Below are 55,970 nucleotides of genomic sequence, written 5' to 3' on the forward strand. Positions count from 1 at the left end.
ACCCCTCATCCGGCGCTTCGCGCCACCTTCTCCCACAAGGGGAGAAGGGAAGAAGAGAGCATCCCATCATGGAAGGCGTCACGATCGTCGATCATCCCTTGGTGCAGCACAAGCTGACGCTGGTCCGGGACAAGTCCATCTCGACCAAGTCATTCCGCGAGCTGATCAAGGAGATCGGCATGCTGCTGTGCTACGAGGTGACGCGCGACCTGCCGCTCACTGACACCGTCATCGAGACACCGCTGGCGACGATGCATTCGGCCAAGATCGCCGGCAAGAAGCTGGTGTTCGTGCCGATGCTGCGCGCCGGCACCACCTTCGTCGACGGCATGATGGACCTGGTGCCGACCGCGCGGGTCGCGCATATCGGGCTCTACCGCGAGCCCCACAGCTTTGCCGCGGTGGAGTATTTCTTCAAATCGCCATCCGATCTCAGCGAGCGTCTGGCGATCGTGGTGACGCCGGTGGTCGCCACCGCCAACACCGCCGTCGCCGCCATCGACCGGCTGAAGGAGCGCGGCGCCAGGGATATCCGCCTCGCCTGCCTGATCGCCGCGCCGGAGGGCCTCGAACGGCTGCGCGGATTGCATCCGGACGTGCCGATCTGGACGGCGGCGGTGGATGAAGGCCTCGACGAGAACGGGTTCATCCTGCCGGGCCTCGGCGATGCCGGCGACCGCGCTTACGGGACGCGGTAGTTCAGAGCACAATGAGTGTTAGGTCGGTCGGCTGTCCGTGGGTTACCTCTCCCTAGCGGGGAGAGGTGCTCGAGTTCTGGGGCTCGCACCAGTTCAAACAAACCCGTCCCGCTTCAAATCTTCCCGCCGCCGCAGATTCCTTTCAGCGCCTGCCACTCCTTGTCGGTGAGCAGCGGCGGGCCGCTGGCGGGACGATCCTCTTTCGTCATGCGCGCGAGGCGGTCCTCGGTCAGCGGGTGGCTAGCAAGGATCGTGGTGAGGCCGGAGCCGCCTTCCTTGCCGGTGATCCGGAACATCAATTCGGCCGCCGGCTTGGGCGAACGGCCGAGCGCATGCATGATCTCGATGGCGAAGGTGTCGGCGCCGGTCTCGGCTTCGCGCGAATAGGAGGCCTCGACCAGGCTGCGCGAAGCGAAGATCACGGCCGAGGAGCCTGTGACGTCGCCGAACAGGAGGCCGATCAGGAACGAGGTGCCGCCGTTGTAGATCAGACCGCGCATGTTGTCGTGATGCTTGAGATGGCCGAGTTCGTGGGCGAGGATGCCGGCGAGTTCGTCGGGACTCTCGGCCTTGTCGAGCAGGCCCTTCAGCACGAACACCTTGCCGCCCGGCAGCGCGAAGGCGTTCGGCACCGAGGTCGGCAGCACGCCCGCCGTCATGGTGTCGTCGAGGCCGGCCGCATCGCGCAGCCGGTTGACGAGCTTGGTGAACGCGGCCTTGCCCGCGGGGTCTTCACAGACGCTGCGGCCGAAAATGGTCTTCATCTGCACTTCGGCGGCATCGCCGATGCGCCGTTCGACCGGCTTCGGCACCAGCGGCGCGAGACGATCGGCGGCGAGCGGCACGCCGAACAGGACGACGCAGACGATGGAAACGGCGGCGGCCACCGACCACCCCACGATCTTTGCAGTGCCGCGGCGCGTGGTCTGCTGCTCGTCGAGATGCAGGCAACGCGCGGTCACGTCTGCCGCCAGTGCCGCGTCGCGGATTTCGAGCCGCGCCAGGGACGAGGCCGACGTGCAGGCCAGGCGCAAAACGCCGGCCGGGCCGTCGGCGCGGCGGATATCGGCATAGGCCCAACGAACGGGTGCTTCGCCGTCCTCGGCGATTTCGAGCGCATCACCGAGCGCCAGCGTTACCTGACGCCTGCGGTTCGAGACGCCGTCGAAGAAGATGGTCGGCTTTGGGGACCCCGCCGGGACCTCGGTGGACACGTCACTCACGGCTCAAAATCCTGCAACATCCAGTCCATCGGCAAACCCTTCGCCAAGCGCACCGGCGAGCTCGCCGCGACCACGCACATTCGCCGCGGCCGCGATGTCGTGCACCTCGACGGTTTCCAGCACCTTGGCCCAGAGATCGCGCTGGAGATAGACGCGCATGACGATGTTGATGGCAAGCGCGACGGCGAAATAGCCGATGACCATCATTGCCACCACCGGGATGCTCTTCGCGCCGTCACCGGGCTCGAATACCTGATCGACCGGCACGCCGGTGAGCTGGACGACGAGCAAGGTGCCGACGACCATGTAAGCACCGAACGCGGCCGAGAGCAGCATCCACCAGCCGACCACCTTCCAGTACAGGCCGTAGAAGGCGTCATGAGGCAGGTTCGAGGACAGGCTGACGCCGCCGATGCGAATGCCGTCGAGCCACCAGCGCCACTCGCGGGCCTTGAACTCGGCATAGAAGAACGGCGCGAGCGGGAAGATCACGAGCGCGACCGGGCTGAGCAGCCACAGCCACCAGCCGCGCTTGAAGAATGTCCAGCCGTCGCCCTCGAAATCGCCGGAGAGATCGCCGTAATGGGTGTGCTGCATCTTGTAGCGCTCGAGCGCGGCCGCCCGCCAGGGCAGCGCCAGGCCGAGCGTCAGGAAAACGAGCAGGCCCCACAGCATGGCGCGGGCCGCATAGGCCCAGCCCGAGCCGTCCATCCAGAAGCGCACGCCGCGCCAGACCGTGCGCGTCAGGCGATAGCGCCGCGCGCGAAAAATCGCGAATTGGCCGAAGGCGTAGAAGCCGATGAACAGCGGCAGCGAGGCGAAGCCCTGCCATCGCTCGAACTCGATGCCGATGAGGAAATAGGCGAGATAGATCGGCACCAGGATCGCGAGTGCGACCAGGAAGCCGATCAAAAGCTCCTTGGCCCGCCCGGTGTATTCGGCTGCATCGCCGTCGATCGCAGTGTTGGCCCACAGATGGCGACGAATGTCGGTGACCAGCCAGAACCGGTAGAAACCGAAGGTGACGAGCTCCAGCATGGCACCCTTGGTCACCATTCTCCGGAAACCGGAGCGGTCGCCGGAGAAATCGACCCGCGTCGGCGGCAACGGCGGCGGTAAGGGTTCGGAGCCGATGGGGGTCCATTGCATGTTGTTCACGACGGCAACCTCTGGATGCGGGTCTGCTACGGCCAAACTATAGATCAAGGGTTAGTCGATCCCCAACATGGCCGGGTTCGATTTACCTCGATTCCAATCGGTTTCTGGCAAGATTCCTCAACCGAGAGCGTGCGGAAGATCACGCTCGCCTGGCGGCGTGACGGCCGTCCGACGCTCTCGTGAAAACTGGACGTGGCAAAACTCTCCCTTGCCCCGACGCAGACAACCGGATGTAATTGCAGATCAAATACCGCAGCGCAGAATTCAACGACGCGCGGTTGATGCAGGGAGAGCGGTCATGCATGGGACCATCGAGAGCGCGGCCAAGCTCGACGCGCTTCGCGCGCGCGCCACGTCATTGCCGCTGGAGCAATTCGACCCGGGCGATCCTGAACTGTTCAGGACCGATACGTTCTGGCCGTACTTCGATCGCCTGCGCCGGGAAGATCCCGTGCATTATTGCAAGGACTCGATGTTCGGGCCGTACTGGTCGGTGACGCGCTACAACGACATCATGGAGATCGAGACCAACCATGCGGTGTTCTCCTCCGCCTCCGCGCTCGGCGGCATCACCATCCGCGACATCGACCCGGATTTGCGTCGCGAGAGCTTCATCTCGATGGACCCGCCCCGCCATGCCGCGCAGCGCAAGACCGTGGCCCCGATGTTCACGCCGACGCATCTGGACAATCTCGCGATCAACATCCGCAAGCGCTCCGCCGAGTGCCTCGACAACCTGCCGCGCGGCGAGGTGTTCGACTGGGTCGATCGCGTCTCGATCGAGCTCACGACGCAGATGCTGGCGGTGCTGTTCGACTTTCCCTGGGAGGACCGCCGCAAGCTGACGCGCTGGTCGGACGTCGCCACCACCATTCCCGGTCCCGAGGGCCTCGTGGCCACCGAGGACGAACGGATGGCCGAACTGACGGAATGCGCCGCTTACTTCTCCCGCCTCTGGAAGGAGCGCAGCGAGCAGCCGCCGAAGAGCGACCTCTTGTCGATGATGGCGCATAGTGCCGCCACGCGCGACATGGACGCGAAGAACTTCCTCGGTAATCTCATCCTTTTGATCGTCGGCGGCAACGACACCACCCGCAACACCATGTCGGGCTCGATCTACGCGCTGAGCCAGCATCCGGAGCAGTATCGCAAGCTGCGCGAGAACCCCGATCTGCTCGACAGCTTCGTGCCCGAGGTGATCCGCTGGCAGACGCCGCTCGCGCATATGCGGCGCACGGCGCTCTCCGACTTCGAATTCCGCGGCAAGCAGATCAAGAAGGGCGAAAAGGTCGTGATGTGGTACGTCTCGGGCAACCGTGACGAGGAAGTGATCGAAAAGCCCTATGATTTCATCATCGACCGCGCCCGCCCGCGCACGCATCTCTCCTTCGGCTTCGGCATCCACCGCTGCGTGGGTCTCAGGCTTGCCGAGCTCCAGCTCAAGATCATTTGGGAAGAGATTCTCAAGCGTTTCGACCATATTGATGTGGTCGGCGAGCCCAGGCGGGTCTATTCGAGCTTCGTGAAGGGTCTCGAGACATTGCCGGTGAAGATTGCGGTGTAGATTCGCGGTAAGACGAACCTGAACGACACCCACACGGAAGCTGCGCCCACTCCCCCGCTTGCGGGGCCAACTGGAGCCACGACCATGAACATTCAAGCGCCGCTTAAAGTGGACAAGACCGAACGCATGCGCAGGGCCCGCGAGGAGGCCTATGCGACGCCGCTGTCGCAGTTCCATCCCGGCGCGCCCAGGCTGTTCCAGGACGACACGCTGTGGCCGTGGTTCGAGCGGCTGCGCAAGGAAGAGCCCGTGCACTACTGCACCAACGCGCCGATCGAGCCCTATTGGTCGGTGGTGAAATACAACGACATCATGCATGTCGACACCAATCACGGCATCTTCTCCTCGGATTCGACGCTCGGCGGCATCTCGATCCGCGACGTGCCGCCCGGCTATGACTGGCCGAGCTTCATCGCGATGGACCAGCCCCGGCATTCGGCGCAGCGCAAGACGGTGTCGCCGATGTTCACGCCGACACACCTCGACGAGCTGGCGAAGCTGATCCGCCAGCGTTCGCAGACCGTGCTGGACAACCTTCCGCGCAACGAGACCTTCAACTTCGTCGAGCGCGTCTCGATCGAGCTGACGACGCAGATGCTGGCGACCCTGTTCGACTTCCCCTGGGAAGAGCGGCGCAAGCTGACGCGATGGTCCGACGTGTCGACCGCGCTGCCCAAGAGCGGCATCGTCGCCTCGGCCGAGGAGCGCCGCCGCGAGATGGACGAGTGCTACGCCTACATGTCCAAGCTGTGGAACGAGCGCGTCAACTCCGCGCCGCGCAACGACCTGCTGTCGCTGATGGCCCACAACGAGGCCACGCGCCACATGGACCCCGACAATCTGATGGGCAACATCATCCTGCTCATCGTCGGCGGCAACGACACCACGCGCAACACCATGACCGGCTCGGTACTGGCGCTGAACGAGAACCCTGAGCAGTACGACAAGCTCCGCGCCAATCCGGCGCTGATCGATTCCATGGTGCCGGAAGTGATCCGCTGGCAGACGCCGCTGGCACATATGCGGCGCACCGCGCTGCAGGATACGGAACTCGGCGGCAAGCACATCAAAAAAGGCGACCGCGTCGTGATGTGGTACGTCTCGGGCAACCGCGACGAGGAGATGTTCGAGAATCCGAACGACTTCATCATCGACCGCCCGCGCCCGCGCACCCACCTCTCCTTCGGCTTCGGCATCCACCGCTGCGTCGGCATGCGTCTCGCCGAGCTGCAGCTCCGCATCGTCTGGGAAGAGATGCTGAAGCGCTTCGACCGCATCGAGGTGGTGGGCGAGCCCAAGCGGATCTATTCGAGCTTCATCAAGGGGTATGAGAGCCTGCCGGTGCGGATTCCGGGGTAGGGCGAGCCGCCTCTTCAACCTCCGACGTCATGCCCCGCGAAGTCGGGGCATCCAGCACGCTGCGGCTTCTCGGCTCAAGCACTGCTGTCTCTGGAATACTGGATTGCCCGCCTTCGCGGGCAATGACACTGAGGGTGGGGCTTAGAAAGCGCGCCTCACACCCTCCTCATCTCGAAAGTGCTGGCCCAGCTATAAAATTCCGGCATGACAGGTCGCGCCAGATGCGAAGGCAAGGCGGCGCGCGGCTGTTCTAGGACACAGCGGACCTAGCTCAGCCTGATGTCCCACAGGCCTTCCTTGCGGCAGGCGGCGACCTCCTCGCGCAGGAGGGCGGTGATGGCGAGCGAGGCGGTCGAGGCCGGGCGATCGATCGGAGAGGCAAAGATGAGCTCGCGCGTCATCGGCTTGGAGACGGGCGCGGTTTCAAGCCGCCCGTCCGCGACCTCGCCGTGGACCGACGAGGGCGGCAGCAGCGCGAAGCCGAGGCCTTCTTCGACGAGGCTGGTCAGCACGCGGAACGAATCCGCCTCGAGCTGGACGTTGAGCTTGATCTTGCGTTGCGCGGCGGCGTGCTCGATCAGGGCCCGGAGGCCGTGGGAATGACTGGGCAACACCAGGCGCTGGCGCAGCAGCCAGCCGATATCGACGCTCTTCTTGCGCGACAGGCCGCAGCCGCGCGGACCGACCGCGACGATGTTGTCGCGGCCGAGACTCTCGACGTTGAGATGCAGATCGGCCGAGCGGCCGTAGAGGATGGCGAGATCCATCTCGCCGCGATGCAGCCATTCGACGAGATGGCCGCTGTAGCTCTCGACGATGCGCAGCGAGATGCCGGGAAATTTCTCGACGCAGCGCCGCGCAAAGCGCGCCGACAGCACGCAGCTCACGGTCGGAACCAGGCCGAGCACGACCTGGCCGGACGGCGGCCCCTTGGCCGACTGGATGTCGTCGCGGATCTGGTCGATCTGCCGCACGATGCCGGAGGTGCGAGCGAGCAGAAGCCGGCCGGCCTCGGTCAGCACCATGCCGCGGCCGTTACGGGTGAACAGATCGGTGCGCAGCTCGTGTTCCAGGAGCTTGATCTGGCGGCTGAGCGCCGGCTGCGCCACGCGCAGCGTGTCGGAGGCCTTGGAGAGGCTGCCGAGCTCCGCCACGCAACTGAAGGTCCTGAGCTGCCGGAAATCCATGCTTGCCAATCCTGGAAGGCTACTTCATACGCTATAGCAAATGAGCATAGGGGGCTGGCGTTGTTTTCACAACGCCAGGGGATTGGCCGGCGTTATCTTAACTGCCGCCATCGATTGGAAACGCCATGAGTCAAGAACACCACACCGAAGACTACGCCGACATCCGCGATGCCGTCGCCAAGCTCTGCTCGCAGTTTCCCGGCGAATACTGGCGCAAGCTCGATCGCGAGATGGCCTATCCCAAGGCGTTCGTGGATGCGCTGACCGAGGCCGGCTATCTCTCGGTGCTGATCCCCGAGGAATATGGCGGCGCCGGCCTGAAGCTGTCCGCTGCGGCGGCGATCCTGGAGGAGATCCAGCGCGCGGGCTGCAACGGCGGCGGCTGCCATGCCCAGATGTACACGATGGGCACCGTGCTTCGTCACGGCAACGACGAGCAGAAGGCCAAGTATCTGCCGAAGATCGCGAGCGGCGAATTGCGGCTGCAGGCCTTCGGCGTCACCGAGCCGACCAGCGGCACCGACACCTCCTCGCTGAAGACGTTCGCGCGCAAGGACGGCAACGACAGCTATATCGTCAACGGCCAGAAGATCTGGACCAGCCGCGCCGAGCATTCCGACCTGATGATCCTGCTGGCGCGCACGACTCCGAAGGAGCAGGCCAAGAAGCGCACGGACGGCCTGTCGGTGTTCATCGTCGACATGCGCGAGGCGAAGAACAACGGTCTCGAGATCCGCCCGATCCGCACCATGATGAACCACGCCACCACCGAAGTGTTCTTCACCGACATGAAGGTGCCCGCCGAGAATCTGATCGGCGAGGAAGGCAAGGGCTTTCGCTACATCCTCTCCGGGATGAATGCCGAGCGCATCCTGATCGCGGCGGAATGCGTCGGCGACGCCAAATGGTTCATCGCCAAGGCGACCAACTACGCCAAGGAGCGCAGCGTTTTCGGCCGGCCGATCGGCCAGAATCAGGGCATCCAGTTCCCGATCGCCAAGGCCTACGCCTCGATGCGCGCGGCCGAGCTGATGGTGAAGGAGGCCACGCGCAAATACGAGGCCGGGCTCGACTGCGGCGCCGAGGCCAACATGGCCAAGATGCTCGCGGCGGATGCATCCTGGGAAGCGGCCAATGCCTGCATCCAGACCCATGGCGGCTTCGGCTTCGCCGAGGAATACGACGTCGAGCGCAAGTTCCGCGAGACGCGACTCTACCAGGTGGCGCCGATCTCGACCAACCTCGTGCTGTCCTATGTCGCCGAGCACGTGCTCGGCATGCCCCGCTCGTATTGAGGCGGCCATCATGGGAGCACTTGACGGGATCAGGGTGATTGCGGTCGAGCAGGCGGTCGCGGCGCCGTTCTGCTCCTCGCGCCTGGCGGATGCCGGCGCGGAAGTGATCAAGATCGAGCGGCCCGAAGGCGATTTCGCCCGCGGCTACGATGCGGCGGCCAAGGGCCAGAGCAGCTATTTCGTGTGGCTCAACCGCGGCAAGCAATCCGCAGTGGTTGATCTCACGACGAAGGAAGGCCGCGCCGAGCTGGAGAAGCTGATCGCCAGCGCGGACGTGCTGATCCAGAACCTCAAGCCGGGCTCGATGGACAAGCTCGGCTTCTCGCGCGAGCGGCTGTTGAAGGACTATCCGAAGCTGATCTCGTGCACCATCACCGGCTATGGCGACGAAGGCCCTTATGCGCACCGCAAGGCGTATGATCTGCTGATTCAGGCCGAGAGCGGACTTGCCTCGATCACCGGCAACCCCGACGGCGCCTCGCGCGTCGGCATGTCGATCGTGGATGTGGCGACCGGTGCGACCGCACATGCGGCGATCCTGGAAGCGCTGATCGCGCGCGGGCGCACCGGCAAGGGCGCCGATATCCGCATCTCCATGTTCGACGTGATGGCGGACTGGTGCACCGTGCCGCTGCTCAACTCCGAAGCCGGCAACCCGCCCAAACGCATGGGCCTGCGCCATCCCTCGATCGCGCCCTATGGCGTGTTCACCTCGAAGGACGGCAAGGACATTTTGATCTCGATCCAGAGCGAGCGCGAGTGGAAGACGCTCTGCGCGAAGGTGCTGGACCAGCCGGACCTGCCGGCCGATCCGCGCGTCGCCAACATGGTCGAGCGCGTGCGCAACCGCGACTTCACCGACCAGACGGTGGCCGATAGTTTCGGCAGGATGACCCGAGACGAGCTCTTGAAGCGGCTGTCGGACGCCGACATCGCGTTTGCCGAGGTCAACACCATGGCCGACCTCACCAACCATCCGCATCTGCGCCGGATCGAGGTCGACACGCCGAACGGCCGTGTCAGCTATCCCGCGCCGGCGCCGATCATCGTCGGCGAGGCGCGCAGCTATGGCGCCGTGCCCGCGATCGGCGAAAATCCGAAGTCCAGGAAATAACAGAGCGAGGCGTCATGACCGAGAAGCTCGACATCGACCATTTGCGGCAATGGATCGGCCGCAGCACGGAGGCCACCGACACCGTCACTGCGCACCTCGTCATGGGTTTGCGCGCGACGCTGTTCCAGGAGGTCGGCGAACCCAAGAAAGGCGACGCTGCGCCGTTCACGGTGCATTGGTGCCTGGCGCAGCCGGTGTTTCCGATGTCGATGCTGGGGCCCGACGGCCATCCGACCCGCGGCGGCTTCCTGCCGCCGGTGCCGCTGCCGCGCCGGATGTGGGCGGGCGGCGAGATCGAATTCCTGCAGCCACTCTGTGTCGGCGATGAATCGACACGGACCTCCCGCATCGCCGATGTGCAGGTCAAATCAGGCTCGACCGGCACGCTGTGCTTCGTCTCGGTCGAGCACGGCATTTCCTCGCCGCGCGGCACGGCGATCCGCGAGCGGCAGGACATCGTCTATCGCGAGATGACGAGCAACGCGCCCGCTCCCGCAAAGGCCCCGCCCCCGCCGCCGAAGGCGCAGCACCGCGAGACCCATGTCTCGGATCCCGTGCTGCTGTTCCGCTACTCCGCGCTGACCTTCAACGGCCACCGCATCCATTACGACCGCGACTACGTCACCAAGGTCGAGGGTTATCCGGGCCTGATCTTCCACGGTCCGCTGCAGGCGGCGCTCATCATCGAGATGGCGGCCAAGCTTCGCGGCGGCAAGGCGCCGAAGAAGTTCACCTATCGCGGCCTGCAGCCGCTGTTCGAGGGCACGGAGTTCTCCGTCAACGCCAATGAGACCGAGGCTGGCATGGAGCTGTGGACCGCGAATGCGGAGGGGCAGCCGACGATGAAGGGCACGGCGGTGTGGTAACGCTCTCTCCTCGTCATTGCGAGGAGCGAAGCGACGAAGCAATCCAGACTGTCGCCGCGGCGGCAGTCTGGATTGCTTCGCTGCGCTCGCAATGACGGGTGGGTTGGCGGCGCCGACAAACAAGAGGGAACGGAAACCATGTCCAAGAACGGCAAGACCGGCAGCAAGTCCGTCACCGTGAAGCAGGCGACGCTCGGCCTGCTGCGGGCCTTCGGCATCGACAGGGTGTTCGGCAATCCCGGGTCGACCGAGCTGCCGTTCCTCAGCGACTGGCCTGACGACATCGACTACGTGCTGGCGCTGCAGGAGGCGTCCGCGGTCGGCATGGCCGACGGCTACGCGCAGGCGACGCGCAATGCCGGCTTCGTCAATCTGCATTCGGCAGCCGGCGTCGGCAACGCGCTCGGCAACATCTATACCGCGCATCGCAACCAGACGCCGCTCGTCATCACCGCGGGCCAGCAAGCGCGCTCGATCCTCCCGCTGCAGGCGTTCCTCTATGCCGAGCGCGCGTCGGAATTCCCGCGGCCTTACGTGAAATACAGCGTCGAGCCGGCGCGACCCGAGGACGTGCCGGCGGCGATCGCGCGCGCCTATTACACCGCGATGCAGCCGCCGTGCGGGCCGACCTTCGTGTCGATCCCCGTCGACGACTGGGCACATGCGGCGGCTCCCGTCGAGGCGCGCAAGGTCAGCCGCGAGATCGGCCCCGAGCCTGACGCGATGCAGGCGCTGGCGAAGGCGCTCGGCTCAGCAAAGCACCCTGCCCTCGTCGTCGGCCCCGGCGTCGACCGCGCCGGCGCGGTGGACCTGATGGTGCGACTCGCCGAGAAGGCCAAGGCCACCGTCTGGGTCAGCCCGTTCTCGGCGCGCTGCTCATTCCCCGAGCGGCATCCGCAATTCGCGGGCTTCCTGCACGCTTCGCCTGCGCAGCTGTCCGACGCGCTACGCGAGCACGACCTCGTCGTGGTGATCGGCGCGCCGGTGTTCACCTTCCATGTCGAGGGCCATGCCGCGATCTTCGACGGCGGAACGACGATCTTCCAGATCACCGATGATCCGGATGCGGCGGCGGTGACGCCGGTCGGCACCAGCATCATCGCCACGATGAAGCCGGCGCTCGCGACGCTGATCGAGTTGCTGCCGGAGAGCAAGCGCGCGGCGCCGAAGGGCCGCACGCTGCCGCCGGCACCGCAACCCGCCGATCCGCTGCCGGTCGAATTCCTGCTGCACGCGCTGTCGAAGGCGATGCCTGAGGGAGCCTCGCTGGTCGAGGAAGTGCCCTCGCATCGGCCGGCCATGCAGAAGTTCATGCCGATGCGCGGCCAGGACAGTTTCTACACCATGTCGAGCGGCGGGCTCGGCTACTCCCTGCCCGCCGCCGTCGGCATGGCGCTCGGCAAGCCGAACAGCCGCACCGTCTGCCTGATCGGCGACGGGTCGGCGATGTATTCGATCCAGGCGCTGTGGACCGCGGCGCAGCGAAAGCTGCCGCTCACCGTCGTCGTCATCAACAATTCCGGCTACGGCGCGATGCGCTCGTTCAGCCAGGTGATGCAGGTGCGCAATGTGCCCGGGCTGGAGCTGCCGGGCATCGATTTCGTGCGGCTCGCCGAAGGCATGGGCTGCCATGCGGTGCGGGTGACGAAGGCGGCGGAGCTTGGCGAAGCGCTGAAGCGCGGCATGGCGTATGCCGGCACGAGCCTCGTCGAGGTCGTCGTGGATTCGGCGGTGCCCGTGCTGTACGGGCAGAAGCATTGAGGTGCCGTAGCCCGGATGAGCGAAGCGACATCCGGGAACTGCACCAAAGGTCCCGGATGTCGCTTCGCTCATCCGGGCTAGGAAGCTACGACGCCAGAAATCCTCCGTCCGCGGCGAGCACATGCCCGACGACATAGGACGACGCATCTGAGGCCAGCCAAACCACGGCCTCTGCCACTTCCTCCGGGCTTCCCATCCGCCGCAGCGGCAGGCCGGCGCTGACGGTTGCGACGTCGCCGACGCCGGCACGCAGCATCATGTCGGTGACGACGCGGCCAGGGGCGATCGCGTTGATACGGATGCCGCGCGGTGCGTTCTCCATCGCGGCCGAGCGCGTCAGCGAGATCGCGGCGGCCTTCGAAGCCGAGTAGAGCGAGAAGCCGGGATTGGGATTGCGCACGCCGCTGACGGAGGCGTTGACCACGATGCTGCCGCGGCCTTGCGCCAGCATCGCCGGCAATTGGTGGCGCAGACACAGGAATAGTGCGCGGACATTGGTGTCGAACACGCTGTCGTAGGTCTCGGTAGCCTGCTCCTCCAGCGGCGCGCGGCGCTCCTGGAATCCGGCATTGTTGAAGGCAACGTCGAGCCTGCCGCAGCGCTCGACCGCCGCGCGGACCAGCCGTGCAACGTCGTCCTCCTCAGTGATATCGGTCTTGACCGGGACGGCATCCACGCCGATTTCGCGACACGCCGAGGCAGTGGAGTCGATCTCGGCTTCGCGCCGGCCGGCGACGAAGATCGCTTCGGCCCCTTCTGCTGCCATCCTTAGCGCGGTGGCGCGGCCGATGCCGCTGCCGCCACCCGTCACCAGGCAGACCTTGCCCCTCATCCGCTCACCAGACGGCAAAGTTCCGCTCATGGCTCACTCCAAAACGCTTGCGCGCGTCGCTACGCGCATATAGTTGTATGATACAACTATGTGCCGGGAGTCAAGCGGTGACCCAGCTTGCGCTGATCGACGACATCCGCGCCGCGTCGCGCCTGATGGTGCGCGAGCTCGGCTTCATGGACGCGACGGTGGCGGCATCGGACTATCCGCCCTCGGCGGTCCACACCATCCTGGAGATCGGCATCCGCGGTCCCCTGACATCGGGCGAGCTTGGTGATTTCCTGCGCCTGGAGAAATCCAGCGTCAGCCGCATGGTGCGCAAGCTGATCGATTGCGGCGAGCTCAGGGAGACGGCGGATGAGCTTGATGCACGCAGCAAGCTGTTGTCGCTGACGGCAAAGGGCCGCCGCACGCTGGAAGCGCTGCATGCGTTCGGGCGGCAGCAGGTGCGCGGTGCGCTGGCGGCGTTGACGCCGGCGGAACAGCGCATCGTGCGCGAGGGCATGATGCTCTATGCGCGGGCGCTTCGGCAGAGCCGGGAGGAGGAGGCGGGGCGGAGTGCGGCGTAGCTGCACTCTCTGTGTCATCGCCCGGCTTGACCGGGCGATCCAGTACTCCGGGACGGTCGCTGTTCAATCGATAGGCCGCAGCGTACTGGATGCCCCGCCCCCGTGCGCAATTGCGCACTAGGCGGGGCATGACAGCGTCAGGTCTGGCGGTCACTTCCCGAACTCCTCGCGCATCTTCGCCTGGATCTTGGCCATGCCGCCGATCCAGCGGTCGTAGTTCTCGGTCTTTTTGCGCATGTAGCCGAGCACCTGGGGGTGCGGCAGGATCAGGAACGTCTCCTGCTCGAGGCCAGCGAGCACGTCCTTCGCCACTTGTTCGGGCGTGAGGTCGCCGTCGCCGGATTGCGGACCCTTGGGGATCGAGCGCAACATGTTGGTGTCGACCCCCTGGGGACAGAGGATCGAAACCTTGATGTTGTGGGCCTTGTGCGAGATCGCGAGATTTTCGGCAAAGCCGACCGCGGCGTGCTTGGTCGTCGAATAGGCCGGGCTGCCGACCTGCGACAGCAGGCCCGCGGCCGAGATCGTGTTGAGGAAATAGCCGCCGCCGCGCGCCCTCATGCGCGGGATCAGATGCCGCGCCGCGTAGACGTGCGCCATGACGTGGATCGCCCAGCTGCGCTGCCACGGCTCGTCCGAGGTGCCGCCGGCATTCTCAGACATCGGATCGAAACCGCCGCCGATGCCGGCGTTGGAGCAGAACAACGCGATCGGCCCGAACTGCCGCTCGGTCTCCTCGATGACGTGGGCGATGTCCTTTTCCTGAGCAACGTCGCATTTGAAGGCGGCGCCATCGACCATGGCCGCGACGGCCCTCGCATTGTCAGCGTCCATGTCCGCGACCACGACCTTGGCTGCGCCCGCGTTGTGAAAAGCCTCGCACAGCGCCTTGCCGATGCCGTTTGCGCCGCCCGTGACGACCACGACCTTGCCGGTCACCTGCATGCGACGTCTCCTCTCGTCTTATACCGCTTCGCGGAAACTTGTTCAGCTCAACACGAGGTCGAGCACCGCGGTATAATGGCATGCCGCGCCGGCCAAGACAAAGCCGTGCCAGATCGCATTCTGGAATCGCAGCCGCCGCCAGGCGTGGAAGATCACGCCGAAGCTGTAGAGCAAGCCGCCCGCAACGATGAAGCCCAGCACCAATGCGGGCAACGCCTTGACCACGGCGTCGTAGAGCATCATGCCGCTCCAGCCCATCGCGAGATAAATGCCGACCGAGACGCGGTCGAAGCGGCCGGGATAGAGAAGCTTCAGCACGATACCAAGAATCGCCACGCACCAGACGCCCGCGAGCAGCACCAGCGCGAACACGCTGTCCTTCACCTCCAGGATGAACGGCGTGTAGGTCGCGGCGATCAGGAGATAGATCGCAGAATGATCGAACCGGCGCAGCAGCCATTTTGCCGGCGACACCGGCCAGAGATTATAGGTCGCCGACAGCACCAGCATCGACAGCAGGCCGGCGACATAGATCGAGACGCCGACGATGTCGGTCGCATCGGCATAGACCGCCGTCAACACCACCAGCACGGTCGCGGCGACGATACCGGCGAAGACGCCGATCGCGTGGATGATACCGTCGGCGATCAGCTCGGCGCGGTCGTAGTGCCAGCCGATCATGTCGGCGGCGGCGTGGACGGAGGTGGATGCGAACTCTTTCAGTTGGAAGACGGTCATGGGCAATCCGCTCACGTGAGGCAAATGTTCTCTTCATGGGTGTTTCGGGATCGGCGCGTCGTTCAAACGGCTGACTCGCCGACAAAGGCGGTGGAAGTATGGAGCTTGATTTTCCTAACGCAATTGCCACTTTTGTGAACGGCCGCACATTCCCTCCGCCCCGGATCCTCTTAACGTTCATATGGCATTCAGTTTCCAGGATATGGTCGAAGAAGCGCGGCTGTCGGCAAGGGCGCTGATCGACTATGGCGAGCACTTCTTCAACCCGACAGTGCGGCTCGGCGTCACCGGGCTGTCACGGGCAGGTAAGACCGTATTTATCACCGCCCTGATCCACGGGCTGACGCGCGGCGGCCGGTTTCCGGTGTTCGATGCCTATGCCTCGGGCCGGATTGCGCGGGCGTATCTGGCGCCGCAGCCCGACGATGCCGTGCCGCGCTTTGCGTATGAGAACCATCTGCGCGCGCTGATCGAGGAGCGGCGCTGGCCGAACTCGACCGTGGACATCAGCGAGCTCAGGCTCGTGATCGACTACCAGCGCCCGAACGGTGCCGATCGCACGCTGACGCTCGACATCGTCGACTATCCCGGGGAATGGCTGCTGGACCTGCCGCTGCTGCAGAAAAGCTTCGAGCAATGGTCCGCGGAGAGCCTCACATTGTCGCGCGAGGCGCCGCGCGCGCATCTGGCCGCGGACTGGCACGCGCATCTGGCGACGCTCAAGCCCGAGGCACGCGAGGACGAGCAGGCGACGCTGACGGCCGCGAAGCTCTTCACCGACTATCTGCGCGCCTGCCGCGACGAGCGCTTCGCGATGAGCCTCCTGCCGCCCGGACGTTTCCTGATGCCCGGCAATCTCGCAGGCTCACCCGCCCTGACCTTTGCGCCGCTCGATTTGCCCGCTGGCGGGCAGGCGCCCGAGGGATCGCTATGGGCGATGATGGTGCGGCGCTTCGAGGCCTACAAGGACGTCGTGGTGCGGCCGTTCTTCCGCGATCATTTTGCGCGGCTCGACCGCCAGATCGTGCTGGCCGATGCGCTCGCCGCATTCAACTCCGGGCCCGAGGCGCTGCACGATCTCGAAGCCGCACTTGCCGGAATTCTCGACTGCTTCAACATCGGCCGCAGCAGTTTGTTTTCCAGCCTGTTCCGACCGCGCATCGACCGCATCCTGTTTGCGGCGACCAAGGCGGACCATCTGCATCATTCCAGCCACGACCGGCTCGAGGCGGTGCTGCGCCGCGCCGTCGCGGGCGCCGTCGCGCGCGCGGAAAGTACCGGCGCGGCGATCGACGTCGTTGCGCTCGCCGCCGTCCGCGCCACGCGCGAGGCGCAGGTGGCCCGTGGCCGCGACAAATTGCCGTCGATCCTGGGAACGCCGGCTGCGGGCGAAAGCGCCGGCGGCGAGTTCTTCGACGGCAACACGGAAGTCGCGACTTTTCCGGGTGATCTGCCGCTTGATCCCGAACCGCTGTTCAAAGGTACGGACGCGTTCCGCGGCCTTTCGACCGCCGCCGCCGAGAAGAGCGACTTCCGCTTCCTGCGTTTCCGCCCGCCCAAGCTGGAGCGTGAGGGCACGGAAGAGCCGACACTGCCACACATCCGCCTCGACCGTGCCCTGCAGTTCCTGATCGGAGACAAGCTGTCATGACCCAGCGATCCCAGCAGCGACGGCCGGCGACGTTCCGGCTGGACGATCCCGGCGTCGTCGTCACGGAGGCCGACGAGATCAGCCGGCTCGGGCGAGCGACCATCCAGATCACGCCGGAGCCTGATCCATCGACGCTGCCGGTGCCGATTCAGGCGACGCTTCCCGCGCGGCGCCGCTTTCCCTGGGGCGCTCTGTTCTGGTCCGGCCTCGCCGGATTGACGCTGCTCGGGGTCGGGCTCGGCGTCGTCCATTTGATCGAGGATTTGTTTGCGCGGAGCGAGAGCCTCGGCTTCGTCGGGCTTGCCTTCGCGCTCGTCACGGCGTTGGCGCTTGCGGTGGTGATCGGACGCGAGGCGTTCGGCCTGGCGCGGCTCGCCACGATCGAAAAGCTGCATCAGCGCGCCGCCGACGTGCTCGCCAGCGACGATCGCGCCGAGAGCCGCGTCATCGTGCAGGACCTCCTGAAGATCGCGCACCAGAACCCTCAACTCGCGCGAGCCCGCGCCAAGCTCGAGAGCCATGCCGGCGAGATCATCGACGGCGCCGACATGATCCGGCTCGCCGAGCGCGAGCTTATGTCGCCGCTGGATGCGGAGGCGCGGCGGCTGGTGTCGTCGGCCGCGCAAAAAGTCTCGATCGTCACAGCAGTCTCACCCCGCGCGGCGATCGACGTGCTGTTCGTGTTCGTCGCCGCGCTGCGCCTGATCCGGCAGCTTGCCTATCTCTACGGCGGCCGCCCGGGCGCGCTCGGCATGATCCGTCTGCTCCGCCACGTCATCGCCCATCTCGCCATCACCGGCGGCATGGCCGCGAGCGACAGTCTGGTGCAACAGATGCTCGGCCATGGCATCGCGGCGAAGCTGTCGCAGCGGCTGGGCGAAGGCGTTCTCAACGGATTGTTGACGGCGCGGCTTGGGCTGGCTGCCATCGACGTGACAAGGCCGCTGCCGTTCGCGGCGCTGCCGCCGCCGAAGCTGGCGGATCTGGCAACGGATTTGCTACGGAAGAAGGACGACGAGGAGTAGCGTGGTTCCTTTCGCCTCTCCCCGCTTGCGGGGAGAGGGAGAGAAAAGCCAGCACCTTCCACTTGAACAGCGGCGAATCCTTTGGCGGTGACAGCTCCGGGGTCCAGCCGGTGAGCTTTTCCAGCACGTAGGTGTCCATCACGCGGCCTCGCCAGCGGCGTTCGACCTGGCCGAGCTGCTCGCGCTTCGCCGGGATGTTCTCCCACAGCGATGAACGATTGTCCGGCTCGCGCCCGACATAGACGCCCGCCTGTCCCTTGATCCTGTCCATGCCGGGATCGCGGAAATCCTGGAAGCGCCCGCGCTCGTTGATCTCGACGACGGGCACCCGGCCCCGGAACAGCCAGCGCATCATGGCGTAGGTGCGGTAGTCCGTGGTCGCGATCCAGGTTGCGCCTGTTGCGTCGAGTGCGGCCTGCGCGCGCGCGGCGACCTGCTCATAGCCGGCTTCCGCGCCGATCGGATCGATCCTGCCGAGAAAATTCCAGGGCGCGGCGACGTAATAGAGGAACACGATGACGACGAAGGCGATGCCCGAGACGATTGCCGTCTTGACCCAGAACAGCGACGATTCGAGCATCCGGGCCGACCATCCCTCCTTCGTCATCGCCGCGATGTTGACGGCCGCAGCGGCAAAACCGACCGGCCACATGAACATCGGCCAGGTGTCGCCGACCCGGAGCGTCATCGACTTCGCAAGGAAATAGAGAAACGGCACCAGCACGCCAGTCGACAGCAGGATCGCGACCGGCTCGCGCGTGCGATAACCCCGCCATGCCGTGAGCACCAGGCCCGTCAGCACCACCGGCAGCATGACGAAACCGACCAGGCCGAATTGCAGACCGATGTAGTCGCCGATCGTGCGCAGCGAGATGCCGTAATTGGCGGTGGCGCGCACGCCCTGGAAGCGGAACGAGGCCCAGTCGTGCTGCGCGTTCCAGATCAGCACCGGCGAGAACGCGGCGATCGCAACCAGCACGGCGAGGTAAGGGTAAGGACTCCGCAGCCAGCGCCAGCGCCAGTCCGGCACCAGCAGAAAGGCGGCAACGGCGGGTGCGAACATGATCGCGGTGAACTTCGACAGCATCGACAGGCCAGCGAACAAGCCGGCCGCGAGCCACCAGCGGCCGTCGCCGCCCTGTGCAAGCCGCACCAGCGACCACATCATCGCCACCGCAAACGGGATCATGGCGACGTCGGGCGCGACCTTGGCCATCAGCAGGCCGTAATAGAGCGCGGCCTCCGGCATCAGCACCGCGAGCACGATGGCGCGCGCATCATGGGTGAGGCGGCGGACGATGTCGGCGAGCAGGAGCTGCGTCACCAGCATTGCGACGATGCCGCCGAAGCGGACGCCGAGCGCGGTGTCGCCGAAAATCGCGGTGCCGAAACGGATGAGCCAGGCAATCATCGGCGGATGATCGAGGAAGCTGAGCGCCCCTTCCTTCGACCAGGTCCAGTAGTAAGCCTCGTCGGTGCGTAGCTCGATCGCGGAGGCATAGACGATGCGCAGCACCGTCATCGCGGCAATGACCGCTGCAGCCATCACGAAGGCCCGGCGCGGAGCGCCGCCGGAGGGCGCGGTGATGTCAGAGGCTGTCGTCACGGCCGCGCTTTTCGCCAACCTGGCAGGGGGAGTCAATGCGGAGGTTAGCGCCGTCCCGGAGCGCGACGTCGTCGCCAGCCCGCATGCGATCGGCGGGCTGTCGTCCTCCGGAATTCAACGCTACGCTGGCTGTTCTCCCCGATGAACTGATACAACCGAATCATGGCCACCGCTCCCGTACACATGCCCGAACTCGTCCGCGCCACCGGCGTGCGGCAGGTGCGGCTCATCTGCGGCGTCATCCTGTTCGCCTATGTGGTCAGCCACTTCCTCAACCATGCACTCGGCAACATCTCGGTCGATGCCATGGAGGTCGGCGTCTACTACCACACCGTCTTCTGGCAGTTCCTCCCCGTCACGATCGTGTTCTACACGGCCGCGCTCACCCATATGGGCCTCGGCATCTACGCCTTGTATCAGCGCCGGCAGTTCCGCTGGCGGACGATCGAGCCGCTCCAGCTGGCGCTGGGCCTGAGCATCCCCGTTTTGGTCATGGGGCACGTGGTCGGGGTGCGGCTCGGTTACACGCTGTATGATCATCAGAAGCTCTATCCGCAGGAGCTCTATCTGTTCTTCGTCGCAGCGCCGGGCCGGCTTTGGCAGATGACGATCCTGCTTCTCATCGCCTGGGTGCATGGCTGCATCGGGATTTATTTCTGGCTCCGCCTCAAGCCGTTCTTCCCGCGCGCGGCGCCATATCTGCTCGCGGCCACCGTGCTGGTTCCGACATTGTCGCTGCTCGGCATCTACCAGGGTGGCCGCAGCGTCGCCATCGAGAGCGAAGAGAGAGAGTGGCGCACCCAGAACCTCACCCGCCGTCAGGTCGGCACGGGCGCTGAAGGCGACACGCTCGACCGTATCGCCAGCAGTCTCACTATCGGTTATTTTGGATTGCTCGCCTTCGCGCTGGCGGCGCGCGGCGTGCGCGCCTTGCGCGAGCGGCGCGGCGGCATGATCGCGCTGTCCTACGGCAACGGCAAGACGGTGCGCGTGCCTAAGGGCCTCTCCGTGCTGGAGGCGAGCCTTCGCCACAACGTGCCGCATGCCAGCGTCTGCGGCGGCCGCGCCCGCTGCTCGACCTGCCGCATCCGCATCATCGGCGATCATGACGCCCTGCCCGAGCCGTCGCAGCGCGAGGCCTTCGTGCTCACCCGCGTCGGCACTGCCGATCCCTCGATCAGGCTCGCCTGCCAGCTGCGACCGACGTCCGACCTCTCCTTCTTCCAGCTGTTCACGCCGCACACGCTGTCCGCGAATGCGCAGGCCTCGACGTCGGCGGGTATCGGCCAGGAGCGCTATCTCGTCAGCCTGTTCGTGGACATGCGCGGCTCGACGCAGCTCGCCGAGAAGCGGCTGCCGTTCGACACGGTATTCATCGTCAATCGCTTCCTCGGCGCGGTGTCGCAGGCCGTGATCGAGAACGGCGGCCAGCCCAACCAGTTCGTCGGCGACGGCATGCTGGCGCTGTTCGGGCTGTCGGCCGACCCGCAAACCGCGTGCCGTCAGGCGCTGAAAGCCGCCAGCAGCATCGCAGCGCATATCGACGAGCTCAACGAGCTCCTGAGCCACGATCTGCATCAGCCGATCCGCTTCGGCATCGGCATCCACGGCGGCGAAGTCATCATCGGCGATATCGGCTATCGCGATCACATCGTGTTCACCGCGCTCGGCGATGCCGTCAACGTAGCCGCCCGCCTCCAGGACATGACCAAGACGCTGGCTTGCGAGACGGTCGTGTCGGAGGAAGTCCGCCGCACCGCCGGCCTTGCCGAGGACGCGCTGCCGCAGCAGGAAGTCGCGATCCGCGGCCGCGACGAACCGTTGGCCGTGCGCGTGGTGGCGGACGCGAGAGAATTGTCGGCCCTCGTCGATCACGGTGCGCGCGTCGCGGCGTGATTCTTCACCTCGCCCCGCTTGCGGCAGGGCCATCGCATATGGCTCGTTGTGGCGGCCTGCGCGCACGCCTCGTCCTTCGAGACGGCGCTCACGCGCCTCCTCAGGATGAGGCTCATCAACGTCAGTGCCCGTTGAAACTGCAGCCAAGCACTCTGTCCTCATCCTGAGGAGCCCGCCAAAGCGGGCGTCTCGAAGGATGGCCGCAGGGAAAAGCTCTCATATGCGATAGCCCTGCCCGCAAGCGGGGGAGGGAGCGCACCTCCCTCGACGCTTCCTACTCCGCCTTGGCCTCGATCGCTTCCATATCGCCGTCCGACAGACCGAAATGATGGCCGATCTCGTGGATCAGGACGTGACGGACGATGTGGCCCAGGGTTTCGTCGTGCTCGGCCCAGTAATCCAGGATCGGCCGGCGGTAGAGCCAGACCATGTTGGGCAGCCGCGCCACGTCGCCAAGGCTCTGCTGCGGCAGGCCGATGCCCTGGAACAGGCCGAGCAGGTCGAACTCGCTCTCGCATTCCATCTCGTCGAGGACTTCCTCGGTCGGGAAGTCGTCGACGCGGATGATCACGCCCTCGCAGAGCTTGCGAAACTCCGCCGGCAGGCGCTCGAAGATGTCGTGGGCCGTCGCTTCCATCTCGGCCAGCGAGGGCGCTTTCAATTCCGTCCACATGGACCTCTCTTAGCGCGGGTTCCGTGGCGATGCATCCCGCTTTATAAGCGTGGCGAGGTTGACGGGCGCCGCCAAAACGGGGAGCGTGGGGCCTCGAACGGGACGTTTCAGGTGGGCGGTAAAATGCGAGCAAAAACAGCGCTGACGCTACTGTGCATGGGGTTGTTTTCGCAGTTTTGTGTTGAGGCTCAAGCCCAAACTCAAGCCCAGACCGCCGGCCCCAAGATCCGCCTCGCCCAGGCGGCCTCGCCGGACGAGCTTCCCCCGCCGCGCAAGCGGCCCCCGGCGCGCTTGCGCGTCACGCCCTATTACAGCCCCGACGGGGTCTACCCACGCTACAATCCAGGCCCGGACGCAGTTCGCGTTTGCAACGCCACTTACGTGCAGGAATTCCGGCCGAGCGGCACGGTGATCGTGCCGCGCGTGAGTTGCTACTGGCGTCGGGGATGATGACCGGCTCGGCGCCGTCGCTCATCAGGCTGATCGTGACGCGATCGGTTCCATTGGCCGTCGCCGTCGCGCTTGTCGCCGGGCTGCCCCGCGCCTTCGCTGCGCAAAGGGCGACGATACCGGAAGCCTCGGCGGGGATCGCGGTTTTCGATGCGCGACGACCCGCTCGGCACCACACGATCGTGCGGCCCGCCGTGCGCCATGATCCGCGCTACTACGCGCGGCCCGTCTACTACCGTCCTTATCCCTACGGCGTGCCCGCACCTTTCGTGTTCAGCTACGGTCCCTACTGGTGAGGCGCCGCGCTAGCCGGGCGTGAATCCCCTGACCAGCAGCACGGTTGCCTGCGCGCCCGCTTTGCGGTCCCGCGAGATGTCTTCATACTCGGGCGAGTTCGAGAAGGCGAGGAACGCGGCCTCGTCGGGGAACGACATCATGACGAGCTTGTCATGCGGCCATGCGCCTTCGAGCACGCGCGGGTGCTCGTCGGCGGCGAGAAGTCTTCCGCCAAACTTCCTGAACACATCGAAGAACCGCGCCTGATAGCGGTCATAGGCGGCGCGGTCCGTCATCTTCAATTGCGCAATTGCGTAGACAGTCATCTGCAAGAGTCCCTCTGTCGCGGCACTGCGTCGCATCGCGGAGCACAGTGTCGTTCATTCATGGCGCGTTCACCTCGCTCTCCGCAATTTAATCGAGGGAGCGACTGTAGTTGAACGGCAATGGCACGGACGAGATTTTGCGACGTAGCTCTGCTGTTCAGATTCAGGGAGAATTCCATGCTGAAGATGTTGGGTCGCAGGGTCGGCCCGATGCGCTTGCTCGGGATCGCGGCCGCCGCGACGCTGATGCTGTCGGCCGGCACAGCGCGCCGCGCTGAAGCTCTCACCTTGATCAATCCGGCGACGTCGCCTGCGACGAAGGCCGCGACCGACGACCTCGTCACGCAAGTTCGTCACGGCGGGCCCGGCGGACATGGCGGCGGCTTTCACGGCGGAGGTCTCCGCGGAGGCGGTTTCCATGGCGGAGGCCATGTCGGCGGCTTCCGCGGTGGCGGTTTCCGCGGCGGTCACATCGGCGGGTTCCGCGCCGGGCCGGCCTTTCATCACCGCCCTGTCGCTGGCTATCACCATGGTGGCTTTCGGCACGGCGGATATGGCGGCTACCACCGTCACTGGGGCCATCATCGTCCCCATTACGGCTATCGACACTTCCACCGGCCCTATTACGTTGGCGGGTACTATCCCTCCTATCACTATCCGCGCCGCTGCCGGATTGTCTGGACCTATTACGGCCCGCGCCGCGTCTGCCATTGGCCGCGCTGGCACTATCCGTACCGCTATTGGTGAGCACGACTGACAGGGAAAGGGCGCCTCGAGGCGCCCTTCGTCCATCTGGCTTAAAGCCAATCCTTCAGCTTCCACGACGCCGACTTCCAGCGCATCAGGTTCTCGAGCTTCCACTGCCTGAACATCGCCGGCGGCCAGCGGCTCAGCTTCGAGGTCTCCTCGATCTCCGGATTGGCGACGATGCGCAGCGGCGTTGCGCGCCGGCGGTGCTGGCGCGTCGCGTCGCTGATCAGATCGACATATTCAGGCTTGTTGGTCATGAGGCGTGTCCTCGCGAACCGTCGCGAGGACACTGTCGGCGCCGCCGATTAACGGCGGTTTGCCGCGATCGCTACAATTGCAGGAACCGGCTTACCGCCACTCCCTGACATCGACGAAATGTCCCGCGATCGCCGCGGCAGCAGCCATCGCCGGCGAGACCAGATGCGTGCGGCCCTTGAAGCCCTGGCGGCCCTCGAAGTTGCGGTTCGAGGTCGAGGCGCAGCGCTCTTCCGGCTTCAGCTTGTCCGGGTTCATGGCAAGGCACATCGAGCAGCCCGGCTCGCGCCATTCGAAGCCGGCCTTGATGAAGATCTTGTCCAGGCCCTCGGCTTCGGCCTGTTCCTTCACGAGGCCCGACCCCGGCACGACCATGGCGTTGACGTTGGCGTTGACGGTCTTGCCTTCCGCGATCTTCGCCGCCGCGCGCAGATCCTCGATGCGGCCATTGGTGCAGGAGCCGATGAAGATGCGGTCGACCTTGATGTCGGTGATCTTAGTTCCCGCCGTCAGGCCCATATACTTGAGCGCGCGATGCTTGGAGATGCGCTTGGCCTCGTCCGCGATCTCATCGGGATTGGGCACGACGCCGGTCACCGAGATCACGTCCTCGGGGCTCGTGCCCCAGGTCACGATCGGCGGCAGCTTGGCTGCGTCGAGGCGCAACTCGTTGTCGAAATGCGCGCCCTCGTCGGAACGCAGTTTCTCCCAATAGCGCATGGCCGCGTCCCAGTCTGCGCCCTTCGGCGCCTTCGGGCGGCCGCGCAGGAAATCGAACGCCTTCTGGTCGGGCGCGACCAATCCGGCGCGCGCGCCGCCTTCGATCGACATGTTGCAGACCGTCATTCGGCCTTCCATGCTGAGCGCGCTGATGGCATCGCCGGCATATTCCAGCACGTAGCCGGTGCCGCCGGCCGTGCCGATCTCGCCGATGATGGCCAGGATGATATCCTTGCCGGTCACGCCGTCGGGCAGTTTGCCGTCGACGGTGACGCGCATATTCTTGGCCTTCTTCTGGATCAGCGTCTGCGTCGCCAGCACGTGCTCGACCTCGCTCGTGCCGATGCCGTGCGCGAGCGCGCCGAACGCGCCATGCGTCGAGGTGTGGCTGTCACCGCAGACGATGGTGGTGCCGGGCAGGGTGAAGCCCTGCTCGGGACCGATGACGTGAACGACGCCCTGGCGCTTGTCGAACTCGTTGTAATATTCGATGCCGAATTCCCTGGCGTTCTCGGCCAGCGTCTTGATCTGCTCGATGCTCTCGGGGTCGGGATTGGGCTTGGTGCGATCGGTGGTCGGCACGTTGTGGTCGACCACGGCGAGCGTCTTCTCGGGCGCGTGCACCTTGCGGCCGGTCATGCGCAGGCCTTCGAAGGCCTGCGGCGAGGTCACCTCGTGCACCAGGTGGCGATCGATATAGAGCAGGCAGGTGCCGTCCTCGGCTTCGTGCACCAGATGGTCGTTCCAGATCTTGTCGTACAGCGTGGTGGGCTTGGACATGAGCGTCAGCTCCGAAGAATGTTGGTAACGGATATGCGCGGTCACGCGCGGGCAACAATGTCGAATTCAGCGCAGCCTTTAAGCTGCGGGGCTAAGCTCTGACGTTGCCGAGGTCGCAAAGCGTCCGAAGAACCGGCCGGGCAGCCGCGAGCGATCGTCGATGACGATGCGCTTGACGGGGACGAGGCTGGTCGGAGCTGGAAACATTCTAGACGCTATATAGCACGCAGCTGTGAAAGCGCGAGACCTTAGCGGCGGCGTCATTGCGAGGAGCCCTTGCGACGAAGCAATCCGGAATCTTTCAGCAGAGACAGTCTGGATTGCTTCGCTTCGCTCGCAAATGACGGGGGTGGTCGTGCTGCAGCACAAAAAAAGCGCGGGGTTTTGGCCCCGCGCTTTTCGAAACTCGTCTGTCAGCGACAGCCTACTCGTTGACGGCGGCCTTGGCGTGCTCCGTCTTCTCGACGATGCGGGCCGACTTGCCGCGCAGGTTGCGGAGGTAATAGAGCTTGGCGCGACGCACCTTGCCGCGGCGCACCACCTTGATCGAGTCGATCATCGGCGACATCACCGGGAACACGCGCTCGACGCCTTCGCCGTAGGAGATCTTGCGGACGGTGAAGCTCTCGTTGAGGCCACCGCCGGAACGGCCGATGCAGACGCCTTCATAGGCCTGCACGCGGGTACGTTCGCCTTCGACCACCTTCACGTTGACGATCACGGTGTCGCCGGGACCGAACTCCGGAATGTCCTTGGTGGCGGCGAGCTTGTCGAACTGTTCCTGCTCGAGCTGCTTGATCAGGTTCATGGGTAAATCTCCATCGGCGCGCCCAGCCTTCGAAACGGGGGGCTGCGCGAAATTCGTCTATCCAGCCATTGCGGATGTGGCCGCTCCTATAAGGCAAGCCGGAGCGTTTGTCACCCGTCTGTCTTGGTTTTTGGCGTTTTTTGGCCCCTCCCCCGATTCGCGGCTTTTTCCCACAGATCCGGCCGTCTGGCGGCCGTCAGGGCTTCGGATTCGGCCCGCCGCCAGGCCGCCACCTTGGCGTGGTCGCCGGAGGTCAGGATCTCCGGGATCGGCGCCCCCTCGAACAGCTGCGGGCGGGTGTATTGGGGGTACTCCAGCAGGCCGTCGGAGAAGCTTTCCTCGGTTCCCGAGGCCTCCTTGCCCATCACCCCCGGCAGCAGCCGGACGCAGGCGTCGATCAGGGCCAGGGCTGCGATTTCGCCGCCTGAAAGCACGTAGTCGCCGATCGAGACCTCCTCCAGCCCCCGCCCGTCGATCACCCGCTGGTCCACCCCCTCAAACCGCCCGCAGACGATCAGGGGGCCGGGGCCTTTTGCCAGCTCCAAGACCCGGGCTTGGGTCAATGGCCGGCCGCGCGGGCTCATCAAGAGGCGGGGCCGCTCCCGGCGGCCAGAACGTCCGCGCGCAGCACCATGCCCGGGCCGCCGCCGGCCGGGGTGTCGTCGACGCTGCGGTGGCGGTCGGTCGCGGAGGCCCTGATGTCCCTGGCCTCGAGCTGCCAGAGCCCTCCTGCCAGCGCCCGGCCTGCCAGGCTCACGCCGAGCGGCCCCGGAAACATCTCCGGAAACAGCGTCAGCACCGTCGCGCGCCAGGGTGAGGGATTGGTCATTGGATCTCAGTTGTTGTCGTTCCGGGGCGCGCGGAGCGCGAGCCCGGAACCCATAACCACCGCAGCCTGTTTTGCGATGATGGAAGCCACCAGTTTAGCCAAAAACCACGGCCTGTGGTTATGGGTCCCCGCCCCCGTGCGCTTTGCGCACTAGGCGGGGACGACGCGCGGAGAGATCGCTGCCCCCGTCCTCGCCCTCGATCTCCTGCGGCAGCGCGATCACGACGCGGCCGCCGGCAATGTCGACCTCCGGCACCACCGCGTTTGAGAACGGCAGCAGCATCGTCGCGCCCTTCGGCGGCGCGATCTCGATGATGTCGCCGGCGCCGAAATTATGGATCGCGAGCACGCGGCCGAGCGGCTCGCCATCGGTGGTGACGGCGGCGAGCCCGATCAGGTCGGTGTGGTAATATTCGTCCGCGTCGGTTGCGGGCAACTTTTCGCGCGGAACGTAGAGCTCGATGCCGTTGAGGTGCTCGGCCTCATCGCGCGTCGTGACGCCCTTGAACGTTGCGACCAGATGATCCCTGGCCTCGCGCGCCGTCGCGACCTCGAACTGGCGCTTGCCGTCCTTGGACAGCAGCGGGCCGTAGTGCCTGACGGCGAAGGGATCTTCGGTGAAGGTCCAGAGCTTGACCGCACCGCGCACCCCATGCGCGGCGCCGATCCGCGCGACGCAGACCAGCGCCGACATCGACGGGCCTTACTTCGCGGCGGCTTCGGCCTGCGCCTTGCGCTCCTTGCGCGGCACGGCCTTCTCGGGGTTGTTGCGCGCTTCGCGCTTCTTGACGCCGGCGGCGTCGAGGAAACGCGCCACGCGGTCCGACGGCTGCGCGCCCTTGGCGACCCAGGCCTTCACCTTCTCCAGGTCGAGCTTGAGGCGCGCCTCGTTGTCCTTGGGCAGCAGGGGATTGAAATAACCAAGACGCTCGATGAAGCGACCATCGCGCGGAAAGCGCGAGTCGGCGACGACGACGTGGTAGACGGGACGCTTCTTGGTTCCTGCGCGGGCGAGGCGGATAACGACGGACATTCAGTTCTCCTTCAAAGTACGTTTTGTTCGGTTGATTGGTATTTTCGCGCCGCGCGAGACCGTGCGGTCCCTCGCGACGAATTCCTCATTTCTTCTTGCCGGGAAATCCGCCGAGCCCCGGAAGGGTCGGCTTGCCGCTGAGGCCTGTAAGCCCCGGCAAATTCGGCAGGCCCGAGCGAAGACCGGGCGGCAGATCCTTCGGCAGGCTGGGCAGACCTTGTCCGCCGCCGCTCTGCATCTTCTCCTGCATCGCCTTCATCTCTTCGGGCGAGGGCATCTTCATGCCGCCGCCGAAGCCCATGGCCTGCGCGATGCCGGCGAGCGGGCCGCGCTTGCCCGAACCCATCGCCTTCATCACGTCGGCCATGTTCCGGTGCATCTTGAGCAGCTTGTTGACCTGCTCGACGCTCTGGCCGGACCCTGCGGCGATGCGCTTCTTGCGGCTGGCCTTGAGCAGGTCGGGATGCCGGCGCTCCTCGCGCGTCATGGAATCGATGATCGCGACCTGGCGCTTCAGGATCTTGTCGTCGATGCCGGCCGCCGCGATCTGGTTCTTCATCTTGGAGATGCCGGGCATCATGCCCATCAGCCCGCTGATGCCGCCCATGTTCGCCATCTGCAGCAGCTGCTCGCGCATGTCGTTGAGGTCGAACTGACCCTTGCGCATGCGCTCGGCCGTGCGCGCGGCCTTCTCGGCGTCGATGTTGGCGGCGGCGCGCTCGACCAGCGACACCACGTCGCCCATGCCGAGGATGCGGCCCGCGATACGATCGGGATGGAAATCCTCCAGCGCGTCGGTTTTTTCTCCGGTGCCGAGCAGCTTGATCGGCTTGCCGGTGACCGCGCGCATCGACAGCGCGGCGCCGCCGCGGCCGTCGCCGTCTACACGTGTCAGCACGATGCCGGTGAGACCGACGCGCTGATCGAACGCGCGCGCGAGATTCACGGCGTCCTGGCCGGTGAGACTGTCGGCGACCAGCAGCACTTCATGCGGATTGGCGGCGGCTTTGATCGCGGCCGCCTCCGCCATCATGTCTTCGTCGAGCGTGGTGCGGCCGGCGGTGTCGAGCAGCACGACGTCGTAGCCGCCGAGCTTGCCGGCCTCGAGCGCGCGCTTGGCGATCTGCGGCGGCTGCTGGCCTGCAACGATCGGGAGGGTCGGAATGTCGAGGTCGCGGCCGAGCACGGCGAGCTGCTCCATCGCCGCCGGGCGATAGACGTCGAGCGAGGCCATCAGCACCTTGCGCTTGTCGCGCTGGACCAGGCGGCGGGCGAGCTTCGCGGTGGTGGTGGTCTTGCCGGAGCCTTGCAGGCCGACCATCATGATCGGCACCGGCGGCACGGAATTGACGTCGATGGTCTGGCCTTCGCTACCCAGCGTGTTGACCAGCTCGTCATGGACGATCTTGACCACCATCTGGCCGGGCGTGACCGACTTGACGACGGTGGCGCCGATCGCCTGCTCGCGGACGCGCTCGGTGAAGCTGCGCACCACCTCGAGGGCAACGTCGGCTTCCAGCAGCGCGCGGCGCACCTCGCGCATCGCGGCGTCGACGTCCTTTTCGGTCAGCGCACCGCGCCCCGTCAGACGATCGAGAATGCCGCCAAGCCGTTCCGACAGATTGTCGAACAATGCCGTTGTCCTGTTGCTGTCCTCCCGAAGGGGAGAAGCGCTCCGTATTCTCCATTTTCATGCCCCGCGCAGGCGGGGCATCCAGTACGCCGCAGCTTCTCGGTTCCAGCCGAGCCATCTCGGAGCACTGGATCCCCCGCCTGCGCGGGGGATGACCACTTCCTTGGCCAAACGATCTTCCAAACACCTTTGCGCCCGAGGGCGCACAGCGCTGTCGGGCGTTGACCTCCGGTCCTAAGACCGGTCGGCGGGTCGAAAAGAAAGCCTTTCCGAGAAAGTGGCGGGGTTAAACGCCGCTCCCGCCCAAATGTCAAGGAAAGTTAGGGTGCCGGGGCGCGCTTGGTAAGGCAAGGCACTGAAAAATATGACCTTTTTGGCCGCGGGTTCCTTTTCTGCCAGCCCGGCCCATATAGCCGGTGATGTCTTACCGTCCGACTATCCTTACGAGCCTGCCGGTCGCCCGACTCTTGGGGGCTGCTCGCCGGCGCCGGTGCTCTGGTCGGCATCCTCGCTCTGGATCTTCCGCATGAAAACCGATGACGGCCCCGGCTCCGACCATTTCAACGGCCTGCACTTCTTCGATCCGGACGGGGCGCCGCCGAAATCGCTTCGCGAGGTGCTGCGCTGGCAGTTCGGCGGCAAGCGCCAGCGCGCGACCTGGCCGGAATGGGCGCCCAGCCCGCATGCCGACACCCCGCCGGAGCGCGTCGAGGGCGACAAGGTGCGGCTCTCTTTCGTCGGCCACGCCAGCTGGCTGATCCAGGCCGGCGGTCTCAACATCCTGGTCGATCCGGTCTGGTCGATGCGGGCCTCGCCGGTCGCCTGGGCCGGGCCGAAGCGGCACAACGATCCCGGCATCGCCTTCGAGAAGCTGCCGAAGATCGATGTCGTGCTGGTCTCGCATGGACACTACGATCATCTGGATATCGCGACGCTGTCGCGGCTGACCAAGAATTTTGCCCCGCGCGTCGTCACCCCGCTCGGCAACGACGTCACGATGCGCGGCGCCGATCCCACGATCAAGGTCGAGGCCTTCGACTGGCACGACCGTGTCGAGCTCGGCAGCGGCATCGCCGTGCATCTGGTGCCGACACGGCATTGGACCGCGCGCGGCCTGTTCGATCGCAACAAGGCGCTGTGGGCGAGCTTCGTGCTGGAGACGCCGGCGGGCAGGGTCTACGTCGTCTGCGATTCCGGCTATGGCGACGGCCGGCACTTCCGCCGCGTCGCCGAAAGACATGGGCCACTGCGCCTCGCGATTCTCCCGATCGGCGCTTACGAGCCGCGCTGGTTCATGCGCGACCAGCACATGAACCCGGAAGATGCCGTGAAGGCGCTGCTCGACTGCGGCGCGCAGGACGCGCTCGGGCACCATCACGGCACGTTCCAGCTGACGGATGAAGCGATCGATGCGCCGGCGAAAGCACTTGTCGAAGCGCTCGATGCCGTGAAGATCCCGCAGGAGCGGTTCGTGGCGATGAAGCCCGGGCAGGTGGTGGAGATTTAGCAGAGAGTTCTCGTCATTCTCCGCCGTCGTCCCGGACAAGCGCAGCGCAGATCCGGGACCCATACCCACAGGGAGATGTTTGACCAAGACTCGGAGTGGGAGCCAGGCCCCACACTCCTTCCTGTGGTATGGGGGCCGGCCTTCGCCGGGACGACCCCGTTGTTGTCGCGAACAGAGTGCCTTTTACTGCCCCGGCTTGATCGCCCAGCTCACATTCACCGTCACCGACAGCGTCTCCTCGCCAGGGGCGACCGCGGCCTGCGGTGCTGCGGCCATTGGCGACGCCATGCGGCCCTTGAACAGCGGCACCGGGCCACCGCCCTCGGTGACGCTGAGCGGCGCACCCAGCGTCACGCCGGTGGCCTTGGCATAGACCTCCGCCTTGCGTCGCGCATCGGCGATCGCCTGCTCACGCGCATCGTCGAGCAGCTTTGACGCCTGGGTCACCTCGAACGAGATGTTGCCGATGTCGTTGGTGCCGGCGCTGACCAGCGTGTCGATGATGCCGGCCACCTTGGTCACGTCGCGAATCTTCACGGTGACGCGGTTGCTCGCGCGGAAGCCGACCACTGGCGAAGCGCCGGTGGATTTGTTCTGGCCGTATTGCGGCTGCAGCGACAGCCGCGAGGTCTGGTAGTCCTTCTCGGCGATCCCTGCGCCTTTCAGCGCCAGCAGCACCTTGCCCATCGCGGCGTTGTTGGCATCGGAGGCTTCCTTCGCCGTTCTGGCGTCGTTGGCGACGCCGGCATCGATTTGCGCCAGATCGGGCGCCGCCGAAATCGTGGCTTCGCCGCTCACCGAAATGGCGGATGGAAAGTCGTCGGCGCGCGCGGGCGCCGTCAGCAGTGCGGTGGCGAATACGGCGGCGGCGAGCAGGGCAGGCTTTTTCATCATTCTCACTTCAGCGGCACGAAAACATTGATCACGAGCTTGTCCTCGGCCGTCTTCAGCGGATCGGTGAGGTACTCCTCGATGAAGGTGTCCTTGGCTTCCAGCCTCTTGTCGTCGAGGTGATTGGTGATCGCCTCATAGGTGTTGTCCATGTTGTCGTAGGAGCCGCGATGGACGAATTTCAGCGCCTTGCCTTCCGGCGATTTGCCGATGCTCATGTCCTTGGGCAGGTTCTTGGGATCCTGGTCGACCGGGATCTCGGCAAGGAAGGTGAAGCCGGTGTCGTCGGTCGAGGTGTAGACGATCATCGAGTTGCCGGCTTGCTTGATGCCCTGCTTGTCCAGCAGCGTGTTGAGGGCCTTGAAGGCATCGATCAGCGTGTCGAAGGCCGAGTCCCAATTGGCAGTGCCCTTGACCATCACGACCTTCCTGGACTCGAGCGTAGTCTCGAGGCCGAAGGGATCGGCGGTCTGCACCGGAGCGGGGGTTGCGGCCGCCGCGGGCGGGGGCGTTGCCGGGCCGGGTGAAGCGCTGGCTGCGGGCGAAGGCGTCGCGGCCGGGGAAGGCGAGGCACTGGCCGCCGGCGCCGGGCTCGCCGCCGGGGCTGGCGAGGCGCTTGCCGCGGGGGCGGGTGCCGCCGACGGCGCAGGCGAGGGGCTTGCCGACGCGGCCGGCGCCGGGCTGGGTGTCTGTGCCGGAGCCCCGGACAGGCCAATCATGGCCGCCGCCGGGATCAGCGCGGCCAGAGCGAAACGGCGAAAACCAGTCATTCTATTCTCCCCAAGGCCTTGATCCACCATGGCCTCATTCATCAAGGCCTTACCCACCAAGGCCTCAATCCGGCCGCGCGTCCGGGTTCGCGCGAACCGCGCCGTTCTAACACGCGAGTGCCGAATTCGTCCCATGACAGATGCGTCATGGCCGATGTCCTGCCTTGCGGCCGCAAGTCACTGGCCAAGCGGGCAAGTATCGCCATATAAGGCAGGCGAAATTCGGGAATTTTCATGAGCGCGCTGGCCAATCACGCATTTGCCAAGATGAACGGCATCGGCAACGAGATCGTCGTCGTCGACATGCGCGATTCCACGGCAAAGGTGACGCCGGACGATGCGCGCGCCGTGGCGTCCGCCCAGGGCGGCGTGCCCTATGACCAGCTCATGGTGCTCCAGAAGCCGCGGCTGGACGGCACCGAGGCGTTCATCAGCATCTACAACAATGACGGCTCCGAGGCCGGTGCCTGCGGCAACGGCATGCGCTGCGTGGTGCGCCGCATCTTCGAGAAGACCGGGCAGACCACGGCGACCTTCGAGACGGCCGCCGGCCTGCTCAATGCCTGGCAGGGTCCGGCGGCCGATCTCTACACCGTCGACATGGGTGCGCCGAAGTTCGGCTGGCAGGACATTCCGCTGGCGGAGGAGTTTCGCGACACCCGCTACATCGAATTGCAGATCGGGCCGATTGACAATCCGATCCTGCATTCGCCCTCCGTGGTGAGCATGGGCAATCCGCATGCGGTGTTCTGGGTCGACGACGTCAACGCCTATGACCTCGAACGTTTCGGTCCGTTGCTGGAAAACCATCCGATCTTTCCCGAACGGGCGAACATCACGCTCGCTCATATCGTCGATCGCGAGCACATCACGATCCGCACCTGGGAACGGGGCGCCGGCCTCACCAGGGCATGCGGGTCGGCGGCTTGCGCCACGGCCGTCGCCGCGGCGCGGCTGAAGCGCGCCGAGCGCAAGGTCGAGATCACCTTGCCCGGCGGCAAGCTCGGCATCGAATGGCGCGAGCGCGACGACCACGTGCTGATGACGGGCACCGCGACCTTCGAATATGAGGGCCGTTTCGATCCGGCGCTGTTCGCGCCTGTCGCCTGATGGCCGTCGACATCGTCACCTTCGGCTGCCGCCTCAATGCCTTCGAGGCCGAGGTGATCCGCAGCAAAGCGGAGGGCGCGGGCCTTTCCGACACCATCGTCATCAACAGCTGCGCCGTCACCAACGAGGCGGTGGCGCAGGCGCGCCAGTCGATCCGCAGATTGAAGCGCGAGCGGCCCGGTGCGCGCATCGTCGTCACCGGCTGTGCCGCGCAGACGCAAGCTGCGATGTTCGCCGACATGGCCGAGGTCGATCGCGTCGTCGGCAATGACGACAAGATGCGCGGCGAAGCGTGGCGCGAGACGCATGCGGCGTTCGGCAGCGGCACCAGCGAGAAGATTGCCGTCAGCGACATCATGTCGGTGAAGGAGATGGCGCCGCATCTCGTCGACGGCTATGCGAGCGGCCTGCCGCGTGTGTTCGTCCAGGTGCAGAATGGCTGCGACCATCGCTGCACCTTCTGCATCATCCCGTTCGGCCGCGGCAATTCGCGCTCGGTGCCGATGGGTGCCGTGGTGGAGCAGGTGCGGACACTGGTCGAGCGTGGTCATGCCGAGATCGTGCTGACCGGCGTCGATCTCACCAGCTACGGGACCGATCTGCCGGGTGCGCCGAAACTCGGCATGCTGACGAAGCAGATCCTGCGGCACGTGCCGGAGCTGAAGCGCCTGCGCATCTCCTCCATCGATTCGATCGAGGCCGACGGCGATCTGCTCGATGCCATCGCCGACGATTCGCGGCTGATGCCGCATCTGCATCTGTCACTGCAATCGGGCGACGACATCATCCTGAAACGCATGAAGCGGCGGCATTCGCGGCGCGACGCCATCGCGTTCTGCGACCAGGTCCGCCGCCTCCGCCCCGATGTTGCCTTCGGCGCCGACATCATCGCGGGCTTCCCGACCGAGACGGAAGAGATGTTCTCGCGCTCGCTCGACCTCGTCGATGAATGCGGCCTGACGTTTCTCCACGTCTTCCCCTATTCGCCGCGTCCCGGCACGCCGGCCGCGCGGATGCCGCAGGTTGCGGGCGGCGCGATCAAGGAGCGCGCGAAGCGGTTGCGGGCAGCGGGTGAAGCGGCGTTGCGGCGGAGGCTGCAAGCCGAGATCGGCGCAACGCGCGAGGTGCTGATCGAGAGCGTGGGGCAGGGCCGCACGGAGCACTATTTGCCGGTGTCGATTGCGGGCGAGTGTGTTGGAAGCGTGGTGTCGCGCAAGATTACCGGCAGCGATGGCGAGCGGCTGACTGCATAACAGGTGTCGTCGCCCGGCTTGACCGGGCGACCCAGTACGCCGCGGCTTCTCGATTCAATCTCCGGCGTCTCTGAATACTGGATCACCCGCCTTCGCGGGTGATGACAGCGTCGTACTTGGCGATCGCCCTCGCCTCAATTGCGCCGCTACGACGCCCGTACCTGCCAGAATCGCAGCGTGCGCCGCGCGTCCTCCGTCGTCATGAGCGCATAATGCCCCTGCGCCCGCGCGAGATCCGCCGGCTTCATCGTGCCGATCGCAAAGCGGCTCTCGAGCACGGCCGCCGTCGTGTCCCAGCCGAGCTGCGCCGCCTTGCATGGCACCAGCAGACCGTCCTCGCGGAGGCTCTGCATCAGCGGGCGAATCACCTCGACCGTCGACCCGGACAACGCCGCCAGGGCCGCCACCGTCTCCTCATAACGCCGCTGTCTGGCGAAGCCGAGCAGCGTCGCCTCGTCGAGCTGGCCGGTCGCCGCGAGACGCGCAATCGCGCGCTTGGCGCCTTCGAAATCGCGAGCGCCGGACATCTCGCGCTCGACGCCGACGGTGACGGCGGCGATGGCGCTCTGGATCTCCTCGAACAGGTGCGGCGGTGCGCGCGATAGCAGCCGGGTGCGCACCGCGTCCGTCGCCGAGCGCAGCAATTGGCGGCGCAGCTCCGAGGGCAGATCGACGCGGACGCCGACGCTGACCGCGAGCTCCGGGTCGCTTTCGGCCTGTCCGACGATGATGGCGAATCCGTTGCCTGACACACGCGCGCCGGGATTGGCGACGAGCCGTCGGCTGACGCTGGGATAGCGGCGCGCCAGCAGCGCGTCGGTGACGATCTCCTTCAGCCACCAGCGGCCCGCCACCGCGAGCAGATGCGGCTCGCCCTTGCTGGAGGCGATCTTCACCAGCTCGCCGTCATCGAGGCGCGCGGATTCCTGCAGCACGGGGCCGGCGATGCGGATCTCGTCATTGTTGGCGAGGCGGCGCATCACGGACGGCGGCGCCTGCGCGATCGGCGCGAGCTGCGCGCTGATCTCGGCCAGCGCGATGCGTGCGCCCATGTCGGCGATGGCGCGCAGCTCGATGGTGCCGATCAGGCGTTCGAGCACGTCGTCGAACAGCGCGATCTGCTCGTCGTCGAAGCTGCCGGCGGAAGCCAGGAACAGGTCGGTGACGCGCCGGGCCGTCTCCAGCCCCTTTTCCGCCGAGCCGGTCCGAATCGCGGATTCGACCTCGTCGACGATCGATAGCCCGGCCTTGGTCATCACGCGCGGCTCGTCCTGAGCGGATACGGAAGCTTGTTCTAAGCAACCGCTATCATTAGAGCGGAGCACTGAAGGTTTGGTAAACCATGGGGAGCGGAGGGGTCGCGAGCTTGGCGAGCTTTCGCCGCGAATGCGGTGCGCTCCCTCCCCCGCTTGCGGGGGAGGGCTGGGGAGAGGGTTGTCTCGACAACGGGACAGTCTCCAAGAAACGGGACAATCCCCAAGAGGAGAGAGCCCTCACCCGCGCCTTCGGCGCGACCTCTCCCGCAAGCGGGAGAGGTTGGCGGCACCGCCGCTCACTCCCCATTCCACCCGCAAGCCCTGAGCTTTTCGTGCATATGCGGCGGGGCCGGCGCCACCACGCGGACCGGCTCCTTGTTCCGGGAGATCGGCACCACGATCTCGCGGGAATGCAGGTGCAGGCGCGGCTCGCCGAAGCGCGGGCCGTTGCCGTAAATGTTATCGCCGAAGATCGGCCAGCCGCTCGCGGACGCGTGCACGCGCAATTGATGGGTCCGGCCGGTGACGGGTTCCATGGCGAGCCACGTGAGGCCCTCGCCGCGGCCCATCACCTTCCAGTTGGTGACGGCCTTCTGCCCCTCCGGGTCCGGCTTCTGCCACCAGCCGCGCTCGGCATTGAGCCGGCCGAGCGGCATGTCGATGGTGCCTTCGTCCTCGGCAGGCCCGCCCTCGACCACGGTCCAGTAGGTCTTGCCGATCTTGCCGTGCTTGAAGAGGAGACCGAGCGAGGCGGTCGCCTTGCGATGGCGGCCGAGCACGAGGCAGCCGGAGGTATCCTTGTCGAGCCGATGGGCCAGCACCGGCGGTCGCGGCAGGCCGAATCGCAGCGCGTCGAAGGAATCCTCCAGATTGGCGCCGCCCTTGGGGCCGCGATGCACCGGCAGGCCGGCCGGCTTGTCGATGATCAGCATCAGCCCGTCGCGATGGAGCACGCGCGACAAAATCTCCTCGGCGGTCAATTCGGGAACATCGAGCAATGGCAAGACTTTCGTTTAATCGCCGGAACGGCTAACACACGCCCGCCATGAACGATACCTCCGAAACCCCCAAGCTGAGCTGGTGGCGCCGCCTGTCCAACGGGCTGAAGCGCACCTCGTCCTCGCTCGGGACCGCGGTCGCCGACCTCGTCACCAAGCGCAAGCTCGACCGCGCCATGCTCGACGACATCGAGGACGTGCTGCTGCGCGCCGATCTCGGCACGCAAGTCGCGGTCCGGATCGCGGAGGCCGTCGGCACGGGACGCTACGACAAGGCGATCTCGGCGGACGAGGTCAAGGACGTGGTCGCGACCGAGGTCGAGAAGGTGCTGTCGCCGGTGGCAAAGCCGCTCGAGATCGACGCGGCCAAGAAGCCATTCGTGATTCTGGTCGTCGGCGTCAACGGTTCCGGCAAGACCACCACCATCGGAAAGCTCTCGCAGAAATTCGCGTCCGAAGGCCGCAAGGTGATGCTCGCCGCCGGCGACACGTTTCGCGCAGCCGCGATCGAGCAGCTCAAGGTCTGGGGCGAGCGGACGAAGACGCCGGTCATCGCCGGCGCGCAGGGATCGGATTCGGCGAGCCTTGCCTTCAACGCGCTGACCGCGGCGAAGGAGCAGAACACGGACGTGCTCCTGATCGACACCGCCGGCCGCTTGCAGAACAAGGCCGAGCTGATGAACGAGCTCGAGAAGGTCGTGCGCGTCATCCGCAAGGTGGACGCCACTGCGCCGCATGCGGTGCTGCTGGTGCTGGATGCCACCGTCGGCCAGAACGCGCTGTCGCAGGTCGAGGCCTTCCATCGCACCGCCGGGGTCACCGGGCTCGTCATGACCAAGCTCGACGGCACCGCCCGCGGCGGCATCCTGGTGGCGCTCGCGGAGAAATTCAAACTGCCGGTGCATTTCATCGGCGTCGGCGAAGGCGTCGACGATCTCGCGCCCTTCACCGCGCGCGACTTCGCCCGCGCCATCGCCGGAATCGAGTCATAGGTTTCTTTCGTCATCCCCCGCGAAGGCGGGGGATCCAGTATTCCGAGGCGCCTGTGGTCTGCAACGAGCGGCACGGCGTACTGGATGCCCCGCCCCCCGTGCGCAATTGCGCACTAGGCGGGGCATGACAGCAACAAAGGTCAGGTAATGGACAAGACCCAGCCGCATCCACTGTTCAAGCTCGCGACCGAGCTCGGTCCGCTGCTCGTGTTCTTCTTCGTGAACGCGAAGTTCAACCTGTTCGCCGCGACCGGCGCCTTCATGGTGGCGATCGCCGTCGCGATGGTGGCCTCCTACATGGTGACGCGCCACATCCCGATCATGGCGATCGTGACCGGCGTGGTCGTGCTGGTGTTCGGCACGCTGACCCTGGTGCTGCACGACGAGACCTTCATCAAGGTCAAGCCGACCATCATCTACGGCCTGTTCGCCGCGATCCTCGGCGGCGGCCTGCTGTTCGGCCGGTCCTTCATCGCCGTGATGTTCGACCAGGTGTTCAATCTGACCCCTCAGGGCTGGCGTATCCTGACGCTGCGCTGGGCGCTGTTCTTCGCCGGCATGGCGGTGCTGAACGAGATCATCTGGCGCACCCAGAGCACGGACTTCTGGGTGAACTTCAAGGTGTTCGGCGTGACGACGCTCACCATGGCCTTCGCCATCGCCCAGTTGCCGCTGACCAAGCGCTATCACCTCGAGCCGGTATCGCTGGAGACCAGCGAGGCCGAGGCGGGGGATGTGAGCAAGGGGTAGGGCGAAGCCACCCTCCGCATGCCGCTGTCATGCCCCGGCTTGACCGGGGCATCCAGTACGCCGCGGCTTCTCCGTGTTCCACTGATGTCTCTGGAATACTGGATCGCCCGATCAAGTCGGGCGATGACAGTTGGGTGTGTCGCACGAGCGCGGCGATCAGCTCCCCGCCCCCAGCGCCTTCTCCATCTGCGGCAACAACACCTTCCGCAGATTGTCCGGCGTGATCGGGCCGACCAGCTTGTAGACGATGGTGCCCTCGCGTCCGACGACGAACGTCTCCGGCACGCCGTAGACGCCCCATTCGATCGAGGCGCGGCCGTTCGTGTCCACGCCAACGCGGCTGAACGGGTTGCCGTAGCGCCCCAGGAAACGGCGCGCGTTGTCGGCGGCGTCCTTGTAGTTGATGCCGACGACCTGGAAGCGCTTGTCCTTGGCGAACTCGGTCAGCAGCGGCGCCTCGTCATGGCACGGCACGCACCAGGACGCCCAGACGTTGACGAGAGTGACCTTGCCCTTGAACGCGGCGGGATCGAGCCCCGGCACCTGCGCATTGCCAGCCTGCAATCCCTCCAGCGGCGGCAGCAGCGTTTGCGGCGCCGGCCGACCGATCAACGCGGAAGGAATTCGCGAGGGATCGCCGCTGCCGAGCCGGAACCAGAACAGCAGCGCAAGTCCGATGAAGGCGATCAGCGGCAGCACCATCAGGAAGGTGCGGCGCTGCGGTGGAGCGGAGCTCGACTGATCGCTCATCGCAGCTCCGTCGCGCTGCGGCCGGAACGGCGCGTGATGCCGCGCTCCTCCAGCTCGCGCAGGCGCTGCGTCTGGCTGCGATAGTCGACCATGACCCAGCCGATCAGGATCGCGACCACGACGGCCGCCGCGGCATAGGACGTCACGATGAAAGAGGCGTAGGGACCGAGCGACATGATCAAGCGGCCCCGACTTCGTTTGAAGCGTTGTCTCCACGCGAACCGCTTTCGCTCGCGAACGCGATGCGGCTTGCCTGCATCATCTGCAGCGAGCGGACGCGGCGGCGCAAAATCTCGTTGCGCATCGCTGCCAGGTGCAGCGTGACGAACAGCAGCGTGAATGCGACCGCCATCACCAGCAGCGGAATCAGGAACGACTTGTCGAGGGCGGAGCCGCCCATGCGCATCACCGAGGCCGGCTGGTGCAGCGTGTTCCACCAGTCGACGGAGAACTTGATGATCGGCAGATTGATCGCGCCGACCAAGGTCAGCACCGCCGCCGCACGCGCTGCGCGCGAGGGATCGTCGACCGCGCGCCACAGCGCCATCAGGCCGAGATACATCAGGAACAGGATCAGCACCGAGGTCAGCCGGGCATCCCATTCCCAATAGGTGCCCCACATCGGCCGGCCCCACAGCGATCCCGTGAGCAGGGCGAGGAAGGTGAAGGCGGCGCCGATGGGAGCAGCTGCCTTGGCGGCGACGTCGGCAAGCGGATGCCGCCACACCAGCGTGCCCAGCGAGGCGATGCTCATCACGCCCCACACGAACATCGACAGCCAGGCATTGGGCACGTGGATGAACATGATCTTGACGGTCGCGCCCTGCTGATAGTCGTCGGGCGCGAGCGCGGCCTGATAGAGACCGATCGCGAGCAGGATGACGGTCGCGGCCGCAAGCCACGGCAACACCCGCGCGGTCAGCGCGAGGAACCGGGTCGGGTTGGCGAGGTCGATCAGCGTCATGGTATCCTGATAATCACCGGGGGCCGCTCAGGCAATCAGCACGAAAGCCCGTCTCGAAAGTTGATCGGGGTCAAGGTCGGTCGAGCCCATCTCAATCGAGACCATGCCGCAGGCTCGCCGCTGCCGCGAACGGGCCGATCACGAAGCTGACCAGCGACAACGCGCACAGGATCGAGAACGGCGCGCCGAACGTCATGGGACCGACGATCACGGCCTGGGAGGCGGCAACCCCGAAGATCAGCACGGGAATCGACAGCGGCAGCACCAGCACGGCCATCAGCAGCCCGCCGCGGTGCAGCGTCACCGCAAGCGCCGCGCCGATCATGCCGGTGAAGGTCAGCGCCGGGGTGCCCGCCAGCAGCGTCAGCGGCAGGCCGGCGGCCAGCCAATGCGCCAGCGCCTTGGCGGCGCAGGCGAGTTCCAGCGGCGTCCGGCTCATCGTGATCAGGTCGAGCGAGCCGTCCTCGTGGTCGGCCATGAACAGCCGGTCGAGGGTCAGCAGGCTCGCCAGCAGCGCACCGAGCCACAGGATCGCCGGCCCCAGCCGCGACAGCAGCGCCAGATCCGGCCCCACCGCGAACGGCATCAGCACCACCACGGTGAGGAAGAACAGCACGCCGATCAAGGCCCCGCCGCCGACGCGGAGAGCGATTTTGATGTCCCGGCGGATGAGGGCGGCAAGGGCGGTCATGGGGGGCTCCCATCGTCCCGCTGGCGCGACGCGCTCCCTCCCCCGCCTGCGGGGGAGGGTCGGGGAGAGGGTGCCTCGACAACGAAGATTCCCCCAGAGGAGAGAACCCTCACCCGCGCCTTCGGCGCGGCCTCTCCCGCAAGCGGGAGAGGCGAGCACACCGCCAGAGCAGAGCTTGGCCGCTCGGAAAGCTGAGGGTGAGGCCGGCTCATGCCACACCCCCGATCCGAAGCTCCCGCGAATCAATGCCGAGCGGGCCATGGGTGGCCGCGATGATCAGCCCGCCGCGGTCGAGATGCTCCCGCATCAGCCCGCCGAACATCGCTTGGCCGGCGACGTCCAGCGCGTTGGTCGGTTCGTCCAGCAGCCAGACCGGGCGGCGGACGGTCAGCAGGCGGGCCAGCGAGAGCCGGCGGCGCTGGCCGGCCGACAGGAACGCCGCTGGCAGATCGACGGCATGGGCGAGGCCGACGGTCGCAAGGCTGGCGGCGGGGTCGGTGGGCTCGCCGCCTAGAAAATCAGCCCAGAATGCCAGGTTTTCCGTCACGCTCAGCGCCGGCTTCAGGGCGTCGCGATGGCCGAGATAGTGGCACTGCTCCGGCAGCGTCAGTTCGCCGTCGCTCCCGTCCAGCGCAATCGTCCCGCCGGCGGGAACGAGCAGGCCCGCGATCAGCCGCAGCAGCGAGGTCTTGCCCGATCCGTTGCGACCCACCACCGCCACGGCTTCGCCCGAGGCGGCCGCGAAATCGAGCCCGGCGAACACCTCGCGTCCGCCGCGCACGCATCGGAGCCCGTGACCGGAAAGCCGCATCTCGCCTCGTTTCAACCCGCTCAAAGCCGGGCCTCAGGAAATCTTGGGGTAGCGCATGGGAATTTTTGGCTCGCGAATTGCTGCGGCACGATTGTGGCTGTGGCGGCGCGGTTAGAAAGCTTCTATAAGCCCGGAACTACTTGATGCAGCAACTCAACCTGCCCCTGCAAGCGGCCCAGCCTGATACGCTGACGGTGTTAAAATACCCTGCCGGGTATAGCTAACAATTGGGATCTCCTCCATGACCTCGCTCGACAGCTTCAAATGCAAAAAGACCCTCAAGGTCGGCGCCAAGACCTATGTGTATTACAGCCTGCCCACGGCCGAGAAGAATGGTCTGAAGGGAATTTCGAAACTTCCCTATTCGATGAAGGTCCTGCTCGAGAACCTGCTGCGCAACGAGGACGGCCGTTCGGTCAAGAAGGAAGACATCGTCGCGGTGTCGAAATGGCTGCGCAAGAAGTCGCTGGAGCATGAGATCGCCTTCCGCCCGGCGCGCGTCCTGATGCAGGACTTCACCGGCGTGCCCGCGGTCGTCGACCTCGCCGCGATGCGCAACGCGATGCAGAAGCTCGGCGGCGATGCCGAGAAGATCAATCCGCTGGTGCCGGTCGACCTCGTCATCGACCACTCCGTGATCGTGAACTTCTTCGGCGACAACAAGGCCTTCGGCAAGAACGTCGCCGAGGAATACAAGCAGAATCAGGAGCGCTACGAGTTCCTGAAGTGGGGCCAGAAGGCGTTCTCGAACTTCTCCGTCGTGCCGCCCGGCACCGGCATCTGCCACCAGGTCAACCTCGAATATCTCGCCCAGACGGTCTGGACCAAGAAGGAGAAGATGACGGTCGGCAAGAAGACCGGCACCTTCGAAGTCGCCTATCCCGACTCGCTCGTCGGCACCGATTCCCACACCACCATGGTCAACGGTCTCGCCGTGCTCGGCTGGGGCGTCGGCGGCATCGAGGCGGAAGCCTGCATGCTCGGGCAGCCTCTGTCGATGCTGCTGCCCAACGTCGTCGGCTTCAAGCTGAAGGGCGCGCTGAAGGAAGGCGTCACCGCGACCGACCTCGTGCTGACCGTGACGCAGATGCTGCGCAAGCTCGGCGTCGTCGGCAAGTTCGTCGAGTTCTTCGGCCCCGGCCTCGACCACCTCTCCGTCGCCGACAAGGCGACGATCGCCAACATGGCGCCCGAGTATGGCGCGACCTGCGGCTTCTTCCCGGTCGATGCCGCCGCGCTCGATTATCTCAAGACCTCCGGCCGCGCCTCGGCGCGGGTCGCGCTGGTACAGGCCTATGCCAAGGCGCAGGGCCTGTTCCGCACCGCCAAGTCGCCCGATCCGGTGTTCACGGAGACGCTGACGCTCGACCTCGGCGACGTTGTGCCGTCGATGGCCGGCCCGAAGCGTCCCGAAGGCCGCATCGCGCTGCCGACCGTCGCAGACGGCTTCTCGCTCGCGCTCGCCAGCGAGTACAAGAAGGCTGAGGAGCCTGCCAAGCGCTTCCCGGTCGAAGGCAAGAACTTCGACATCGGCCATGGCGACGTCGTGATCGCCGCCATTACCTCCTGCACCAACACCTCCAACCCGAGCGTCCTGATCGGCGCCGGCCTGCTCGCGCGCAACGCCGCCGCGAAGGGCCTCAAGGCCAAGCCGTGGGTGAAGACCTCGCTCGCCCCGGGCAGCCAGGTGGTCGCGGCCTATCTCGCTGATTCCGGTCTGCAGAAGGATCTCGACAAGGTCGGCTTCAACCTGGTCGGCTTCGGCTGCACCACCTGCATCGGCAATTCCGGACCGCTGCCCGAGGAGATCTCGAAGTCGATCAACGACAACGGCGTCGTCGCGGCCGCCGTGCTGTCCGGCAATCGCAACTTCGAAGGCCGCGTCTCGCCGGACGTGCAGGCGAACTACCTGGCCTCCCCACCGCTGGTCGTCGCCTATGCGCTCGCCGGCAGCGTCACCAAGAACCTCGCCACCGAGCCGCTCGGCGAGGGCAAGGACGGCAAGCCGGTCTATCTGAAGGACGTCTGGCCCACGACCAAGGAGATCAACGCCTTCATGAAGAAGTTCGTGACCGCGTCGATCTTCAAGAAGAAGTATGCCGACGTGTTCAAGGGCGACACCAACTGGCGCAAGATCAAGACGGTCGAGAGCGAGACCTATCGCTGGAACATGTCCTCGACCTATGTGCAGAACCCGCCTTATTTCGAAGGCATGAAGAAGGAGCCGGAGCCGGTCACCGACATCGTCGAGGCGCGCATCCTCGCCATGTTCGGCGACAAGATCACCACCGACCACATCTCGCCGGCGGGTTCGATCAAGCTCACCTCGCCCGCGGGCAAATATCTCAGCGAGCACCAGGTGCGTCCCGCGGACTTCAACCAGTACGGCACGCGGCGCGGCAACCACGAAGTGATGATGCGCGGCACCTTCGCCAACATCCGCATCAAGAACTTCATGCTGAAGGGCGCCGACGGCAACATCCCGGAAGGCGGCCTGACCAAGCACTGGCCCGACGGCGAGCAGATGTCGATCTACGACGCCGCGATGAAGTACCAGGAGGAGAAGGTGCCGCTGGTGGTGTTCGCCGGCGCCGAATACGGCAACGGCTCTTCGCGCGACTGGGCCGCGAAGGGCACGCGCCTGCTCGGCGTTCGCGCCGTGATCTGCCAGAGCTTCGAGCGCATCCACCGCTCCAACCTGGTCGGCATGGGCGTGCTGCCGCTGACCTTCGAGGAAGGCACGTCCTGGTCGTCGCTGGGTCTCAAAGGCGACGAGAAGGTCACGCTGCGCGGCCTCGTCGGCGACCTCAAGCCGCGCCAGAAGCTGACGGCCGAGATCGTCTCCGGCGACGGTTCGCTGCAGCGCGTTACGCTGCTCTGCCGCATCGATACGCTGGACGAGCTCGACTACTACCGCAACGGCGGCATCCTGCACTACGTGCTGCGCAAGCTGGCGGCGTAAGCGCGGATTTGTGAACGATGGCTCACTGCGAAGTGAGTAGAAGCCTCAACGAAGGCGGCCTATCAAGGGCCGCCTTCGCGCGTTTGCGGTACGCTTCAGATGGGCCCGCCCGGCGGAAGACCTTCCCTTGGACGGTCGCCTGGTCGGACGAACGTACCGCGCTCCGTAAGACTACGGTGACCATCAGGCGATAAGATCTCTCCTCCCACGAGCAACGGTGTGCGGCGTTTCGACATGACGACAATGACGGCTTCTCATCCGATTTCGCGCTGGTCCAGTACCCTCTGGTCGGGGGCTCTCGGCATCTGTGCCATCGTCGCCGTCGTCCGTCCTGTCCACGCCGATCCCCGCGCCGTGGTTGAGCTGTTTACCTCGCAGGGCTGCTCGTCCTGCCCGCCCGCCGACCAGATCATCGGCGATCTCTCGAAAGACCCGTCGATCATCGCGCTGAGCATGCCGATCGATTATTGGGATTACCTCGGCTGGAAAGACACGCTGGCGGACTCGCGCTTCTCTGCACGGCAGCGCGCCTATTCGCGCATGCGCGGCGACCGCGAAGTTTACACGCCGCAGGTCGTCGTCAACGGCTCCACGCATGTCATCGGCAGCGATCGCGCCGGCATCGAGAACGCGATCGGAAAAACCGACAAGGGCACTGGCGTGATGAGCGTGCCGGTGACGATGTCGCTCTCCGGCAAGCAGATCAACGTCTCGGTGGCCGCAAGCAAGGAGCCCGCGGCCTCGCGCGGTGAGGTCTGGATCTGCTCGATCTCCAAGTCGGTGCCGATCGCGATCACCCGCGGCGAGAATCGCGGACAGCAGGTCACCTATCACAACGTGGTGCGCAACCTGCTCAAGGTCGGCGACTGGACCGGCCGTCCGGAAAGCTGGACGGTGCCGATCGAGAACCTCACGCGCGACGGCGTCGACGGCGCGGTGGTCTACGTCCAGGACGGCAGCCGGGAGAAGCCCGGCCCGATGCTGGGCGCGGCGTACACGTCGCTGCACTGATTCGATTCTCTCGCCAGCATCGCACTCGCTCTTACCCTCATGGTGAGGAGGCGCGCCCTGGCTCGCGTCTCGAACCATGAAAGGCCCCTCCACGTGAGCCGGACATCATCCTTCGAGACACCGCGCAAGCGCGGGTCGCGCGGGATGATGAGAGAAGCTTCAGGCTGACGAGAGGGAAAGCGCGCCGGCAGAAACATCCCGACACAGACAAAAAAGGACCAACTTGCGTTGGCCCTCCTTGCCGTGCGTACAGACCCGATCCTGTTCGACCCCGGGGGGCTGGGGGCTGAGGAATCCGGAACCGAAAGGACCGGGTCAACGCACATGAGTCTTATCGCAATGCAGGGCGGCGGGCGCTTGGCGGAAAAGCGGCGACACTATGATTCCTGCTAACGATCCCGTGACGGTTTGCCGCGACAAAGTTCCACCATTGCGTGTGTCCTGGTTCGCCACCGATTCGACGGGTTGAACAAGGGGCCCCCTTGCAGTGCGTAACGGTTGGCGCAATCATGCGATTGTCATGAACGCGGTTCCGGGGACGGTCTTCGCGGACGCGGGTCATTGGCGTGCGATGAGGAGGCGCTTCCCATGGGTCTGATGTCGGAGGATGCCGAACCGAGCGAGCAGCGCGCGGCGGCGCGCCCCGCCGCGGCGAATGCACAGCCGAACCGGGTGACGTTCAACCGGCTCGAGCTGCACCGCATTCTCAACCTCTACGGCCGCATGGTCGCCGATGGCGAGTGGCGCGACTACGCCATCGACTTCCTGAAGGACCGCGCCGTGTTCTCGGTCTATCGCCGCGCTTCGGAAGTACCGATCTACCGCATCGAGAAGGACCCGCGGCTCGCGCGCAAGCAGGGCATGTACAGCGTGATCTCGGCGACCGGCCTCATCCTGCGCCGCGGCCATGAGCTGGAGCGCGTGCTGCTGGTGATCGACCGGAAGCTGGCGGTGGTGTGACGTTTGTAGCCCGGATGGAGCGCAGCGTAATCCGGGGCCGTATCCGCGGATAAACCCATCCCGGATTGCGCTGCGCTCCATCCGGGCTACGAGGCCCTACGTCCCCGGCACCGTGCTCGCGCCCTCGCCCAGGTCGCGCTGCATCATCACCGTATCCAGCCAGCGGCCGAATTTCAGCCCGACATTGGGATGCGTGCCGATCATCTTGAAGCCGCCCTTGGTGTGAACGCCGATCGAGCCCGCATTGGCGGAATCGCCGATCACCGCGATCATCTGGCGGAAGCCGCGCGCCTCGCATTCGGCGATCAGCCGTTCCAGCAGCAGCGAGCCGACGCCGCGGCGGTGGAAGGAAGGATCGAGATAGATCGAGTTCTCGACCGTGAAGCGATAGGCCGGCCGCGGCCGGTACGCGCCGGCATAGGCGTAGCCGGCCACGCGGCCGTCGAGCATGGCGACGAGATAGGGATAGCCGCCGTCGATCAGCGCGCGATACCGGCGCGTCATTTCAGTGAGGTCGGGCGGCTCCAGCTCGAACGTCGCGGTGCCCTCGCGGACGGCCTGCTGATAGATGGCGGTGATGGCGGGAAGGTCGGCCTCGGTCGTAGGCCTGATTTCGGGTGCGGACATGGCGGGGAAGATTAGAGTCTTCCCGCGGCGGCTGGAAGGGGCCAGGAGCCTCTCCGCGTCGTCATTGCGCCCGCAGCCAAGCAATCCAGAAATGCATCCGCGGAGGGACTCTGGATTGCTTCGTCGCAAGGGCTCCTCGCAATGACGAGGAGAGGCATAGTCCCACAAACAAAAACCCCGGCCTTTCGGCCGGGGTTCGTGTCGTTCTCTCAGTCTGGCGCTTACTCGCGCTGGCCGAGGAGCTGCAGCAGCAGCGTGAACAGGTTGATGAAGTTCAGGTACAGCGACAATGCGCCGGTGATGGCCGCACGCTCTGCGATGTCGCCGCCGGCCGAAGCATAGCCGTAGATGTAGTCGTTCTTCAGCCGCTGCGTATCCCAGGCGGTGAGGCCCGAGAACACCAGCACGCCGACCACCGACACGATGAACTGCAGCATCGAGCTGGCCAGGAACAGGTTGACCAGGCTGGCGAGGACGATGCCGATCAGGCCCATGAACAGGAACGAGCCCATTCCGGTCAGGTCACGCTTGGTGGTGTAGCCGTAGAGGCTCAGGGCACCGAAGGTCGCCGCGGTGATGAAGAACACCCGCACGATCGAGGTGTGCGTGAACACCAGGAAGATCGACGACAGCGAGATGCCCATCAGCGCCGAGAACACCCAGAACAGGATCTGCGCGGTCGAGGGTGCCAGACGGTTGATGCCCGCCGAGATCACGAACACCATCGCGAGCGGCGCCAGGATGAACAGCCACTTGAGGGGGCTCACGAACATCGCGTAGCCGAACGGCGTCAGGAACATCTTGCCGACCCGGACGGCATCCGGGGTCGCAACGTCAGTCACGGCGGCCATGTAGACGCCGAGCGCAGCGAGACCGGTGATGGCCAGGCCGATGGTCATGTAGTTGTAGATGCGCAGCATGTAGGCGCGCAGGCCGGCATCGACCGTCGCGGCGTCGACACGCCCGGCGGCCCTGCCGAAGGGAGAAGCGTAGTTACGGTCTAGGTCCGACATGGTCGAATTCCCGTTGGTTGGCCGGTCCGGCATGAGGGTCGCAATGCCGCCGGTTCGTCAAATTCTATCTCGGATTACCAATCGCGCCGACTAAATTTTGGCTAACAATCGGGTCTCCGAACCCATCCGATATGTGGGAAACTAACACATTCGATGCAACCATCCACGCGCGGCTGAATGTCGCCCTCGCCTACAATCCTGACGGGCGGCCATGGTTAATCGCAGGAATCGCGCGATTCCGCTCCCGCGCGGTGCGCCCGCTACCTTTTGTCACAAATTCCGCAACACCGTCGCGGGCTTTTTGTTCAACGCCAGCAGCGTGCCGGCGAGCCCCAGCCCGACGGTGACCACGAGGGCGGCCGCGACCACGCCGGCCGCGCTGCCGGCCTGCCAGACGAAGCTGAGCGTCATCAGCCGCGTCACGATCATCCAGGCCGCGATGCTTCCGGCGAACACGCCGAACACCGCCGTGGCGAGCCCGATCAGGAGGTATTCGAGCGCATAGGCGCCGAGCAGCCGCAGCCGCGTCGCGCCCAGCGTCTTCAGGATCACCGCATCGTAGACGCGGTGCCGGTGGCCGGCGGCGAGCGCCCCGCCGAGCACCAGGATCGCCGAGATCAGGGTCACGGCGCTGGCGCCGCGGATCGCCACCGCCAGGTTGGTCACCACCGAGCCGACCGTCTCCATCACCTCGCGCACGCGCACGCTCGTTACCATCGGATAGACGTCGGCGACCTCCTTGATGATTTTGCCGTCGCCGGCCGCGTTGCCGCCCGCTTCGGTCAGCGTGGCGATGTGGGTGTGCGGGGCGCCCTTGAAGGCGTTCGGCGAGAAGACGAGGACGAAGTTGATGCCGAGTCCCTGCCAGTCGATGGTGCGCAGGTTTCCGATCCTGGCCGGGATGTCGCGCCCGAGCACGTTGACCACGATTTCGTCGCCGAGCTTGAGGCCCAGTCCGTCGGCGATCTTCTTTTCCATCGAGACCAGCGGCGGGCCGGAATAGTCGGCGCTCCACCATTCGCCCTCGACCACCTTGGAACCTTTCGGCAGTTCGCCGGTGTAGGTCAGGCCGCGGTCGCTCTGGAGCACCCATTCGGAATCGGTCGTCGGCTTGAGGTCCTCGGCGCGAACGCCGCGCGCCGCGACGATGCGTCCCCGCAGCATCGGCACGTCCTCCACCTTCGCGCCGGGAGCGATCCGGCGCAGATAGGAGTCGAACTGCTCGGCCTGCGCGCTCGGGATGTCGATGAAGAAGAAGGACGGCGCCTGATCGGGGAGAGCTGCGAGGAACTGCCGGCGCAGATTGCCGTCGATCTGGGTGATGGTGACGAGCACGGCGAGCCCGAGCCCCAGCGACAGCACGACGGAGGGCGTCAACGCGCCGGGCCGGTGGATGTTGGCGATCGCCAGCCGCAGCATCGGCAGCCGCGTGCGGGGCAGGCGGCGCGCGATCGCCATCAGCAAGGCGGCGATGCCGCGGAGCAGGGCGAAGACGACGACCGATGCGGCCACGAACACCGCGGCGATGCGTTTGTCGAAGGACAGGCCGACCACGACGGCGACCAGCAGGACGACCACGACGCCCATGAACACCAAATAGCCCAGGCGCGGCCGGTGCCATTCGGAGCTGACGGTGTCGCGGAACAGCGCGGCCACCGGCACGTCGTGGACGCGGCCGAGCGGCCACAGGCCGAAGGCGAGCGCAGTGAGGAGGCCGTAGACGAAGGACAGCGCGAGCTCGTCGGCGTGCACGGCCGGCACCACCGGCAGCGGCAGGAGCTTGCCGAACAGGCCGACGATGGCGAAGGGCATGGCGGCGCCGAGCGCAAGGCCGATCAAGGAGCCGATGGCGGCGAGCAGGAGGACCTGCGCGAGATAGATGCCGAACACGTCGCGGCCGGTGGCGCCGACGGCCTTGAAGGCCGCGATCACCTCGAGCTTGCGGTCGATATGGCTCTTCACGGCGTTGGCGACGCCGACGCCGCCGACGAGAAGGGCGGCGAGGCCGACCAGCGTCAGGAACTCGGTAAACCGGTTGATGTTGCGCTCGAGCTGCGGGGAGGCGTTGGAGCGGCTGCGGATCTCCCAGCCCGCCTGCGGAGCGGCGTTGCGGGCGTCCGCGATGAAGGCTTCGGTGGCGCGCTCGCTGTTCGCGGTGTCGGGCAACTTGACCCGATACACCCAGCGCACGAGGCTGCCGGGCTGGATCAGGCCCGTGGCGCGCAGGCCGGCCTCGCTGATCAGGAAGCGCGGACCGAAGCCGATGCCGCCGGCGAGCTTGTCCGGCTCGGCCTCGACCGTGCTGCGGATCTGGAAGGTCGCCGCGCCAATGGTGACGCGGTCGCCGGGCTTGAGCGAGAGCCGCGCCAGCAGCGTCGGATCGGCGGCGGCGCCGAACGCGCCGTCACGCTCGACGAGCAGTTCGGGCATCGGCAGGGGCGGCGCCAGCGTCAGCTGTCCCAGCATCGGATAGGTGTCGTCGACCGCCTTCATCTCGACCAGCGCGAGCTTGCCCTCGGACGAGCGCGCCATGCCGCGCAAGGTTGCGGCGGTCGACACGGTGCCGCGCGAGCGCAGGAAGGCGACCTCTTCGGGCTTGGCCTCGCGCTGAAACAGCACGAAGGAGACGTCGCCGCCGAGGAGCGTGCGCCCCTCGCGCGCAAGACCGTCGGAGAGGCTCGCCGAGACCGAGCCGACGCCCGCGATCGCCATCACGCCGAGCGCGATGCAGGCGATGAAGACATAGAAGCCGCGCAAGCCCCCGCGCAACTCGCGTAGCGCATAGCGCAGCGACAGCGCGACGCCATTGGGCTTCGCGAACGGTTCGACTGAAATGCTCATGCCGGTGCGGACTGCGTGTCGATGCGCCCCGAGCGCAGGCGGATGACGCGATCGCAGCGATGCGCCAGCGAGGAATCGTGAGTCACCAGGACCAAGGTCATGCCGCGCTCGGCATGCTTGCTGAACAGGAGATCGACGATCTGCTTGCCCGTGGCCTCGTCGAGATTGCCGGTCGGCTCGTCGGCGACGAGGATCGTGGGATCGGGCGCCAGCGCGCGCGCGAGCGCGACGCGCTGCTGTTCGCCGCCGGAGAGCTGCGTCGGATAATGATGCAGTCGGTCGCCGAGCCCGACCGATTGCAGCTCCTGCGCCGCGCGCTTCGCAGCGTCGGGATTGCCGGCAAGCTCGAGCGGGACGGCGACGTTCTCGAGCGCCGTCATGGTCGGGATCAGATGGAAGGACTGGAAGACGATGCCGACCTGGCGGCCGCGGAAGCGGGCCAGCGCGTCCTCGTCGAGGGCATTGAAAGGCGTGCCTGATACCACCACCTCTCCGCTGTCAGGACGCTCCAGCCCCGCCATCACCATCAGCAGCGTGGATTTGCCCGAGCCTGACGGGCCGATCAGGCCGATCGTCTCGCCCGAGGCGACCCGCAGGCTGATATCCTTGAGGATGTGAACGCGTGCCGCACCGGTGCCCAGTGAGAGATTGACGTTGGAGATGGCGATGGTGTCCGCGGCGTTGGCGGCGAGGGAAGAGGGTTCGATGCGAGTGTCCATGGTCCGGTCATATGGCAACTCCGCTGGCGCGGTCGAGGGGCGTTACGGATTGTTCATGCACATAGCCGTGTTGATGCTCGCTTTGATGACGATGGCGAACCCCGCCTGGGCGGGAGCGACAAAGCCGGTCAAGCTTGTCGTTCTCGGCGATTCCTTAAGCGCCGGTCTCGGCCTCCCGGCCCAGGAGGCGTTTCCTCAAAAGCTAAAAAAAGCCTTGCAGGCCAAAGGCATAGATGTCGAGATAACCAATGCCGGGGTGTCCGGCGACACCTCTTCCGGCGGCCGCGACCGGCTCGATTGGTCGGTGCCCGATGGAACTGACGGCGTCATCGTCGAGCTCGGCGCCAACGATGCGCTGCGCGGCATCGATCCCGCCCTGACGCGCGCCGCGCTGACCGACATCATCCAGCGGCTCAAGGCGCGCAAGATCGCGGTGATGCTGTGCGGCATGCTGGCGCCGCCGAACTACGGCGCCGACTATGCCGCCCGCTTCAATTCGATTTATCCGGATCTGGCCAAACAATTCGACGTGCCGCTCTACCCGTTCTTTCTCGAGGGCGTTGCCGCCGATGCCAAGCTCAACCAGGCCGACGGCATTCATCCGACCGCGGCCGGCGTCGACATCATCGTCGGCAACATCATGCCCACCATGGAGGCATTCCTCGGGCCGATAGCTGAGCAACGACGTTGAAAAACAGGCAGCGCTAACCCTAATTCCCAGGGTTTTACCGGGGTGAGGCGCGGCATGCTTCGCAGAGTCACACAACTGCGATAGGAATCGAGTTACCGGTGATTCGTCGCCGGCTCTGATTTGGATATGGTCCTTGCCTTGCGGGCTGTACCCAAGCATCGGGAGTGCGAAACGATGCCGCGTTTGTTCACGGGTCTGGAAATTCCGGCCGAGATCGGCCAGTCGCTTTCCAACTTGAGGGGTGGCCTCCCCGGCGCCCGCTGGATCGATCCCGAAAACTATCACGTCACCTTGCGCTTCATCGGCGACATCGACGGCGCTTCCGCCAACGAGATCGCCTCGTTGCTGTTTCGCGTCGACCGCAAGCCTTTCGAGGTGAAGGTGCAGGGGCTCACGAGTTTTGGCGGCCGCAAACCGAGGGCAGTCGTCGCGACGATCGTGCCGAGCAAGCCGCTGATGGACTTGCAGGCCGAGCTCGAGCGGATGATGCAGCGGATCGGCCTCGACCCCGAAGGACGCAAGTTCATCCCGCACGTCACGCTGGCCCGGCTGCACGATGCCACCGACCGCGACGTCGCCGACTATCTCTCGCTGCGCGGCTACTTCCCGAGCAAGGCGTTCATGGCCGAACGTTTTGTGTTGTTCTCGTCGCGGGCATCGACGGGCGGCGGCCCGTATGTCGTGGAGGACGCCTACGAGCTGTGTGCGTGACGTTATCGCTTGGAGGGCGGTGAGTGTGTTCAGCGCGGCAATCCGCGTTCGTCATATCCAACAAGCTCTTCGGGCGTCCGATCGTCGATAACCGGCAGTTCGCTCCACCGCCGCCGAATCTCCGCCATGTCATCTACCTCGCGGGTACGACTGCTAACTCGGCAGAGTCGCTCTTCGAGGGCTCGCTTCGTTGCCATTGCAATGGTCTCGCCTGTCAGCTTTGCGAGGCTCTGGGCTAGGTGCTCGGTCTCGGAATCCTCGATAATGAGGGCCATGTCAGGTTTCCCAGCTCTTGGTCATGCAAACTTCAATGCTGTCCGATGCTAAACAGAACCCCGGAGTGGTGGTTTAACTCCTTGAGATTCCAATCTAACGTCCAATTGATCCGGTAAGGTGGACTATCGCATAAGCCGTTGCGCCAATACGCAGTTGCAATTTCCGCCGGTCTCTGGCGGTAAAGGGCCATGCTATCGACCCCCAGTTCCCCCTTCAGTGATGCCTATCAGGCCCAGGTCGCCTCGGGCGCGATCGAGCCCGATGCTGCGCAGGCCGAGGTCGCCGAGGCCTATGCGGCGCTCGACCAGCGGCTCGCAACCTACAAGCCGCAGCGCAAGCAGGGCCTGCTCAGCCGCCTCTTCAGCGGGGGCGACAAGGACGAGGCGCCGCGCGGGCTCTACATCCATGGCGAGGTCGGCCGCGGCAAGACCATGCTGATGGACCTGTTCTTCCAGCACAGCACCATCGAGCACAAGCGTCGCGCGCATTTCCACGAGTTCATGGCGGAAGCGCATGAGCGCATCTACGATTATCGCCAGAGCATCGCGCGTGGCGAGATCGCCGATGGGGACGTCATCGCGCTGACCGCGACCGCGATCTTCGAGGAGAGCTGGCTGCTCTGCTTCGACGAATTCCACGTCACCGACATCGCAGACGCGATGATCCTGGGCCGCCTGTTCGCAAAGCTGTTCGAGCTCGGCACCGTCGTGGTCGCGACGTCCAATGTCGCGCCCGACGATCTCTACAAGGGCGGCTTGAACCGCTCGCTGTTCCTGCCCTTCATCAAGCAGATCACCGATCACATGGACGTGGCGCGGCTCGACGCGCGCACCGACTTCCGACTGGAGAAGCTCCAGGGCGTGCCGATGTGGCTGACCCCGGCCGATGCCGATGCGGATGCTGCGCTCGACCGCGCGTGGTCGCGCATGTCAGGCGGTGCCAAATGCAGGTCGCGCGACATCTCGATCAAGGGCCGCATTCTCCACGTGCCGTGCTCGGCCCACGGCGTGGCGCGGTTCTCCTTCGCCGACCTCTGCGAGAAGCCGCTCGGCGCATCCGACTACCTCAGGCTGGCGCACGACTATCACACCATCCTGGTCGACCGTATCCCAGTGATGGATCTCTCCCAACGTAACGCGGCCAAGCGCTTCATCACGCTGATCGACGCGCTCTATGACAATGCCGTGAAGCTGATGGCCTCGGCCGACGCCAACCCGATCTCGCTCTACCTTGCCAGCGAGGGCAACGAGGCCAACGAGTTCAAGCGGACCGCCTCGCGGCTGATCGAGATGAGTTCGCAATCCTATCTGGCGCTGCCCCACGGCCGCAAGGATTCCGCCGCGAGCGGCTCGACCAAGGGTCTGGTGGAGACTTAAGTCCTATTTTTTCCGCTCCC

53 protein-coding genes and 2 pseudogenes are annotated in these 55,970 nt (G+C 65.7%); 25 read left to right on the forward strand and 30 right to left on the reverse strand.

The genetic code is table 11. The annotated features are described in order from the left end of the window. The first annotated feature begins 68 nt into the window (after positions 1-68). Positions 69-698: a uracil phosphoribosyltransferase gene (upp, locus tag AX729_RS35645; RefSeq protein WP_028134563.1), complete on the forward strand. Its 630-nt coding sequence runs from the start codon at positions 69-71 to the stop codon at positions 696-698. 113 nt (positions 699-811) lie between these two features. Here the strand turns inward: upp and AX729_RS35650 are convergent, their stop codons facing one another. Together AX729_RS35650 and AX729_RS35655 are read right to left on the reverse strand one after the other, a co-directional pair. Next, complete coding sequence (locus AX729_RS35650; protein WP_061029255.1) at positions 812-1,921, reverse strand: M48 family metallopeptidase; 1,110 nt, start codon at positions 1,919-1,921, stop codon at positions 812-814. 3 nt (positions 1,922-1,924) lie between these two features. After that, entirely contained in the window at positions 1,925-3,070 is a 1,146-nt protein-coding gene (locus tag AX729_RS35655) for a YjgN family protein (RefSeq protein ID WP_197433753.1), read from the reverse strand. Positions 3,071-3,377: 307 nt separating this feature from the next. Here AX729_RS35655 and AX729_RS35660 point away from each other — a divergent pair, with 307 nt between their 5' ends. Both AX729_RS35660 and AX729_RS35665 read left to right on the forward strand, forming a co-directional pair. Continuing rightward, on the forward strand, positions 3,378-4,643 hold the full coding sequence (locus AX729_RS35660) for a cytochrome P450 (RefSeq protein WP_061029259.1): 1,266 nt from the start codon (positions 3,378-3,380) through the stop codon (positions 4,641-4,643). A gap of 84 nt (positions 4,644-4,727) precedes the next feature. Further along, complete coding sequence (locus AX729_RS35665) at positions 4,728-6,002, forward strand: cytochrome P450 (RefSeq protein ID WP_061029261.1); 1,275 nt, start codon at positions 4,728-4,730, stop codon at positions 6,000-6,002. 266 nt (positions 6,003-6,268) lie between these two features. Here the strand turns inward: AX729_RS35665 and AX729_RS35670 are convergent, their stop codons facing one another. Further along, positions 6,269-7,189, reverse strand: a complete 921-nt coding sequence (locus AX729_RS35670; RefSeq protein ID WP_061029263.1) for a LysR substrate-binding domain-containing protein — start codon at positions 7,187-7,189, stop codon at positions 6,269-6,271. Between the two features lie 125 nt (positions 7,190-7,314). Between AX729_RS35670 and AX729_RS35675 the strand changes: the two genes are divergently transcribed. From AX729_RS35675 to mdlC, 4 genes are all read left to right on the forward strand, one after another. After that, positions 7,315-8,484 (forward strand): acyl-CoA dehydrogenase family protein, encoded by a 1,170-nt coding sequence (locus AX729_RS35675; protein WP_061029265.1) that lies wholly within the window; start codon positions 7,315-7,317, stop codon positions 8,482-8,484. A gap of 10 nt (positions 8,485-8,494) precedes the next feature. Further along, positions 8,495-9,598: a CaiB/BaiF CoA transferase family protein gene (locus AX729_RS35680; protein WP_061029267.1), complete on the forward strand. Its 1,104-nt coding sequence runs from the start codon at positions 8,495-8,497 to the stop codon at positions 9,596-9,598. Between the two features lie 14 nt (positions 9,599-9,612). Further along, entirely contained in the window at positions 9,613-10,464 is an 852-nt protein-coding gene (locus AX729_RS35685; RefSeq protein ID WP_061029270.1) for an HTD2 family dehydratase, read from the forward strand. A gap of 138 nt (positions 10,465-10,602) precedes the next feature. Next, positions 10,603-12,225: a benzoylformate decarboxylase gene (mdlC, locus tag AX729_RS35690; RefSeq protein ID WP_061029272.1), complete on the forward strand. Its 1,623-nt coding sequence runs from the start codon at positions 10,603-10,605 to the stop codon at positions 12,223-12,225. Positions 12,226-12,310: 85 nt separating this feature from the next. Here mdlC and AX729_RS35695 read toward each other — a convergent pair whose 3' ends face one another. Further along, on the reverse strand, positions 12,311-13,087 hold the full coding sequence (locus tag AX729_RS35695) for an SDR family NAD(P)-dependent oxidoreductase (RefSeq protein ID WP_061029273.1): 777 nt from the start codon (positions 13,085-13,087) through the stop codon (positions 12,311-12,313). Positions 13,088-13,164: 77 nt separating this feature from the next. On the opposite strand from AX729_RS35695, the gene AX729_RS35700 reads away from it, so the two are divergent. After that, positions 13,165-13,626, forward strand: a complete 462-nt coding sequence (locus AX729_RS35700) for a MarR family winged helix-turn-helix transcriptional regulator (RefSeq protein WP_061029274.1) — start codon at positions 13,165-13,167, stop codon at positions 13,624-13,626. Positions 13,627-13,776: 150 nt separating this feature from the next. Here the strand turns inward: AX729_RS35700 and AX729_RS35705 are convergent, their stop codons facing one another. After that, a complete protein-coding gene (locus AX729_RS35705; protein WP_061029276.1) occupies positions 13,777-14,571 on the reverse strand; it encodes an SDR family oxidoreductase in 795 nt (264 codons plus the stop codon). A 42-nt stretch (positions 14,572-14,613) separates the two neighbouring features. After that, complete coding sequence (gene trhA, locus AX729_RS35710) at positions 14,614-15,309, reverse strand: PAQR family membrane homeostasis protein TrhA (RefSeq protein WP_061029278.1); 696 nt, start codon at positions 15,307-15,309, stop codon at positions 14,614-14,616. 181 nt (positions 15,310-15,490) lie between these two features. Here trhA and AX729_RS35715 point away from each other — a divergent pair, with 181 nt between their 5' ends. Both AX729_RS35715 and AX729_RS39240 read left to right on the forward strand, forming a co-directional pair. Then, on the forward strand, positions 15,491-16,960 hold the full coding sequence (locus AX729_RS35715; protein WP_061029280.1) for a YcjX family GTP-binding protein: 1,470 nt from the start codon (positions 15,491-15,493) through the stop codon (positions 16,958-16,960). Further along, positions 16,957-17,985, forward strand: coding sequence for a YcjF family protein (locus AX729_RS39240; RefSeq protein ID WP_082770628.1), 1,029 nt, complete (start codon positions 16,957-16,959; stop codon positions 17,983-17,985). Before AX729_RS35715 ends, AX729_RS39240 begins: the two co-directional genes overlap by 4 nt. Before the next feature lie 46 nt (positions 17,986-18,031). Here AX729_RS39240 and AX729_RS35720 read toward each other — a convergent pair. Then, positions 18,032-19,531 (reverse strand): annotated as a pseudogene (locus AX729_RS35720) (glycosyltransferase family 39 protein); the annotation flags it as partial. A gap of 222 nt (positions 19,532-19,753) precedes the next feature. On the opposite strand from AX729_RS35720, the gene AX729_RS35725 reads away from it, so the two are divergent. Then, the gene (locus AX729_RS35725) at positions 19,754-21,487 is read left to right on the forward strand and encodes an adenylate/guanylate cyclase domain-containing protein (protein WP_156457389.1); all 1,734 of its coding nucleotides are present in this window, start codon (positions 19,754-19,756) and stop codon (positions 21,485-21,487) included. Positions 21,488-21,761: 274 nt separating this feature from the next. Here the strand turns inward: AX729_RS35725 and AX729_RS35730 are convergent, their stop codons facing one another. Continuing rightward, a complete protein-coding gene (locus AX729_RS35730; RefSeq protein ID WP_061029285.1) occupies positions 21,762-22,160 on the reverse strand; it encodes a metallopeptidase family protein in 399 nt (132 codons plus the stop codon). Between the two features lie 156 nt (positions 22,161-22,316). Between AX729_RS35730 and AX729_RS35735 the strand changes: the two genes are divergently transcribed. Further along, positions 22,317-22,610, forward strand: a complete 294-nt coding sequence (locus AX729_RS35735) for a hypothetical protein (RefSeq protein ID WP_061029287.1) — start codon at positions 22,317-22,319, stop codon at positions 22,608-22,610. Next, complete coding sequence (locus AX729_RS35740; RefSeq protein WP_245325511.1) at positions 22,607-22,906, forward strand: hypothetical protein; 300 nt, start codon at positions 22,607-22,609, stop codon at positions 22,904-22,906. Before AX729_RS35735 ends, AX729_RS35740 begins: the two co-directional genes overlap by 4 nt. A 9-nt stretch (positions 22,907-22,915) precedes the next feature. On the opposite strand, the gene AX729_RS35745 is transcribed toward AX729_RS35740, so the two are convergent. Next, a complete protein-coding gene (locus AX729_RS35745; protein WP_061029289.1) occupies positions 22,916-23,212 on the reverse strand; it encodes a DUF1330 domain-containing protein in 297 nt (98 codons plus the stop codon). Positions 23,213-23,389: 177 nt separating this feature from the next. Here AX729_RS35745 and AX729_RS35750 point away from each other — a divergent pair, with 177 nt between their 5' ends. Continuing rightward, a complete protein-coding gene (locus AX729_RS35750) occupies positions 23,390-23,959 on the forward strand; it encodes a hypothetical protein (RefSeq protein ID WP_061029291.1) in 570 nt (189 codons plus the stop codon). A 50-nt stretch (positions 23,960-24,009) separates the two neighbouring features. On the opposite strand, the gene AX729_RS35755 is transcribed toward AX729_RS35750, so the two are convergent. From AX729_RS35755 to ffh, 7 genes and pseudogenes are all read right to left on the reverse strand, one after another. Then, positions 24,010-24,219: a hypothetical protein gene (locus AX729_RS35755; RefSeq protein ID WP_061029292.1), complete on the reverse strand. Its 210-nt coding sequence runs from the start codon at positions 24,217-24,219 to the stop codon at positions 24,010-24,012. Between the two features lie 91 nt (positions 24,220-24,310). Beyond that, positions 24,311-25,717, reverse strand: a complete 1,407-nt coding sequence (leuC, locus tag AX729_RS35760) for a 3-isopropylmalate dehydratase large subunit (protein WP_061029365.1) — start codon at positions 25,715-25,717, stop codon at positions 24,311-24,313. A 424-nt stretch (positions 25,718-26,141) separates the two neighbouring features. Next, positions 26,142-26,525: a 50S ribosomal protein L19 gene (rplS, locus tag AX729_RS35765; protein WP_061029294.1), complete on the reverse strand. Its 384-nt coding sequence runs from the start codon at positions 26,523-26,525 to the stop codon at positions 26,142-26,144. A gap of 110 nt (positions 26,526-26,635) precedes the next feature. Next, positions 26,636-27,354: pseudogene (gene trmD / locus AX729_RS35770) on the reverse strand (tRNA (guanosine(37)-N1)-methyltransferase TrmD). A 118-nt stretch (positions 27,355-27,472) separates the two neighbouring features. Continuing rightward, complete coding sequence (gene rimM / locus AX729_RS35775) at positions 27,473-28,048, reverse strand: ribosome maturation factor RimM (RefSeq protein WP_061029296.1); 576 nt, start codon at positions 28,046-28,048, stop codon at positions 27,473-27,475. 9 nt (positions 28,049-28,057) lie between these two features. Next, positions 28,058-28,387: a 30S ribosomal protein S16 gene (gene rpsP / locus AX729_RS35780; RefSeq protein WP_061029298.1), complete on the reverse strand. Its 330-nt coding sequence runs from the start codon at positions 28,385-28,387 to the stop codon at positions 28,058-28,060. A gap of 85 nt (positions 28,388-28,472) precedes the next feature. Continuing rightward, positions 28,473-30,020 carry a signal recognition particle protein gene (ffh, locus tag AX729_RS35785; protein ID WP_061029300.1) on the reverse strand — a complete coding sequence of 516 codons (1,548 nt, stop codon included), beginning with the start codon at positions 30,018-30,020 and terminating at the stop codon, positions 28,473-28,475. A 526-nt stretch (positions 30,021-30,546) separates the two neighbouring features. Here ffh and AX729_RS35790 point away from each other — a divergent pair. After that, a complete protein-coding gene (locus tag AX729_RS35790; RefSeq protein ID WP_061029302.1) occupies positions 30,547-31,527 on the forward strand; it encodes an MBL fold metallo-hydrolase in 981 nt (326 codons plus the stop codon). Positions 31,528-31,710: 183 nt separating this feature from the next. On the opposite strand, the gene AX729_RS35795 is transcribed toward AX729_RS35790, so the two are convergent. After that, positions 31,711-32,418, reverse strand: a complete 708-nt coding sequence (locus AX729_RS35795; RefSeq protein WP_061029368.1) for an SIMPL domain-containing protein — start codon at positions 32,416-32,418, stop codon at positions 31,711-31,713. Positions 32,419-32,423: 5 nt separating this feature from the next. Next, positions 32,424-33,188: a GyrI-like domain-containing protein gene (locus AX729_RS39245; RefSeq protein ID WP_061029304.1), complete on the reverse strand. Its 765-nt coding sequence runs from the start codon at positions 33,186-33,188 to the stop codon at positions 32,424-32,426. A 234-nt stretch (positions 33,189-33,422) separates the two neighbouring features. On the opposite strand from AX729_RS39245, the gene dapF reads away from it, so the two are divergent. Together dapF and mtaB are read left to right on the forward strand one after the other, a co-directional pair. Further along, positions 33,423-34,298 (forward strand): diaminopimelate epimerase, encoded by an 876-nt coding sequence (dapF, locus tag AX729_RS35805; RefSeq protein WP_061029306.1) that lies wholly within the window; start codon positions 33,423-33,425, stop codon positions 34,296-34,298. Beyond that, positions 34,298-35,551 carry a tRNA (N(6)-L-threonylcarbamoyladenosine(37)-C(2))-methylthiotransferase MtaB gene (gene mtaB / locus AX729_RS35810; protein WP_061029307.1) on the forward strand — a complete coding sequence of 418 codons (1,254 nt, stop codon included), beginning with the start codon at positions 34,298-34,300 and terminating at the stop codon, positions 35,549-35,551. The genes dapF and mtaB overlap by 1 nt, the downstream gene beginning before the upstream one ends. 146 nt (positions 35,552-35,697) lie before the next feature. Here mtaB and AX729_RS35815 read toward each other — a convergent pair whose 3' ends face one another. Beyond that, on the reverse strand, positions 35,698-36,807 hold the full coding sequence (locus tag AX729_RS35815) for a DUF2336 domain-containing protein (RefSeq protein WP_061029309.1): 1,110 nt from the start codon (positions 36,805-36,807) through the stop codon (positions 35,698-35,700). 296 nt (positions 36,808-37,103) lie between these two features. Then, entirely contained in the window at positions 37,104-37,805 is a 702-nt protein-coding gene (locus tag AX729_RS35820) for an RluA family pseudouridine synthase (protein WP_061029313.1), read from the reverse strand. Positions 37,806-37,852: 47 nt separating this feature from the next. On the opposite strand from AX729_RS35820, the gene ftsY reads away from it, so the two are divergent. Both ftsY and AX729_RS35830 read left to right on the forward strand, forming a co-directional pair. After that, positions 37,853-38,797, forward strand: coding sequence for a signal recognition particle-docking protein FtsY (ftsY, locus tag AX729_RS35825; RefSeq protein WP_061029315.1), 945 nt, complete (start codon positions 37,853-37,855; stop codon positions 38,795-38,797). 147 nt (positions 38,798-38,944) lie between these two features. Continuing rightward, entirely contained in the window at positions 38,945-39,547 is a 603-nt protein-coding gene (locus AX729_RS35830; protein WP_061029317.1) for a septation protein A, read from the forward strand. Between the two features lie 156 nt (positions 39,548-39,703). On the opposite strand, the gene AX729_RS35835 is transcribed toward AX729_RS35830, so the two are convergent. From AX729_RS35835 to ccmA, 5 genes are all read right to left on the reverse strand, one after another. Then, the gene (locus tag AX729_RS35835) at positions 39,704-40,297 is read right to left on the reverse strand and encodes a DsbE family thiol:disulfide interchange protein (protein ID WP_061029318.1); all 594 of its coding nucleotides are present in this window, start codon (positions 40,295-40,297) and stop codon (positions 39,704-39,706) included. Continuing rightward, the gene (ccmD, locus tag AX729_RS35840; RefSeq protein ID WP_082770630.1) at positions 40,294-40,479 is read right to left on the reverse strand and encodes a heme exporter protein CcmD; all 186 of its coding nucleotides are present in this window, start codon (positions 40,477-40,479) and stop codon (positions 40,294-40,296) included. Before ccmD ends, AX729_RS35835 begins: the two co-directional genes overlap by 4 nt. Further along, positions 40,476-41,261, reverse strand: a complete 786-nt coding sequence (locus AX729_RS35845) for a heme ABC transporter permease (RefSeq protein WP_061029322.1) — start codon at positions 41,259-41,261, stop codon at positions 40,476-40,478. The genes ccmD and AX729_RS35845 overlap by 4 nt, the downstream gene beginning before the upstream one ends. Before the next feature lie 91 nt (positions 41,262-41,352). Next, positions 41,353-41,952: a heme exporter protein CcmB gene (gene ccmB / locus AX729_RS35850; protein WP_061029324.1), complete on the reverse strand. Its 600-nt coding sequence runs from the start codon at positions 41,950-41,952 to the stop codon at positions 41,353-41,355. A gap of 208 nt (positions 41,953-42,160) precedes the next feature. After that, on the reverse strand, positions 42,161-42,763 hold the full coding sequence (ccmA, locus tag AX729_RS35855; RefSeq protein WP_061029326.1) for a heme ABC exporter ATP-binding protein CcmA: 603 nt from the start codon (positions 42,761-42,763) through the stop codon (positions 42,161-42,163). 241 nt (positions 42,764-43,004) lie between these two features. Between ccmA and acnA the strand changes: the two genes are divergently transcribed. The 3 genes from acnA (at position 43,005) to AX729_RS35870 (ending at position 47,696) form a co-directional block, all read left to right on the forward strand. Next, positions 43,005-45,725, forward strand: a complete 2,721-nt coding sequence (gene acnA, locus AX729_RS35860; RefSeq protein ID WP_061029328.1) for an aconitate hydratase AcnA — start codon at positions 43,005-43,007, stop codon at positions 45,723-45,725. A 234-nt stretch (positions 45,726-45,959) separates the two neighbouring features. Beyond that, complete coding sequence (locus AX729_RS35865) at positions 45,960-46,736, forward strand: DUF1223 domain-containing protein (RefSeq protein WP_061029370.1); 777 nt, start codon at positions 45,960-45,962, stop codon at positions 46,734-46,736. Positions 46,737-47,324: 588 nt separating this feature from the next. Next, positions 47,325-47,696 carry a DUF2794 domain-containing protein gene (locus AX729_RS35870; protein ID WP_061029331.1) on the forward strand — a complete coding sequence of 124 codons (372 nt, stop codon included), beginning with the start codon at positions 47,325-47,327 and terminating at the stop codon, positions 47,694-47,696. A 96-nt stretch (positions 47,697-47,792) separates the two neighbouring features. Here AX729_RS35870 and AX729_RS35875 read toward each other — a convergent pair whose 3' ends face one another. The 4 genes from AX729_RS35875 to AX729_RS35890 all read right to left on the reverse strand — a co-directional run bounded on the left by AX729_RS35875 (position 47,793) and on the right by AX729_RS35890 (position 52,896). Continuing rightward, complete coding sequence (locus AX729_RS35875; protein ID WP_061029333.1) at positions 47,793-48,323, reverse strand: GNAT family N-acetyltransferase; 531 nt, start codon at positions 48,321-48,323, stop codon at positions 47,793-47,795. Between the two features lie 221 nt (positions 48,324-48,544). Then, positions 48,545-49,336, reverse strand: a complete 792-nt coding sequence (locus AX729_RS35880; RefSeq protein WP_061029372.1) for a Bax inhibitor-1/YccA family protein — start codon at positions 49,334-49,336, stop codon at positions 48,545-48,547. Between the two features lie 270 nt (positions 49,337-49,606). Continuing rightward, positions 49,607-52,177, reverse strand: a complete 2,571-nt coding sequence (locus AX729_RS35885) for an ABC transporter permease (protein ID WP_061029335.1) — start codon at positions 52,175-52,177, stop codon at positions 49,607-49,609. Further along, positions 52,174-52,896 (reverse strand): ABC transporter ATP-binding protein, encoded by a 723-nt coding sequence (locus tag AX729_RS35890; RefSeq protein WP_061029337.1) that lies wholly within the window; start codon positions 52,894-52,896, stop codon positions 52,174-52,176. The genes AX729_RS35885 and AX729_RS35890 overlap by 4 nt, the downstream gene beginning before the upstream one ends. Positions 52,897-52,951: 55 nt before the next feature. Between AX729_RS35890 and AX729_RS35895 the strand changes: the two genes are divergently transcribed. Then, positions 52,952-53,587, forward strand: a complete 636-nt coding sequence (locus AX729_RS35895; protein ID WP_061029374.1) for an arylesterase — start codon at positions 52,952-52,954, stop codon at positions 53,585-53,587. Positions 53,588-53,761: 174 nt separating this feature from the next. Beyond that, the gene (gene thpR / locus AX729_RS35900; RefSeq protein WP_061029339.1) at positions 53,762-54,298 is read left to right on the forward strand and encodes an RNA 2',3'-cyclic phosphodiesterase; all 537 of its coding nucleotides are present in this window, start codon (positions 53,762-53,764) and stop codon (positions 54,296-54,298) included. Between the two features lie 29 nt (positions 54,299-54,327). Here the strand turns inward: thpR and AX729_RS35905 are convergent, their stop codons facing one another. Further along, entirely contained in the window at positions 54,328-54,573 is a 246-nt protein-coding gene (locus AX729_RS35905) for a type II toxin-antitoxin system VapB family antitoxin (protein ID WP_061029341.1), read from the reverse strand. Positions 54,574-54,762: 189 nt separating this feature from the next. Between AX729_RS35905 and zapE the strand changes: the two genes are divergently transcribed. Then, positions 54,763-55,950, forward strand: a complete 1,188-nt coding sequence (gene zapE / locus AX729_RS35910; protein ID WP_061029343.1) for a cell division protein ZapE — start codon at positions 54,763-54,765, stop codon at positions 55,948-55,950. Positions 55,951-55,970: the final 20 nt, after the last annotated feature.

It is taken from the genome of Bradyrhizobium sp. CCH5-F6 (assembly GCF_001556045.1).
Classification (GTDB): Bacteria; Pseudomonadota; Alphaproteobacteria; order Rhizobiales; family Xanthobacteraceae; genus Bradyrhizobium.

Bases quoted from the DNA above. Each gene is read 5' to 3' on its own strand.
- upp (WP_028134563.1), top strand. From the start codon at position 69: ATGGAAGGCGTCACGATCGTCGATCATCCCTTGGTGCAGCACAAGCTG.
- AX729_RS35655 (WP_197433753.1), bottom strand. From the start codon at position 3,070: ATGCAATGGACCCCCATCGGCTCCGAACCCTTACCGCCGCCGTTGCCG.
- AX729_RS35660 (WP_061029259.1), top strand. From the start codon at position 3,378: ATGCATGGGACCATCGAGAGCGCGGCCAAGCTCGACGCGCTTCGCGCG.
- AX729_RS35665 (WP_061029261.1), top strand. From the start codon at position 4,728: ATGAACATTCAAGCGCCGCTTAAAGTGGACAAGACCGAACGCATGCGC.
- AX729_RS35670 (WP_061029263.1), bottom strand. From the start codon at position 7,189: ATGGATTTCCGGCAGCTCAGGACCTTCAGTTGCGTGGCGGAGCTCGGC.
- AX729_RS35675 (WP_061029265.1), top strand. From the start codon at position 7,315: ATGAGTCAAGAACACCACACCGAAGACTACGCCGACATCCGCGATGCC.
- AX729_RS35680 (WP_061029267.1), top strand. From the start codon at position 8,495: ATGGGAGCACTTGACGGGATCAGGGTGATTGCGGTCGAGCAGGCGGTC.
- AX729_RS35685 (WP_061029270.1), top strand. From the start codon at position 9,613: ATGACCGAGAAGCTCGACATCGACCATTTGCGGCAATGGATCGGCCGC.
- mdlC (WP_061029272.1), top strand. From the start codon at position 10,603: ATGTCCAAGAACGGCAAGACCGGCAGCAAGTCCGTCACCGTGAAGCAG.
- AX729_RS35695 (WP_061029273.1), bottom strand. From the start codon at position 13,087: ATGAGCGGAACTTTGCCGTCTGGTGAGCGGATGAGGGGCAAGGTCTGC.
- AX729_RS35705 (WP_061029276.1), bottom strand. From the start codon at position 14,571: ATGCAGGTGACCGGCAAGGTCGTGGTCGTCACGGGCGGCGCAAACGGC.
- trhA (WP_061029278.1), bottom strand. From the start codon at position 15,309: ATGACCGTCTTCCAACTGAAAGAGTTCGCATCCACCTCCGTCCACGCC.
- AX729_RS35715 (WP_061029280.1), top strand. From the start codon at position 15,491: ATGGCATTCAGTTTCCAGGATATGGTCGAAGAAGCGCGGCTGTCGGCA.
- AX729_RS39240 (WP_082770628.1), top strand. From the start codon at position 16,957: ATGACCCAGCGATCCCAGCAGCGACGGCCGGCGACGTTCCGGCTGGAC.
- AX729_RS35725 (WP_156457389.1), top strand. From the start codon at position 19,754: ATGGCCACCGCTCCCGTACACATGCCCGAACTCGTCCGCGCCACCGGC.
- AX729_RS35730 (WP_061029285.1), bottom strand. From the start codon at position 22,160: ATGTGGACGGAATTGAAAGCGCCCTCGCTGGCCGAGATGGAAGCGACG.
- AX729_RS35735 (WP_061029287.1), top strand. From the start codon at position 22,317: ATGGGGTTGTTTTCGCAGTTTTGTGTTGAGGCTCAAGCCCAAACTCAA.
- AX729_RS35740 (WP_245325511.1), top strand. From the start codon at position 22,607: ATGATGACCGGCTCGGCGCCGTCGCTCATCAGGCTGATCGTGACGCGA.
- AX729_RS35745 (WP_061029289.1), bottom strand. From the start codon at position 23,212: ATGACTGTCTACGCAATTGCGCAATTGAAGATGACGGACCGCGCCGCC.
- AX729_RS35750 (WP_061029291.1), top strand. From the start codon at position 23,390: ATGCTGAAGATGTTGGGTCGCAGGGTCGGCCCGATGCGCTTGCTCGGG.
- AX729_RS35755 (WP_061029292.1), bottom strand. From the start codon at position 24,219: ATGACCAACAAGCCTGAATATGTCGATCTGATCAGCGACGCGACGCGC.
- leuC (WP_061029365.1), bottom strand. From the start codon at position 25,717: ATGTCCAAGCCCACCACGCTGTACGACAAGATCTGGAACGACCATCTG.
- rplS (WP_061029294.1), bottom strand. From the start codon at position 26,525: ATGAACCTGATCAAGCAGCTCGAGCAGGAACAGTTCGACAAGCTCGCC.
- rimM (WP_061029296.1), bottom strand. From the start codon at position 28,048: ATGTCGGCGCTGGTCTGCGTCGCGCGGATCGGCGCCGCGCATGGGGTG.
- rpsP (WP_061029298.1), bottom strand. From the start codon at position 28,387: ATGTCCGTCGTTATCCGCCTCGCCCGCGCAGGAACCAAGAAGCGTCCC.
- AX729_RS35790 (WP_061029302.1), top strand. From the start codon at position 30,547: ATGAAAACCGATGACGGCCCCGGCTCCGACCATTTCAACGGCCTGCAC.
- AX729_RS35795 (WP_061029368.1), bottom strand. From the start codon at position 32,418: ATGAAAAAGCCTGCCCTGCTCGCCGCCGCCGTATTCGCCACCGCACTG.
- AX729_RS39245 (WP_061029304.1), bottom strand. From the start codon at position 33,188: ATGACTGGTTTTCGCCGTTTCGCTCTGGCCGCGCTGATCCCGGCGGCG.
- dapF (WP_061029306.1), top strand. From the start codon at position 33,423: ATGAGCGCGCTGGCCAATCACGCATTTGCCAAGATGAACGGCATCGGC.
- mtaB (WP_061029307.1), top strand. From the start codon at position 34,298: ATGGCCGTCGACATCGTCACCTTCGGCTGCCGCCTCAATGCCTTCGAG.
- AX729_RS35815 (WP_061029309.1), bottom strand. From the start codon at position 36,807: ATGACCAAGGCCGGGCTATCGATCGTCGACGAGGTCGAATCCGCGATT.
- ftsY (WP_061029315.1), top strand. From the start codon at position 37,853: ATGAACGATACCTCCGAAACCCCCAAGCTGAGCTGGTGGCGCCGCCTG.
- AX729_RS35830 (WP_061029317.1), top strand. From the start codon at position 38,945: ATGGACAAGACCCAGCCGCATCCACTGTTCAAGCTCGCGACCGAGCTC.
- AX729_RS35835 (WP_061029318.1), bottom strand. From the start codon at position 40,297: ATGAGCGATCAGTCGAGCTCCGCTCCACCGCAGCGCCGCACCTTCCTG.
- AX729_RS35845 (WP_061029322.1), bottom strand. From the start codon at position 41,261: ATGACGCTGATCGACCTCGCCAACCCGACCCGGTTCCTCGCGCTGACC.
- ccmB (WP_061029324.1), bottom strand. From the start codon at position 41,952: ATGACCGCCCTTGCCGCCCTCATCCGCCGGGACATCAAAATCGCTCTC.
- ccmA (WP_061029326.1), bottom strand. From the start codon at position 42,763: ATGCGGCTTTCCGGTCACGGGCTCCGATGCGTGCGCGGCGGACGCGAG.
- acnA (WP_061029328.1), top strand. From the start codon at position 43,005: ATGACCTCGCTCGACAGCTTCAAATGCAAAAAGACCCTCAAGGTCGGC.
- AX729_RS35865 (WP_061029370.1), top strand. From the start codon at position 45,960: ATGACGACAATGACGGCTTCTCATCCGATTTCGCGCTGGTCCAGTACC.
- AX729_RS35870 (WP_061029331.1), top strand. From the start codon at position 47,325: ATGGGTCTGATGTCGGAGGATGCCGAACCGAGCGAGCAGCGCGCGGCG.
- AX729_RS35875 (WP_061029333.1), bottom strand. From the start codon at position 48,323: ATGTCCGCACCCGAAATCAGGCCTACGACCGAGGCCGACCTTCCCGCC.
- AX729_RS35880 (WP_061029372.1), bottom strand. From the start codon at position 49,336: ATGTCGGACCTAGACCGTAACTACGCTTCTCCCTTCGGCAGGGCCGCC.
- AX729_RS35885 (WP_061029335.1), bottom strand. From the start codon at position 52,177: ATGAGCATTTCAGTCGAACCGTTCGCGAAGCCCAATGGCGTCGCGCTG.
- AX729_RS35890 (WP_061029337.1), bottom strand. From the start codon at position 52,896: ATGGACACTCGCATCGAACCCTCTTCCCTCGCCGCCAACGCCGCGGAC.
- AX729_RS35895 (WP_061029374.1), top strand. From the start codon at position 52,952: ATGCACATAGCCGTGTTGATGCTCGCTTTGATGACGATGGCGAACCCC.
- thpR (WP_061029339.1), top strand. From the start codon at position 53,762: ATGCCGCGTTTGTTCACGGGTCTGGAAATTCCGGCCGAGATCGGCCAG.
- AX729_RS35905 (WP_061029341.1), bottom strand. From the start codon at position 54,573: ATGGCCCTCATTATCGAGGATTCCGAGACCGAGCACCTAGCCCAGAGC.
- zapE (WP_061029343.1), top strand. From the start codon at position 54,763: ATGCTATCGACCCCCAGTTCCCCCTTCAGTGATGCCTATCAGGCCCAG.